The organism is Vreelandella zhanjiangensis DSM 21076 (assembly GCF_000377665.1).
In the GTDB taxonomy this organism is placed as follows: domain Bacteria; phylum Pseudomonadota; class Gammaproteobacteria; order Pseudomonadales; family Halomonadaceae; genus Vreelandella; species Vreelandella zhanjiangensis.
The window spans coordinates 56,873-113,766 of record NZ_KB898654.1; the positions used below are offsets into that span (position 1 = coordinate 56,873).

Here is a 56,894-nt window from a genome sequence, read left to right on the forward strand (position 1 = left end):
GGCGATATTCTGTCCGACCTGGGCCCGGCGTGTACCGGCACCATCGGCATTGCGCCTTCGGCCAATATCAATCCGGAAGGCAAATTCCCCAGCCTGTTCGAGCCGGTACACGGCAGCGCGCCGGATATTGCAGGTAAAGGCATCGCCAACCCGATTGGCCAGATCTGGTCTGGCGCCATGATGCTTGAGCATCTGGGCTATAAAGAAGCCGCTGATGCGATGGTTACAGCTATTGAAAACGTGCTTAGCGAAGGCGACAGCCAAGTGGTCACCCGCGATGTTGGCGGCCAGGGCACTACTGAAAGTTTGGGCCGCGCCATTGCTGACACCATTGCCAAGTAACGTTTATTCAGCTTAAAGCCAGCTGCCCGGATGAAATATGTCGGGCAGCCGTATGCATGACTTATAGCGGCTTATGTTCTACCTTTTGTTTGAGGCCTTATTTAGATCGTATTTAAGATCGTACTTGAGACAGCATTTCAGACAGTTTCGGATTCGCTTCGCCAATAGCGCTAATAACAAAAGCTAGGACAATCCCATGAAACTTGGACGTCGTCAGTTCCTCTCGGCAACGGCTGCTTTAGCCGCTGTCGGTACATCATCACCGCTCTTTGCTCTCCAAACCTCGCAGGGTGACGTTCCTGATCGCTACCCCATCGATGCCTGGAAAGTCGAAGATCCCCGATTTAATGATTACATGATTTTCAATAGCCCTCTGGAGCGCCACTGGAGCGGAGGGCTATGGACTGAAGGGCCGGCATGGAATGCCGTGGGACGCTACGTTGTCTTCAGCGATATTCCACGCGCTCTGCAAATGCGCTGGGGCGAAGCAACTGACCAGGTCAGCGTGTTAAGACACAATGTCGGGTACTCCAACGGCAACACCTTCGATCATCAAGGGCGCTTAATCTCCTGCGAGCACTATCCATCGCGCGTATTGCGCTATGAATGGGATGGCTCCACTACGGTACTGGCCGAGCGCTATCAGGGTAAACCACTGAACGCCCCTAACGATTTAGTGGCTCTGCCTTCGGGAGGCGTAATCTTCACCGACCCGGGATATGGCGCTCATTTTGACTACGAAGGTAAAAAGCGCGCCCTGGAGCTCGAAACAGCCATCTATTACGTCGACGATAGCCTTGATGAGCCCATCAAGCTCACCGAGGATATCCACAAACCCAACGGGATCGTGCTGACGCCGGATGGTCGCAGTTTCTACGCCAGCGATAGCGCCCCGACCCATTTTGAAGAGCCCGCCAGGATCATTCGCTGGTCGCTTAGCGAGGATGGGCGAAGCGTTAGCGACCGGCAGGTAATCGTCACCAGTGAAGATACGATTTTCGACGGCATGGCCTGCGATATAGACGGCAATATCTGGTCGAGTGCCAACGGTGGCGAGGGCATTGATGGCGTAGTGGTATTCTCGCCGACAGGCGAACTTTTGGGCCGCGTACTATTACCCGAGGTGTGTTCCAACGTGTGCTTTGCTGGCCAGGGACGTAACCGCCTGTTTATGACGGCCAGCCAATCCGTTTATACCATTTACACAGCGACTCTCGGAGCCTAAAAATTGATAAAGCCTCACTGATTTCCATCAGTGAGGCTTGCGTTTTTAACGCTACGCTAAATTAGCGATTACCCCGCCAACTTCGCGGCAATTTTTGCAACGTGCTCGCCCTGAAAACGGGCGAGTTTCAGTTCTCGCTCGCTGGGCTGGCGCGAGCCGTCGCTACCGGCAAGCGTTGCCGCGCCGTAGGGGTTGCCGCCACTTACTTCTGAAATATCGAACTGCTCTTCAATGCCGTAGCCGATCGGCACGATCACCATGCCGTGATGGGCTAAAGTCGTCCAAGTAGACGTGACCGTCATCTCTTCGCCACCGCCGGTTCCGGTGGAGGTAAACACGCTAGCCACTTTGCCACGCAGCGCGCCGCTCGCCCATAAGCCACCCGTTTGATCAAGGAAGGTTCGCATTTGGCCTGTCATATTGCCAAAACGAGTGGGGGTGCCAAAAATTATTGCGTCATAATCGGCAAGCTCCTGAGGAGTCGCTTCCGGTGTGTCGTAATCCTGCTTGCCCCCTGCGTTTTTGAAGGCCTCTTCCGGCATGGTTTCAGGTACGCGTTTGACGCTTACCTCCACCCCACTTACCTTCTTTGCCCCTTCAGCAACGGCTTTGGCCAAGGTATCAACATGGCCATACATGGAATAGTAAAGTACCAATACCTTTGTCATGGTTTACTCCTTTGGACTGTGTTTTTAACAACCAGGTTTTAGCTGCGTTAATGGCATCCCAGAGGGGAATGACTACACCATAGCCTAGCGCGCTATAAGCAAAAGCGAATGTTTTGATCGGCTCCTTTCGGTTTTCTCCATGGCTTTTACCTTGCGCAGATACAAAGCGGTGACTAGTTTTGAACAACTCAGTTTTAACAATTGATTAAGCCGCAAACGACAAGGAATTCGTCCAATGACTATTTTTGAAGCGCTACGTAAAGACCATGACCTGCAACGTGATCTGATGGAACGTCTGGTCAATACCCACGGCGACAGTGAAGAGCGCGATACGCTTTATCAGCAGGTTAAGCATGAACTACAGCATCACGCTATCGCTGAAGAGCGCGCCTTTTACATTCCGCTGATGGAATTGGACTTAACCCAGGAAAAAGCCCGCCACAGCGTCGCCGAGCACCATGAAATCGACGAGCTTCTTGAGCAACTGGATAGCACCGACTATAGCGCGTCAAGCTGGCTGACCTATGCCAAGCAGCTACAGCATCTGGTAACTCATCACCTGGATGAAGAAGAGCAGGAAGTTTTCCAGCTGGCAGGTCGTGGCCTGAAAGCGCCCCAAAAAACCTCGCTTGCCGGTGAGTACGAAGAAGAAATGCAGCGTCTGCGCGAGGCGTAAGCTGAACCGAGACGTTAGCCTACTGCCCTTGTTAAACGCTCGCCTTTTGGCGAGCGTTTTAGGTTATCGTCTTACACGAGGGCACCCGCCATTTTCATAACCACGACGCCAATACTTGCTCCCACTCTTGGGCATGTTAAACATGACAGGTGAACTTTTAACTAATAACAAGAGGCTGATAATGCTGGATCACTGGCTTGACTGGACCCTGGATGACCGTCTGCCCACACAGCGAAGCGGCCGATTTGCCAGTGGCTCTTATACGTTTCACGCCCTTGGGGTGATGGAGCTTACCCCGAAGACGCCTCAACCCGATGCCCACTGCTGTATTTTTTCAGCCGCCATTCACGGCAATGAAACGGCCCCGGTCGAGCTGATCGGTGCTTGGTTGAGCGCTCTGGAAGCCGGAGTTATCACGCTGGGAGCGCCGGTACTGGTGATTCTGGGCAATATCCCCGCCCTGCGCGTCCAGCAGCGCTTTATCGACACCAACCTTAACCGGCTCTTTAACCGCGATTTAAGCGACAGCGGTGCAGAACCTGACCGTGCCCGCGAACTGATGGCCGCCGTGGATAGGTTTTATGCAGCCCACGCCGAACGCCCCAAACTGCACTACGATTTGCATACCGCGATTCGCGATAGCCTCTTTCCGCGCTTTGTAGTGGAACCGTTTTCACAAACGGCCACTACGTCAGATCAGTGGCATTGGCTTGCCGCGGCGGGCATGCAGGCGGTACTTCATCAACATCAGACAAGCTGGACCTTTTCTCACTATAGCAAGCACTATCATCAAGCCCAGGCGTTTACCTTTGAGCTGGGCCGGGTCGCTCCTTTCGGGCAAAATGATATGGCACCGCTTGCGCCCATGCAGGCACTGTTAACCGCACTGAGCCAAGGTCAGGCGCCCGCCCGGCAAGCCCCGGACAAGATGACGTTTTTCCAGGTCCAGCATGAACTTATGCGTCAGGCAGAAGATTTTACTCTTTACTTTGCAAGCGACACGCCCAACTTCAGCTGCTTCGAGCCGGGTACCCGTCTGGCGTGGGATAGCGTAGCGGGCGACTTCATCGTGGGTGACACACCGCTTTACGTTGTTTTCCCTAATGCTAATGTCGCTATCGGCGCTCGGGCGGCGCTTTTAGTATCACCGTCCCAAGCGGTAAATTAATTGAAAAAAACATAAATAAATATTTAATAACAACTACATAGAGGCGAATAAAAGCCATAGCGCGGATTACTTGCGGCAGACTCCCTACATTTATCGTATAAGGAAAGCACGCAATTTCCGCTGGGCCTGATAGAATCGCCACTTTTTTCGCGCCAGCCGCATTCGACAGCATACGCAAAATAAACGCGTTGCTACCGCGGCAACTTTGTACTGGAGCCTATGTTTATGGCCGCTACTCCCCTGGAAGTGCGTAATATTAAAAAGCGCTTCGGCGATACAGAAGTTTTAAAAGGCCTCTCCCTTGAAGCTCAAAAAGGTGACGTGATCACGCTGATTGGCGCTTCAGGGTCAGGCAAGAGTACCTTTTTGCGTTGCATGAATCTGTTAGAGCAGCCCGATGAAGGCGAGATTATCCTTCACGGCGACCCAATCCGCTTTAAGCAAACCCGGCATGGGCGTGAACCTGCCGATTGGAAACAGGTCGTGCAAATGCGCGCCAAGCTTTCGATGGTGTTTCAAAACTTCAATCTTTGGGCGCATATGACGCTGCTTGAAAACATCATCGAAGCGCCGATTCATGTGTTAGGTATCTCCAAAAAAGACGCCATCGAGCAAGCCAACGCCCTGCTTGAACGCGTGGGATTAACCGCTCGCGCCAATGCCTACCCGGCACAAATGTCGGGCGGCCAACAGCAGCGCGGCGCTATTGCCCGGGCGCTGGCCATGAACCCGGAAGTCATGCTGTTTGATGAACCGACCTCTGCGCTTGACCCTGAATTGGTCGGTGACGTGCTGAAAGTCATGCGCGATCTGGCCAATGAAGGGCGCACCATGGTGGTGGTCACGCACGAGATGAGCTTTGCCCGGGATGTTTCAAGCCAAGTGATATACCTTCATCAAGGGCTGGTGGAAGAGGCCGGTACGCCTGACGAGGTATTGGGCAACCCGCAGTCGTCTCGGCTTAAACAGTTTCTTACCCCCCACTACTGATCTGCGAGGCTACCATGCTGGATTTGCAAGGGTACGGCCCGCGTTTGATCGAAGGCGCTGGGGTTACCGTTCAACTAGCCGTTTTATCGCTCCTGTTAGCCGTTGCGCTAGGCCTGTTGACCGCCACGGCCAAGATGTCGCGTAACTGGTTTTTACATCGCACGGCCACGCTCTACACCACGCTCATTCGTGGTGTGCCTGACCTTGTGCTGATGATGCTGCTGTTTTACGGCGGCCAGATAGGCGTTAACGCCATTAGCGACATTCTTTATTACGATTTTGAGATTGATCTTTATATCAATTTCAACGCCTTCGCCGCAGGCGTGCTGACCATCGGGTTTATTTTCGGTGCCTATATGGGAGAAACCTTCCGCGGCGCCTTCATGGCAGTGGATAACGGACAGATAGAAGCAGGCAAAGCCTACGGCATGAGCAGCGGCCTGGTTTTCCGACGCATTCGGTTTCCGCAGATGATGCGCCATGCCCTGCCTGGGCTTTCCAACAACTGGATGGTCCTGCTGAAAACCACCGCGCTTGTGTCGGTGATCGGCCTGACCGATATGGTTCGCGTGGCAGCAGAAGCCTCTCGCGCCACCCACGAGCCGTTTGTGTTTTTAATTCCTGTAGCGGTTGCCTACCTGTTGATTGCCAGCGTCTCCGAGTGGATTTTTGCCCGGCTACAAAAGCGCTACGACATCGGCTTCGGGGAGCATTGAAATGCCAGATATTTCCGCTTGGTTCAACGATCTTTTGTCCGGCAATCTGATTTTTACGCCGACCACGCTGGGCTATTACTGGACAGGGCTTGTGACTACCTCACAGCTGGTGTTCCTGTCGTTGGTAATAGGGCTTGTAATGGCGGTACCGCTTGCCATCATGCGCAGCTCGCGGCGTAAATGGATCAGCCTGCCGGTGTATGTGTACACCTACGTGTTTCGCGGCACGCCGCTGCTGATCCAGCTATATATTATTTACTATGGCGTGGTGTTTTTTGACGGTATTCAGGAAAGCTTTTTCTGGCCGATTTTTCGCGAAGCGTTCTACCCCGCACTTATCGCCTTTACGCTCAATACCGCCGCCTACACGACCGAGATTTTCCGGGGCGCCATCAAGGCAACGTCCAAGGGCGAAATCGAAGCAGCGCGCGCTTACGGTATGTCTCAGGGGCTAATGATGCGGCGTATTATTATCCCCAGCGCCTTTCGCCGTGCCCTGCCCGCTTACGGCAATGAAGTAATTTTCATGCTGCACGCAAGCGCCATTGCCAGCGTAGTCACCCTGATGGACCTAACCGGTGCGGCCCGCTACGTCTATTCACGGTTTTATACGCCGTTTGAGCCATTCCTGTTCGTGGCATTGATTTATCTTTGTCTTACGTTTGCCATCCTGTTCTTCTTTCGCTTTCTGGAAAAGAAATTGCTGGCTCATCTCAAGCCACAAACCCCTTGAACGATTAGGCTTAATGGCAAGCGTCAAACAAACGTTGGTTCACATAGCGCTTTTCTCTTTTCGCCAACCTCAACCTGGGTTACGTTAAAGAGGATCACCTTGTGTGAACCTGTTTTACAACGGAGTTTAATAATGAAAAAACTGCTATCGGTTTCCTTGATCGGTTTGGCTGTGGCTGCGGCCTCCTCTGCACAGGCACGCGATTACGATCACGTACGCATCGGCGTTGATGTTCCCTACGTTCCGATGGAATACCGCACCCCTGAAGGCGACCTGACCGGTTTCGATATTGACCTGGGCAACGCCATGTGTGAAGAAATCGGCGTTACCTGTGAATGGATCGAGCAGGAGTGGGACGGTATTATTCCGGGCCTTCTGTCACGCAACTATGATGCCGTCATGTCGTCCATGACGATCAACGATGAGCGTCGTCAGCAGGTGCTGTTCTCCGACCCCTACATCACCATGCCGTCTGCCTGGTTTGCGCCAAGCAATCTGGATATCTCAGAAGCCAACGAAGAAACCCTTGAAGGGCTAACCATTGGTGTTCAGCGCGGTACGCTTCAGGACAACTACGTCACCGATAACTACAGCAGCGTCGCCGATATCAGCCGTTACTCCACTGCCGATGATATGGTGCTCGATCTAGACGCCCAGCGCCTGGATATCGTGTTCCTCGACTTCCCGATCGGCCAGTCCACCCTGGTTGAAAATGAAGACGGCGACTACACCATCGTGGGCGAACAAATCTCCGAGCCTAAAGAGTACTTTGGCGACGGCTTTGGTATCGCCTTTCGCCAGCGTGATGAAGCGCTTGCCGAGAAATTCAACGAAGCGCTCGCTACTCTGAAAGAAGATGGTACCTACGACGAAATCCACGCCCGCTACTTCGGCGAAGAGTAATCGTCTCTCCTCCCCGGTTTATGCCGGGGAGGAGTTCTCGCGCTACCCCTTCTGCACTACTTTCTCGCTCACTCCCCATTACTTTTTCGTTACGTATTCACTGCTTTCTCTAGATGCCATTCCTGGGTATTTTCTGACCTTTAAGCCTTTCCCCGCCCCCGGCGCTGCCTCGAATTGCTGCCAAGATGAGCAAATTCAGTGAACTAGCCGTGCTACTATCAGTCTCTCAAAGCAAGCTAGTGACCGACAGGGAGGTTTTATGGCTAATGCATCGTCACCGTTACGACCCTCTTCCCATTGGACGGGTTGGGGCCAGTGGCTCGCGTTGATCACCATGACGGTGGATCATCTTACCCGCTACGTACTTCCTTGGGATTTAAGCTGGGCAGGTTCTTCCATTGGTCGAATCGCTTTTCCGCTATTTGCCGCTATGGTGGCCTGGCATGGGCTTTTCAATACGCGTAATCCATTACGCTACTCGCGGCGTATTCTTATTATCGGCCTGGTGGCGCAAGTGCCTTACATGCTGATGCCACGTGCCTCTGATGCGCTGATTCTTAATGTCTGCTTTACTCTGGCAAGCGGCCTGGCTCTGGGCACACTGGTACGCCAGGGCTGGCAGCATTACCAGCAGCAAACCCTGGGGTTTGGCTGGCTTCTGTTAGGCGCGGCGGTAGGCGTTACGCTTTGGTATCTGCTCGGCTTCTGGGTGGAGTATGGTCACAACGGTCTGCTGCTGATTCCTCTGCTCATGTTTGCCATGCACGCGCTAAGTCAGGCAGGGCCTCATTTTCAGTCACGCCTGTGGGCGGGCCTGGCGGCCTTTCCGGTACTCTGGATTGCCGGGCAGATGAACGCCTCGGACATGGCTAAATCCTTCACGGTGGCTACCTGCTTGGTTGTGCTGATACTCGCCGCAGGCGCTGCCCGGCGAATTGCGCCCGTACAGCTTGCCATGCCGCGTAGGCTTTGGCTTGCCTGGTACCCTGGGCATTTCATGCTAATTGCGCTGTGGCTGCTGCTCAGTGGTCAACTCGCCATTTAAACGTCTTGCTGAGCAGGGCCGGGCTGCGTAAAGTTTTGTTTAACGGCTTTACGCATCCACGGCTGGTAGCGTTTCACCTGATTGCGTCCTTCGGCTTTTGCCTGATACATGGCAATATCAGCCTGCTTTAACATTTCAGAAGCATCGCAATGCTCTGTTTCAAAGTAGGTGTAGCCTATGCTAGGTGTTACTTTCAGCCAATGGTTTTCCAAGCGATAGGCGCCTGCAAGGACCTGTTCTAACCGCTGCATAAAATCCTGAACCTGCTGTTCGGCTATTGAGCTATTGGCTGTCTCGAACAGTGCTAGCAGTACAAATTCATCACCACTCAAACGCGCGGCCATACCCGTTTCACCTTTGCAATGCTCCAACCGGCGAGCCACCTGTATTAACAAGTCATCTCCCGCAGCATGCCCCAAGCTATCATTAATCAGTTTGAAGCGATCCATATCCAAAAACACAATAAGCCCGGTCTTCGGCAATTTTTCATCGCTCAAACGGTTCAAGCAATCAATAAACAGTCGGCGATTAGGAAGATCCGTCAGCGCATCGTAATAAGCCTGCCGATAAATTATCGCTTCAGAGCGCTTTTGCTCGGTGAAATCTTCAATAATCGCAATACCGCCGATCTTATGATCACTTGCCGTACGCACCGCGTTGAAAAACGATCGCAGCGGCGTTCCCTGGTCATGGCGAGGTAGGTAAAAGGTACCCTCGTAATACCCCATGCCTTTTTCCAGGGCGTCAGCCACCGCTTGTGCTACCTTCTGGTCTGCACGGTGATCCAGCATGCAGTACCCAATCAATTGATCGCGTGTACCACCCAATATTTCCAGCAACTTGTCATTACAGTTGGTAATCACACCTTGCGAATCAAAGTGCAGAACTCCCAGCGGGGAATGTAAATAAATAGATTGATAACGATCTTCGCTCTCTTGAAGCAGGGCTTCTCTAGAGGCCATCTCCAAACGTAGTGCAATGTTATCGTGGATAATGTGGCTAAGCCTACGGCTGGTGACCAGCATCAGGCCCATGAAAAGCAGCAACAGCAAGCACATTTGTGACGACAGCTGCCCGCCATAAAGCAAGAACTGAATGGGTAATGGCAACAAGACAGGCAACACAAAAAGGATAGCCACCCACCATACCGATGACAGTGTTGTCACACCGCCAGCGGCAATCCCCCCCATCACAATAGTGAGCATAGTTGTTTGTTTGGAATATTCTGGGCTAAAAAACAGAATCGCGGCAGCCCCCCACACACAGCCAGCTAGAAATGCGCCTTGGGAAAACCGCAGCAACCAATGGGGATGCTTTTGATCACTGGCCGACGCATGATGATAACGATAAGCCAACCTCAAACGTAACATCGAAACCAGTGTTAAGGCAGCCAACCAGCCCATCAATAATAGCGCACTGACAAATGTCCACAGTGCCGCTACCAACAGGCCACCTGCAAATACGCTGGTCAGCACTGGCTGCCATAGCTTTTCATAGAGCAGGCAGACTTTTTCTACCTGTAAACGGCAAGCCGCTTTTTGATGAGCGTACGGATGACCACCAAGCCTGAATAGCTTGGTGCTCACCCTTGCAAGAGGCGGCATAACTGACATCCTGATTGTTAGTCTTATCTTCTATAATCGGCAGATATGCATATTTATTAAATTAATAGTTAGAATACTAAGGACACGAACCCTCTGCGCTAGCTCCTGGCGTGCAGCAACAAGAAAAAATTCTCATGCGGTGCTGGCATTACAGCGACGATTCAAAACTCCACTCAACCGGCGGAGCATCTGGCAGTAATGCCTGGCAGGCGCGGACTTTTTCCAAAAGCTCCGTATGGGTGGCAGCAACTACGTTAACGTGGGCCAGCTTGCGTCCTGCGCGCTCGGCTTTGTCGTAACGGTGCAGGTGGGTATTGGCAAGTTTGAGCATGGCCACGTTGTCGCCTTCCTGGCCGATCACATTGACCATGCAGGTAGGCGCAATGGCCGCGGTGCTGCCCAGCGGCAATCCCTGAATCGCACGAAGGTGGTTCTCAAACTGGCTAGTGACCGCGCCATCCATCGTCCAGTGGCCGGAGTTATGCACCCGCGGCGCCATCTCGTTGGCCAGCAGGCTGCCATCGCGGGTCTGAAACAGCTCAAGCGCCAGCACGCCCACGTAATCCAGCTCGTCCAGCAAGGTGCGAATATACGTATCCGCGGTTTGCTGAACCTGAACGTCCAGGTCCGGCAGCGGCGCCACCGAGTAACGCAGAATGCCGCCCACATGCTGGTTCTCTGCCATGGGGTAGAACACCACTTCGCCATCGCGGCCGCGCACGGCAATCATCGACACTTCACGAACAAAATCGACAAATGCTTCAACGATCAGCTGCGCATGGCCGATGCTCTGCCACGCCTCAGCCGCCTCTTCAGGGTTTTTTAACACCGCCTGGCCTTTACCGTCGTAGCCTTCAGTGACGGATTTTGCTACCACCGGGCAGCCAAGCTCCCGGGCGGCCGCTTCAAGCTGCTCGGCACTTTCAACGACGCGATAAGCGGGCGTCGGAATATTCAACCGATCAAACAGGGCCTTCTCTTCCACCCGGTTCTGACAAACCTCGATCGCCCGGCTGCTGGGGTAAACCGGCTTATGTTTTTCGATCTCCTGCACAAGCGACACCGGCAGGTGCTCGAATTCATAGGTGACCACATCCACCTTGGCGAGAAACTCCGCCAAATGCTGGTTATCCGGATCAACGATAACCTCGCCAATGCCAGCGCTGGGATTACCCGTGGTATCCAAGAAGGTAAACCGGTTGCCCAGCGGATAACCGGCGAGCGCCAGCATGCGGCCTAGCTGGCCTGCGCCTAAAACGCCAATGTTCATCGGGTGTCTCCTTATTCTGCATCCGGCGCAGGGCGCGGGTCCGGATTATCCAGCACCAGCTGGGTCTGCTCGGCGCGGAAGGCATCGACGGCATCACGTACCGCACTGTCCTGCAGGCCCACAATCTGAGCGGCCAGCAGGCCCGCATTGGTCGCGCCCGCTTTACCGATCGCCAGCGTACCTACCGCAATGCCACCCGGCATCTGGGCAATCGATAGCAGTGAATCAAGCCCCTTTAACGCTTTAGACTCAACCGGCACGCCCAGCACCGGCAGCGGCGTTTGTGAGGCGACCATACCCGGCAGGTGGGCAGCGCCCCCGGCACCAGCCACAATCACCTGTAGGCCACGCTCAGCGGCGCTTTTAGCATAGTCAAACAGCAGGTCGGGCGTTCGGTGGGCGGATACCACGCGCGTTTCATAGGCAACGCCTAAGCGCTCCAACATCGTGACCGCATGCTCCATCACCGGCCAATCGGATTTGGACCCCATGATGACGCCCACTTTGGGTGCGCTATTCGACGACATGCCATTTCTCCCCGGCCAGTGGCCTTATAAAAAATGATAAAAGTGCCGCACGCCGGAAGCTGCAGCGCACGCTAAAATGAGGCGCATAGTTTACCAGAGCTGGGGCGCAAGCGGGTGTTCACAAATGTCGCGAAATTTTCATCAAATTAAATATTGAAAAGCACCTGCGTTGGCGGCATTGTGTATTCGTCATTTCAGACTTATGGAGTCACATGAGTACGGCATACTCGACTGCTCACGCAGAAACGCTGGATCCTCCGCGAAGCAGCCCTGACCTCGATGTCAGGGAATTAGAAAAACGCACGCGCCTTATGCGCATTATCACGCGTTTGATTGCAGTATCAGATCTAGGAAGTCGGGAGATTGCCCGCCAGGCAGGCCTTCCCGTACAGAAGATTAGCGATTTGCTCGCCGGCAGGCTTGAGCACCTGAACATTGACGAACTCAATGTTCTGCGCCGCACACTAGAACTGGAGGCGCCATAGCAGCAGCCCTCCCATCACCAAATCGACAAACGCCTCGCAAATGCGAGGCGTTTTTTATGGCATCAATTAACAGCTAACCAGCTAGTCTTCGCGCTGCTCAAACGCTTCGGCGGCCTGAATCGCTTCTTTCTCAGAGGTATGTTCAGAAACCACCACCTCATTTTCCGGCTGGGATACGTCCACAACTTGCCAGCCAGTAATGGTTTCTTTCAGATCAGAGACATCAAACACCGGGTCGATACGGGCTTGTCGGGTAGACATTCTACTCTCCTTGGATTTACGACAATTGACGTATTACCAGCGTAGAAGACAAAACCGTCGAGGGAAAAGACGTGGGGCCGCTTTTGATTAATGGCAAAACCAGGCCTACCTATAACGTCGATATCAAGAGACCGCCCAACGCAATCACTATAACCACCGCCCAGGCGGGAAGTTTCCACACCGTCAGCAGCAAAAAGCCTGTCAGTGCCAAGGCAAATTCATACGGCCCGATAATCGCGCTGGTCCATACCGGCTGATAGAGCGCCGCCGCCAGAATCCCGACCACCGCGGCATTGGCGCCGCGCATTAGTGCCTGAGCACTGCCCCACTGGCGAAAGCGATTCCAAAACGGCAGTACGCCGACCAGCAATAAAAAGCCCGGCACAAAAATTGCCAGCAGGGCCAATAGCGCCCCCGCCAGCCCGTTAACCCCTGGCAGCAGCGCACCTAAATAAGCCGCAAAGGTAAATAGCGGCCCAGGAACGGCCTGCGCTGCCCCGTAACCGGTTAAAAACGCATCCGGCGTTACCCAGCCCGACTGCACCACCTCAGCTTCCAGAAGCGGCAGTACCACATGCCCACCGCCAAATACCAGCGCGCCCGAACGGTAGAACGCATCGAGAATATCCAGCCATACGCCACTTCCCGCAAATAGCGGCAGCACAATCAAAAGCCCAGCAAATAATATCAGTGCGACAACGCCTGCTTGGCGCGAGACGGAAAAGTGGAGCCGTTCCTGTGTCGGCATCGACACTTCACGGCAGAGTATTAAACCCGTTAATCCGCCTGCCACGATGGCACTAACCTGTCCCATCGGCCCGCTTAAGAAGACCACGGTAAACACCGCCAGTAGCGCAATGCCTGTACGCGTTTTATCCGGGCACAGGTTACGTGCCATGCCCCACACAGCGTGGGCCACAATCGCCACCGCGACGATCTTCAAGCCGTGAATAAGGCCGCTGGCAATAGGGCCATCCAACACCGCTGCGCCCAACGCAAACAGCACCAGCACAACGGCCGAAGGCAGTGTAAAGGCAAGCCACGCAGCCGCCGCCCCGCAAGGCCCCGCGCGCATTAACCCCAGGGCAAAACCTACCTGGCTGCTAGCCGGGCCCGGCAAGAACTGACAGAGCGCGACCAGATCCGCATAGGCCGCTTCAGAAAGCCATCGACGGCGCTCCACAAACTCGGTACGAAAGTAGCCCAGATGCGCCACCGGCCCGCCAAAGGAGGTCAGGCCAAGCCATAGAAAAACCCTGAAGACTTCGCTGATGTGGGCACGGGCGGCCAATTGTTGCGTCACAGCACCGGTTCCTTGAAAGAAAATGCCGAGCATAAACGTCACGTTTGACACGGGGATGACAATGAATGAATAAAAGAAACAACGCTCAAGTTGAGCAATGCACAACCCGTAGCGCGTGGTAACGTTTTGCGAGGCACTAGCAAATAAGGCACCCGCGGGAGGCAGCTGTTAAGCCGCCCTGCCGTGCCACCTATATCATGCACTTGCACCACATCACCCAACCCCGGCACCGCTTCGCGCTGCTCCCGCGCCGGGCCGCCGCTGCGGGTGCGCTAACGCTTACACCGCGCTACAAACTCGGATCAATGCACATCCCGTAGCGCGTGGTAACGTTTTGCGAGGCATGAGCAAATAAGGCACCCGCGGGAGGCGGCTGTTAAGCCGCCCTGCCGTGCCACCTATATCATGCACTTGCACCACATCACCCCGGCAGCGCTGGACGCGCTGCTCCCGCGGGTGCGCTGGCGCTTACCACGCGCTACAAAATCGGATCGATGCACATCCCGTAGCGCGTGGTAACGTTTTGCGAGGCACGAGCAAATAAGGCACCCCCGGGAGGCGGCTATTAAGCCGCCCGGCCGTGTCACCTATATCATGCACTTGCACCACATCACCCAACCCCGGCACCGCTTCGCGCTGCTCCCGCGCCGGGCCGCCGCTGCGGGTGCGCTGGCGCTTACCACGCGCTACAAAATCGGATCAATGCACATCCCGTAACGTGTGGTAACGTTTTGCGAGGCACGAGCAAATAAGGCACCCGCGGGAGGCGGCTATTAAGCCGCCCGGCCGTGTCACCTATATCATGCACTTGCACCACATCACCCAACCCCGGCAGCGCTACGGATATGGCGATTGCTCCAGCCTTGTGAACGGGTAGCGGCCCTTATTCGCTCTGATCAGTTACCGCACCGGTGCTAGCCGAGCTTACCAATCGCGCGTACTTGGCCAGCACACCGCGGGTATAGCGCGGCTCTGGGCGTTGCCAAGCGGCTTGGCGGCGCATCAATTCGTCATCAGCCACGTGCATCTCGATGGTATCCGCCTCGGCATCGATGGTAATGCGGTCGCCATTTTCCACCAGCGCCAGCGGGCCGCCCTCAAACGCCTCGGGCGATACATGACCGACCACAAAGCCGTGGCTGCCGCCGGAGAAGCGTCCATCGGTGATCAGTGCAACGTCATTGCCCAGGCCGCGGCCCATGATCGCGGAAGTAGGTGTGAGCATTTCACGCATGCCGGGGCCGCCTTTGGGGCCTTCGTAGCGGATGACCACGACATCGCCTGCCACCACGGTGCCGTCGTTAATCCGCGCCTGGGCTTCTTCTTCAGAGCCGAACACCCGCGCCGTGCCCGAAAAGCGTACGCCTTCTTTACCGGAGATTTTAGCGACTGCACCTTCCGGCGCCAGGTTGCCGTACAGAATCCGCAGATGGCTTTCGGCTTTAATCGGCTTATCCAGCGGCGCGATAATCTGCTGGTCGTCAGGGTAAGGCGCAACGTCGGCCAGGTTTTCCGCCAGCGTATTGCCGGTCACCGTCAAGCAGTCGCCATGCAACAGGCCTGCGGCTAGCAGGTTTTTCATCAGCGGCTGAATGCCGCCCAGCGCCACAAGCTCACTCATCATGTAGTGGCCGCTGGGGCGAAGATCCGCGACTACCGGCACTCGCTTGCCGATTTCAGTAAAGTCTTCAAGCGTCAGCTCAACGCCGATGGTGCGCGCCATGCCGATAAGGTGCAGCACCGCATTGGTAGAGCCGCCCAGAGCAATCACCACGGTAATTGCGTTTTCAAACGCCTTGCGGGTCATGATGTCCGAAGGTTTGATGTCGCGTGCCAGCAGCTCAAGCACCGCCTCGCCTGCCGCTTTACAGTCGTCACGCTTTTCTTGGGAAATCGCGTTTTGCGCTGAGCTGCCCGGTAGGCTCATGCCCAAGGCCTCAATGGCCGACGCCATGGTGTTAGCGGTGTACATACCGCCACACGAACCGGGGCCAGGAATCGCGGTCTCCTCGATATTCTTGAGCTCGATCAGGTCTATATCGCCCCGCGAGTGAGCGCCCATGGCCTCGAACACCGAGACGATATCGGTATGCCCTTTGCCCGGCATGATCGTGCCGCCGTATACAAATACGCTGGGGCGATTCAAGCGCGCCAGCCCCATCACGCAGCCCGGCATATTCTTGTCGCAGCCGCCAATTGCGACCAGACCATCAAAGCCCTCGCAGCCCGCCACGGTCTCGATAGAATCCGCGATTACTTCCCGCGAGACCAGCGAGTACTTCATGCCTTCGGTGCCATTGGCAATGCCATCAGAAATGGTGATGGTATTGAAAATAACCCCTTTACCGCCCGCGGCGTCGGCACCATCGCGGGCCTGTTCGGCAAGCTCACCGATATGGCTGTTGCAGGGTGTCACCATGCTCCAGGTAGAGGCCACGCCTACCTGGGGCTTTTTGAAATCAGCATCGTTAAAGCCTACCGCGCGTAGCATGGCACGGCTGGCAGCTTTACCCACGCCATCAACCACAGGGGCGGAATGGCGGCGAGTATGGTTCGGTGTATCGGTCATGGGGCACTCTCTTGCGTTATTCACGGTTTAATAAACACAGCTTGAGGGGTTATGCAGCATCTCGCAATACGTTTAACTTATGGCACCATAGTACTCGTCTTAAGTACTGTGCCTTATCGTTACTGCCGTGAAGGAAATACCGCTGCATGTCGTCACACTCGCTGCTTGCTAATACATCGTCTCTTACGCCGGGTTTTATGGTGGTGCATGCCAACCGCCTGGAAGACCTGCGTGGGCTGGCAGTGGAGTGGATGCGCCTTCACCCGTTAGGGCCGCTTGAGAACGAGACGATTCTGGTGCAGAGCAACGGTATCGGCCAGTGGCTAAAGCTTGCCCTGGCGGAAGACCCGGCCCAGGGCGGCGCGGGCATTGCGGCGGCGCTGAACGTTACCCTGCCGGCACGCTTTTTATGGCAGGCCTACCGCACGGTGTTAACGCATATCACCGGCGACGCCCAGGCGGTACCTGAAACCTCGCCTTTCGATAAGTCGCGCCTGGTATGGCGCCTGTTGCGCTTACTGCCAAGCCTCGCTGAGAAGCCTGCGTTTGCTCCGCTAGCGCGCTTTCTGGAAACTGACCGGGACCAGCGCAAGCACTATCAGTTGGCCGAGCGCTTGGCGGACTTGTTCGATCAGTACCAGGTATACCGCGCCGACTGGCTTGAGGCCTGGGCACGGGGCGAAGACGTACTCATTACCGCTCGCGGCGAAAGGCGCCCGTTAGATGAACATCAGCGCTGGCAGCCGGAGCTGTGGCGCGCCCTGCGCGATGACGTTGCCGCCACCCAGGGCGAGGCCGGGCTTAACAGCAGCCGCGCCCAGGTGCATAGCCGCTTTTTAGAACTCGCTCAACAACTGGAAGGCCAGGATTGCCCACCGGGCTTGCCCCGGAGGCTGATTATTTTTGGTATTTCCTCACTGCCCCAGCAAACGCTGGAAGCCCTGGCCGCGCTTTCGCGCTGCTGCCAGATCGTGCTGTGCGTGCATAACCCCTGCCAGTTTTACTGGGCGGATATCATCGAACACAAAGATTTGCTGCGCGCCAGCCGCTACCGCCAGCAGCGTAAAACGGGCATGCCCGAAGCGCTGGACGTACTCGGCGATGGCGATGTAGACAGCGCCCTGCACCTGCACGCCCAACCGCTGCTGGCGGCATGGGGCAAACAGGGGCGCGATTACCTGCGCCTGCTGGATGAGCACGACGATGCGGGCAACTATCAAACCCTGTTCGAGCAGCAGGCGCTGCGTATCGATATGTTCGAGCCGTTCAGCACGCCGGAGCACAGTTGCCTGCTCAGCCAACTGCAGGATGATATCCGCGAGCTGCGCCCGGTAGCTGAAACTCAGACCACCTGGCCTGCGGTTGATGTAAGCCAAGACGACTCGATCGTGTTTCATATCGCCCACGGGCCCCAGCGCGAAGTGGAGATTCTTCACGACCAGCTGTTGGCCGCGTTCAGCGCCGACCCTGAACTACGCCCGCGGGATATCATCGTCATGGTGCCGGACATCGACCGCTACGCGCCGCATATCGAAGCGGTGTTTGGTCAGTACCGCTCAAGCTACCGTACGCTTGGCCGCGATGACCCGCGCTATATCCCCTACACGCTTTCAGACCAGGCCAGCCGCCACCGCCTGCCGCTGATGATTGCCCTGGAAAAGTTGCTGCGCCTGCCGGAGCTGCGCCTGTCGGTAAGCGACTTGCTTGATCTATTGGATGTCCCCGCCCTGCGCGCCCGCTTCGGCATTGAAGAGCGCGATTTACCCACCCTGAACCGCTGGATTGAAGGTGCGGGTATCCGCTGGGGGCTAAACGCCCAGCAGCGCATGCAGCTTGATTTGCCCCAAGGCTTGAGCCAGAACACCTGGGCGTTTGGCCTGCGCCGTTTGCTGTTGGGTTACACCGTGGGTGTGGCGGATGCGTGGCAGGGGATCGAGCCGTTTGATGACATCGGCGGACTTGAAGCCTCACTTGCCGGGCCGCTGGCAACGCTGCTTGAGAAGCTCGAAACCACCTGGGAGATTTTCTGCAAGCCCACCACCGCCGCCAACTGGGTCATCCGGCTGCGCGAACTGCTGGAAACCTTCTTTCTTACCGATGACGCTGAAGAAAGCGTGATGCTGACCAAGCTGGAAAGCGCGCTTCAGCAGCTGTTCGACAGCACCGAAGAGGCCAAATTGGATGATAATTTGCCGCTTTCCATGGTGCGCGAACACTGGCTCGCGCAAATTGATGAGCACAGCCTCTCCCAGCGCTTTTTAGCCGGGGCGGTCAACTTCGCCACGTTAATGCCGATGCGTGCAATTCCGTTCAAGCGGGTGTGCCTGCTGGGCATGAACGACGGTGAATATCCACGCTCCCAGCCGCCGCTGGATTTCGACCTGATGGGCAGCGACTACCGCCCCGGCGACCGCTCGCGTAGAGAAGACGACCGCTACCTGTTTCTGGAAGCGCTGCTGTCCGCGCGCCACCAGCTCTATATTAGCTGGGTGGGCCGCAGCCAGATCGACAACAACCCCATGCCGCCGTCGGTGTTGGTCGGCCAACTGCGCGACCACCTGGCCGCAGGCTGGCTAAGCCAACATCAGGATCAAGAGCCGCTCATTGACGCGCTCACCACCGAGCACCCGCTGCAACCGTTTAGCCAACGCTATTTTGCCGCGGGCGCCAGCTCGTCATCGCAGGCGCGACTGTTTACCTATGCTCATGAGTGGCACGCGCTACACGCCCCTCAGGATAGCAGCACTGAAAAGCCAAGCACCCTGCCCGCCTTCGAGCAGGAAATTCCGCTGACCCTCGCTCAGCTTGGCAGCTTTCTGCGCGAACCGGCCAAAGCGTTCTTCAACACCCGCCTGGGGGTTTATTTTGAGCAGGAAGCCCTGGCCCAGCTGGACGTGGAGCCGTTTGTGCTTAACGGTCTGCAGCACTGGCAGTTGCAGGATCAACTGATTGCCGCCCAACGCCGCGCGGTGGATAACGGCGAGCCCCGTGAAGAGGCCATGTTTGCCGCGCTTGAACGCATCAAGGGCCAGGGCGTGCTGGCCGTGGGCGCCTTTGGCGAGCGCATGCGTGAATCATTGGCAGAACCCATGCAGGCGCTGTTCGATGATTACCAGGATGCGCTTGCTGAATGGCCCTACTCGGAGGAAGCCCCCCAGGCGGTCGCGTTTAGGGCCCATGCGCTTTCGATTAACGACTGGATTAACGAACTTCGCCTGGATGAGGACGGCAACCGCTGCCGCCTGCTGCTGGTCAGCAACAGCTTGATCAGCCAGGGGCGCGGCCGTGGGCAGTACCGCTGGCAGCACCTATTGCGTCCCTGGGTGGCCCACCTGGCCGCCAATGCGGCATCGCCCATGACCACGCAGCTGCTTTCCAAAGCAGGCCATGTGCGTTTTGCACCGTTAAACGCAGATATCGCGCGGGATCATCTAACGACTATTTTGCAGTGCTGGCAGGATGGCATGGCAACCCCGCTACCGCTGGCACCCCAGGCGGCATTTGCCTGGCTAGGCAAAGAGGGTAACCCGGAAAGCACGCCCGAGAGCGACGCGTTTAACGCAGCGGCAAGCGCTTATGAGGGTGGCCGTTTTCAGACCGGCGAAGTGGCGCAAAGCGCCTACCTCGCCCGCCAATGGACCAGTTTTGAAGCGTTGTTTAATACACGTACCGGCGAATCTACCGACCAGGGCCATACCTTCGCCTTACTGGCAGAAGCGCTTTACGCCCCCCTATATCGTGCAGTGAAAGAATAAGTCAAAGAACAGTACCGCGCGGTGAAAGAGTAGCCTCGCGCGGTAAAGGAGCAGTGGCTGGCTAGAGGCCTAATTGCCTTGCTGATTGACCAGAAATATCCGCTTTGCCAACGAGATCATTTCCGGGTCGCCGGTGTTCTTTTCGGGCACATCGGAAAGCTTGATGACCGGCAGCCAGCCCTGGCCTTCGGGGCGCGCCTCGACCATCTTGATCACCATGTTCATGGGCTCCTCGCCCACGTCGTTGGTGAAGTTGGTGCCGATACCAAACGCCATGCCGATGCGGTCTTTACAGAAGGCATGAATGCGCTCGATCTTTTCCGGGGTGAGCGCATCGGAAAAGATGATCGTCTTGCTCAGCGGGTCAACGCCCAAGCGCTCGTAGTGAGCGATGGTTTGTGAGGCAAAGTCGATAGGGTCGCCGCTATCGTGGCGCACGCCATCAAACAGCTTGGCAAACTTCTTATCGAAGCTATCGAAAAAGGCCTGCGAAGTAAACGTATCGGTTAACGCAATGCCCAGGTCGCCTCGGTACACATCCACCCAGTGCTCTAGAGCCAGGCTGTTGGCCATTTTGAAACCAAAGCGGGCACCGTGGAACATGAACCACTCGTGGGCGTGGGTACCGATCGGCTTGACACCGTGGCGCATGGCCAGCAGCACATTGCTGGTGCCGGTAAACGATTCGCCGCCGTGGTGGTGAAGCGCACCCACCACGCGGTCGTGAACGTCAAAGGAGAAGCGTCGCCGAGTGCCAAACTCAGCGATTTTGAGCCCCATGCGACGATAAAGCTCGATTTTCTCCTGAGCGCTTTGCTCGATCATCGCATCGACTTCAGGCGTGACCGTAATCCCCCGCAGCCGATACCAAAGCTCGCTGATCAGCGCCATCAGCGGCACTTCCCAGAGAATAGTGCGATACCAAGGGCCTTCGATCACTACGGAAAGATCCGCCCCCTGCTGCTCGATAATCACCTCGCTGGGGTCGTAGCGAAACCCGGCAAGAAAATCGAGATAGGTGGGGTCCAGATAGGGGCACGTCGTTTCGAGGTAGCGCTTTTCTGCCTCGTTTAAGTGAAGCACCGCCATACTATCGACTTCGCGGCGTAACGCAGCGCCAAACCCTTCCGGAAAGGCATGCTCGCCACGATTGATAAAAGCGTAACGCGCATGGGCATACGGAAAGCGTTTAATCACGGCATTCTGCATCGTGATTTTGTAAAAGTCGTTATCCAGAAGCGAGGTCAGCATGGAGTCTCATCGTCAGCGTGAACAGAAGCCGCGGTAGCGTAAACAAGATCGCCCCAAGAGTGGCTAGCCGACAAGATTAGCAGGTGACGGCGCCGGCTCCCAGCCCACAGCGTTCGCTTACGCCTTTTGCTCCCTAACGGGCATCGCGATATAGTGCCCCAACCGCCCCTTTTTACCCGCCGGGGCGCGTTGTTTTTTGCGCCTGCTCCTGGAGATCAGTGATGAGCTACCCCGCCCCACTCAACCCCTTGAGCTTGCCCCTGCACGGCAGCCGCCTGATTGAAGCCAGCGCCGGCACCGGTAAAACCTTCACCATCGCGCTTTTATACGTGCGCTTAGTGCTGGGTGGGCGCAGTAAAGAGGACGATGACGCCTTTATCCGCCCGCTCACGCCGCCGGAAATTCTCGTAGTCACGTTTACCAACGCCGCAACCCAGGAGCTGCGCGAGCGGATTCGTAACCGGCTGGTGGAAGCCGCCGAGGTCTTTCGTAATGAGGCAAGCGCTGACCAACCTGCCGGCGACAAGCTATTGCTTACGCTGCGCAGTGAGTACCCACCCTCAGCCTGGCCCGCCTGTGCGCGGCGTTTAGCACTTGCCGCCGAGTGGATGGACGAAGCCGCGGTGTCGACCATTCACAGCTGGTGCTACCGCATGCTGCGCGAGCACGCTTTCGATAGCGGCAGCCTGTTTTCGCTGAACCTGGAAAACGACCAGCGCGAGCTGGAGCAGGACGTAGTGCGCGACTACTGGCGCAGCTTTTATTACGCCCTTGAAGGTGATGCACTTGAAAGCATTGTCAGCTACTGGCAGTCCCCCGATGACCTGCACGCCAGCCTGCAGCGCCTGCTGCCCGAATGCGATGCCTTAGGCGCGCAACGCCCGGAGCCGGAGCAAACGCTTACTACCTGCCAGGCCGCCCGCGCCGCCAAGCTCAGCGAGTTAAAAGCCCCCTGGGCTGCCTGGCTGGATGGGCTGGTGCCTGCGCTGGAAGAGGCCGCCAAGCAGAAGGCCTTCAAAGGGCAAAGTTTTAACGCCAAAAGCCGCGCCAACTGGCTGGGGGCGCTGCGCGAATGGTGCACAGGCGACGCTGCCCGCCCCCAGCTTACCGATGCCGCTTGGAAGCGTATGACGCCTGACGGCATGGCCGATATCTGGAAAGTAGGCGCACCGCCCTACCCGGAAGTATGGGAAGCGCTTGCACAACTGCCCGGCGAGCTTAATGCCCTGCCCGAGCCGCGCAACGACCTGCTGATTCACGCCGTGCAGTGGTGCCGCAAGCGCCTTGAGCGCGAGCAGGAACGCCGTGCCGAGATGGGTCCCAATGACTTGCTCACCCACCTGGACCGCGCTCTTCAAGGCCCCAACCGTGACGCGCTGGCCACCCAGATTCAGCGCCAGTTTCCGGTCGCGCTGATTGATGAGTTCCAGGATACCGACCCGATTCAGTACCGCATTTTTAACGCGGTGTATAAGGTGGCCGAACCGCGTCGCGATACTGCCGTCATGCTGATTGGTGACCCCAAGCAGGCTATTTACGCCTTCCGCGGTGCGGATATTTTCACCTATCTGAAAGCCCGCCAGGACACCGCAGGCCGCCACGTCACGCTGGGCACCAACTTTCGCTCAAGTTCATCGATGGTCGATGCGGTGAACCACTGCTTCCACTACGCCGACCAGCACGACACGGGCGCGTTTTTATTCCGTGACGAGAGCGGCGATAACCCGCTGCCGTTTTTACCCGTGGCCGCCAAAGGCCGCGACGACCAACTGGTGCTGAACGGCGAGCCGCTGCCCGCCATGACGCTGTGGCAGCTGGACGCTGACGAGCCGCTTTCCAAAACCGCTTACCAACTCGAAATGGCCGAGCGCTGCGCTTCGCACATGACCATGCTGCTGGAAGCGGGCCGCAACCAAAAAGCCGGTTTTGAAGCCGCGGGTAAGCTAGCCCCGCTAAAGCCTTCCGATATGGCGGTGCTGGTCAACGGCCTGCAGGAAGCCCGCGCCATTCGTCTGGCCCTTGCCAGCCGTGGGGTTAAGAGCGTTTACCTATCAGATAACGATAAGGTGTTTAGCTCGCCGATTGCCCAGCAGCTGGAAACCTGCCTGCGCGCCTGCGCCGAGCCCCAGGCCAACTCGCGCCAAGCGGAGGCTAAGCTGCGCGCAGCACTTGCCACCTCGCTGCTCGGGCTTAGCCTGGGCGAGCTTGACCATCTCAACCAGAGCGAGCTTGCCTGGGAAGCGCGGGTGGAGCAGTTCAGCCGCTACCACCGCCTGTGGCAGCGCCAGGGCGTGCTGCCGCTGGTACGCAAGCTGATGGTGGATTTTAACATCCCCGCCCGGCTGCTTGAGTTTACTGACGGTGAGCGCTTGCTAACCGACTTGCTGCACCTGGGCGAACTGCTCCAGCAGGCAAGCCAGGAGCTGGATGGCGAGCACGCTCTGATCCGTTTTTTAGCCGAGGCAATTGCCGACCCGGAAAGCCACGGCGACAGCCACAAGCTGCGCCTGGAAAGCGACGCGGATCTGGTCAAGGTAGTGACCATTCACAAATCCAAGGGCCTTGAATACCCGCTGGTATTTTTACCCTTTATTGCCAACCACCGCCCCACTAAACAGGGCGATGTGCCATTGCGCTGGCACGATGGCGACGGTAATTTACAGCTAAGCCTGAGCGCCGATGAGCAAACGCTGGCCACCGCTGACCGCGAGCGTTTAGGCGAAGATTTACGCAAGCTTTACGTCGCCCTGACCCGCGCCCGCCACGCCACCTGGCTGGGGCTCGCGCCGTTGAAAGATGGCGAAGGCAGCGCTTTGGGCCATTTGCTCAATGGCGGAAGCACCATTGCCCCCAGCCAGTTTGGCGAGGCGCTTAGCGCGCTGGTGAACAAAAGCGAAATAGCCTTGAGCGCCGCACCGGAAGCCACGGCGCTGCGCTTTACGCCCGCTCAGCAGCAAGAGGCCCTGGGGCAAGCGCGCACGCCCACACGTTCCGCCCGCGAGCAGTGGTGGATTGCCAGCTACTCGGCGCTGCGCACCACCGCCGCTGTTTCAGGGTTGTCATCCAGCGCTACTGCCTTGCCCACGCCGGAGCCCACCACGCCCCAGGAAGCCACCACGTTTGAAATGCTGGATGAGCCGCAGGATCTGCTTAAAGGCTCCCCGCTAGTCGGTAGCGCACCGAGTGTAACCACTCACTCCCCTCTTTACTCATCCTTGCAGGTCGACAGCGATCAGCCAAGCTCAGCCACCAGCCACTTGCACCGCTTCCCGCGCGGCCCTGGCCCCGGCACCTTTCTGCACGGCCTGTTGGAGTGGGCAGGCCAGCTGGGCTTTGCCAAGGCGCTTGAAGACGCCGCCGCCCGTGAAGACACCCTGCACCGTCGCCTACAGCTGCGCGGCTGGCAGGCCTGGTATGAGCCGCTGGCAGGCTGGTTTGAAGATCTGCTCACCACCGCGCTGCCGCTTCCCAACCAGCAGGGCGCCGTGGCGCTTAACCAGCTGAGCGGCTATCAGGTGGAGCTTGAGTTCTGGTTTGCCGCCCATCAGGTGGATACCCAAGCGCTGGATGCGCTGGTTAGCCAGCACTTACTTCCCGGCATCGCCCGGCCCGCGCTGGATGCCGATACGCTCAACGGTATGCTGAAAGGCTTTATTGATTTGGCGTTTGAGCACAACGGGCGCTTTTACGTGCTGGACTGGAAATCCAACTACCTGGGCGCAGATGACAGCGCCTATACCGTTGAGGCACTGAGTGCCGCGCTGCTGGAAAAGCGCTACGATCTGCAGGCCGCGCTTTACCTGTTGGCGCTACACCGGCTGTTAAAAGCCCGCCTGCCGGACTACGACCCGCGCAAGCACCTAGGCGGCTCATTAACGGTATTTTTGCGCGGCAGCCGTACTATCGCGCGCGGAGTACACCCAGAGCCCGCGCCGGTTGAGTTAATAGAAGCACTGGATGCATTATTTGCAGGTACGGCTAACGTGGACCTTAAGGAAACGGCATGAAAGATGTATACACCCTTGACCTGTTCGGCGACAGCGAGCCGCCAGCGACCAAGGCCGTCTCTCCCAAACCGGCTAACCGCGCGGTAGACGCCCATGCCAATAGCCATGCCGTGGAACCCCGCGCCCTACAGCCGCACCCCGCGCTTAGCGATATGGGCGCCCTGCTCACGCTTTGTGAGCGCTGGGTAGCCAGAGGCTGGCTGCGCGACCTGGACCGCGCGCTGGTAAGCTTCTTCGCCCGCGAGGCGGGCCAGGTGCCGCCGCTGCTTCTGCTCGCCACCGCCCTTGCCAGCCACCAATTGGGCCGGGGCCACGTATGCCTGGATTTAAGCGCCACGCTAAGCGCGCCGGATTTCGCCCTTTCACTTCCGCCTGAAGGTGATGACTTAAGCGACCCGCCGCCGCTGCCCAGCGAAGTGCTGGCCACGCTAACGCTTGCCGAGTGGCAGGCGGCGCTTGAGCACCCCGCGCTGATCAGCAACGGCCACGGCAACACGCCGCTGGTACGCTCAGACGCCCCGCACACAACGCGGCTTTACCTGCGCCGCTATTGGCAGTACGAACAGACCCTGCATCAGGAAATTACCGCACGGTTAAGCGTCGCTGGCGCAGGGCCCATTCATAAGGCAAGGCCCAGCGTTGGTCGCTCTTTACTACTTAAAGACGCCCTGGATACGCTGTTCCCCGCCACCGACACGCTGGACTGGCAGAAGGTAGCCTGTGCGCTGGCGGCCCGCAGCCACTTTGCGATTATTACCGGCGGCCCCGGCACCGGCAAAACCACCACCGTGGTACGCCTGCTCGCCCTGCTGCAAACCCTACAGCTGGCCCACTCGCCCGAGCAGGCGCTGCGCATTCGCCTGGCCGCGCCCACCGGCAAAGCCGCCGCCCGGCTCAATGAATCCATCGCCGGGCAGGTGAGCAACCTGCCCATGAGCGCGCTGGAATCGCTGCTAAGCGAGCGTGCCGGTGCCGAATCCAGTACCTTGGTGATACCTACGGAAGTCACCACCCTGCACAGGCTGCTGGGTGCAAGGCCGGATACCCGCCACTTCCGCCACAACCCCAATAACCCGTTGGCGTTGGACGTGCTGGTGATCGATGAGGCCTCCATGGTGGATATCGAAATGATGACCGCCGTATTAAGCGCGCTGCCCGCCCACGCTAAGCTGGTGCTGTTGGGCGATAAGGATCAGCTGGCATCCGTGGAAGCCGGTGCAGTACTGGGTGATTTATGCCGCCGTGCCGAGGCCGCGCACTACACGCCGGAAACCGCCCAGTGGCTTGCCGAACTCACCAGCCAGCCGCTGCCCGAAGCGCTAACCTGCCCCAACGGCCAGGCGCTTGATCAGGCGATTACCATGCTGCGAGTAAGCCACCGCTTTGACGCCGCCAGCGGCATTGGCCAGTTGGCCGAGGCGATCAACCAGCCGCTAAGCGCTGCGCTCAACGAGCGCGATAAACAGAACGCCGTCCACAGCGCCCTGCGCCAAGTCTACGCCGACCTGCATCATTTAGTGCTGGGCGGTGAAGATGACAACGCCCTGGAGCGCTTGGTGGTAACAGGCTCCCCCGAGCGCTTTCCCAATGCGGGTAAAGGCCGACTGGATAAAAGAAGCAACCAAGAGCTAGCCCCCCCCACGGGTTATCGACATTACCTGACGATGTTAAAAAAACAGCGCCCGGAGGCAACGCTAACGTTTGAAGATAACCGCGCCGCCTATAACGCCTGGGCCAGCAACGTGCTAAAAGCCTACGGCCACTTCCAACTACTCTGCGCATTGCGCAAAGGCCCGTGGGGTGTAGAAGGTTTGAACTTGCGCATCGCCAAAGTACTGCGCCGCGAGAAGCTTCTAAGCGCAAGCGATATCGAGCTGGAGAAAGGCTGGTATGAAGGCCGTCCGGTGCTGGTCACGCAAAACGACTACAGCCTGGGGCTAATGAATGGGGATATCGGCATTACGCTCGCCGTGCCCGACCCGCGCACGCCGGGGCGCTCATTACATCGAGTCGCCTTCCCGACGAGCGACTCAGAGAACCCCATCCGCTGGGTGCTACCTTCCCGCCTACACGCGGTAGAAACCGTATTTGCGATGACGGTACACAAATCCCAAGGCTCGGAGTTTTTGCACACGGCGCTGTTGCTACCCCAAACGCCCAACCCCATCCTCACACGCGAGCTGGTCTATACCGGCATCACCCGCGCCCGCGAATGGCTCACACTGATTGAAGCCAAACGGGGGATATTGAATGATGCGGTGGTTAGGGAGGTTATGCGGGTTAGCGGGACGGGGATTAATTAAAATTTACATCGCCGGTTCTAGCATTGTCAGTTGTCGGCCAGAAGCGGTCGTTAAGATATTTTTATATAACGCCGCATTAAGGTGTGAGCAACGCTGCCACCTAGCCTAAACCATTGCACCGTAAACACAAAACCCAATCCGAAGCCGAAAATTCCAAACGTTGGTAATCACTCATAAATACTTTATTATAAATCATTACCAAGCATACGGTTGCTCATAATGAAACTTAAATACATTGCTTCCTGCGATATCGATCTTAAATGAAGTATTTCGACCAAAAATAGTAGAAAGCAGTCTCTTAGTAGAACCCAATTCAATTTTTAGATGATTGTCTATATCAACATAGTTTATTGCTTTGTTTTCTTCAGCCTCTGTAGTTAACCATGCTTCTAAGAGCGCTATTTTATCGTTCTCATCATAATTGTCATGATCGTTTGCAGGAATCTTTTGAGACTGAGCTTCCTGTTGCTTAAACAAGCCTTGTAATTTCATAGCTTGGCGCATTTCATGGCATGCAGGTCCTAGAGCAGCAGCTATCTCTGATTTATCTCTAGCTCCGGAATATTTTGCAGGTGTTACACCTACTAAATCGGTCGGTATTTGAAGATCCACATTGTCTGGCATTATTATAAAACAACGTCTTTTGCCGAGTTTTCCGATGAACAAACCTAATTCAAAGAGAACATTATCCCTTACAGTATCACTAACGGTACCACGCATTTTGGTTTCATCATCTGGACTAAAAACAAAAATGCCAAAGTCTGAAGAGTTTAAAGCTTCTGTTATTGAATCTAGAGGAGTTAGGGATAAGGAAAACACCCCCTGACTCCAAACCGTAATATCTGCATCATGCTGTAAATTAACTTGCATTGGATAGGCGACATCTAAGCCCTCTACCGAAGATGCAACAAATACTTTAGGTTTCAAATTATTACCTCAAATTGATATGATTTATAACGGCGTTTAGACAGCGCGTTCTATGCTTGAATGAACGTGCTGGCAGTTTTTTTTCAGGCAAATGCAGCCTGCCAGATTCCCCTAAACCTATAAATCTTTGGACTATAAAATCCCATAAGGCCGTATAACCAAAATTCGCGCTCCTGCTGCATTTCCAAGAATGGCCGCTTTAGATCGATAGCGCCTATGCACGAACCTACTATTTCGGCCAAGAGCTGACGTTCAGGCCATTGTGATTAAGCTAGGGCTGAACCGCGTTGCCTTATATGTATCGGCCCCAGCACGGTGTTAGCGGAGCTCCTCCCAGCCTTATCAGAAGCGTTATGGCAGCATGCCGTAATGTCTTCGAACCTTGGATATGTCGGCCAGAAGATCTTGAGTAGTAAAGGTGCTAAGAAGCACCTCACGATAATCCTCCGTAACTTTTTTTAGATCTTTTAGCCGTCCCTCTGGGTCCTCTGTACGAAAGTATTCCCTTACAGCCTCGAAGAACGCATCCCCGTCATGAATATTCACATCCAATACAGTCTTTTCCCGACCGTTCCATCCGTATAAATACTTCTCCAACTCTCGGCGATCTTCTTTGGGTGGGTCTGGGGTGAACCAAAGTGTACGGTAAGCCCCGTCGGCCGAAGCCGGAAAAGCACTCGGTTCGGTTTCTGCTAACGGTAGGCGTCCGCTAGCGAGCAGCCACTCAGCATCGAACAAAATTCCAAACTTTCCTGGCATGAGGCGCCGATAAGCCTCAGCAAATTCGTTGTCGATCATACGAAGCTCGTCTAACAGATCATGTGTCAGTGTTTCCATTACGGCAAGGTTCGATGACTGCCGAGCGAGCAAGGAGGAAACATGCCTTGGATTTAGGTGGAAACGATGGCGCTCACAAACAACCTCATGCGATTCAAGAGCAGCTTGCAACTCCTCCAAAAGGATGCTGTACAGCTCTAATATCTCGTAGGACTGTACTAAGATCAGGTGTAGCCGTGCCGCAGCGCGGCGATTTCCTCGCTTCCTGACCGCTTCAGCAATGGATAAAAAGTCGAGTTTCTCTAATAAAAACTTGAGCAGTTCTAACACAGAAATGTCCTCTATCGTGATCCGCTAACACGAAGGAATCGCGTGCCACCTTTTAATGGCCAACTGTATTGACTCACGGAACGTCCCACCCCCATTTCAACCTGTCATAAAGGGCAGCGAGCTTTCTAAAGCTACTTGCATAGCTTGATATCTCGTAATAAAACTTCTCTTCATTCTCGACTAAAAACTGATGAAGAATTTCTACATTTATTTTTTCTGAGCTAAGAAAAGGAATATAGGCCGCAGCGTTTTCAGGAGTGCAAGCCTCAATAATTTGCCCCATATCCATGTGACGATAGTTTCTAAAGAAAGGTTTTTTATATGAAACAACCCTCAATTTTTTTAAGTCGCGGTAGACAACCTTATCCAAACTGCAACCACTTTCTCTATAATCTTTATCGTTATTAATCCCCGCTTTTCTCAAATACATGAATACAGGCACATTTGGTGTTGACTTGCAGACCTTAGGGGCTACAGTATTAAGAATCTGTTCACAATCGTAAGCCTTGTTCTCATGTAGCAAATCTTCAAATAAATCATTAGTGTTTATGCTGGCATAGCCAATTGGTGAAGGCCCCACCATTTCTTGTTGAGCAACCCCAACACCTACTAAAAATTCAACATCGTCTTTTGTTTCTATCTCATCAATATCAACGACACAAATCTTCTTCTCTGGCTCAGCTGATTGAACCAACTCGTACAACTGCTCTTTACAGTATCTCAGAACCCTAGCAGGAATTTTTCTTTTGGTAGAGTGTATAGCTTTATAAACTGGCAAAAAATCATTTGTTTTAACTAATACCAAAGGTATTTGCATTCCATCAATAGTTAAATAAGTATCTGATATATTAGGTTCCTCTCTATCAGAGAGCCTTTGTACAAATATCAAATTCCTTCTCAACTGCTCGATATTATCCTGCCCAATACAACCAGATATAGCCTTAAGCAAGCTGCTGATATTTTCATCCGAAATAGAATATCCAATAAATACCACGGGATGCTCAACAAATAAAGTTATCAGTTTAGCTGCTAAATACGTATTCTTATTATTGAAAGAGTCATAGTCATAATCTGTTAAAACTAATGAACTGGAGCTAGTTGAACACCCGTGAATTTTATAAATTTCACCTATTTCTTGTGGGTTTGAAAATAGCAATTCCTCCTGGCCTATATATGTTTTATAGTCTGGAAAAAGCTGCTCAATAAACATATCCCAATTCGTTGTAATAACGCCATCTACGTTCAAGTTTGCCAACAACTTAACTTCTTCTGAATGCACTGACTCCTTTGCTTTAGATTGATCTAGAGTTGACAAATAATTACAAACCTCAATCCTTAGGGCGGAGGTCTCATCCTGAATTTTTGATTTGTAGCGCTGGACATTCTGCACATATTCTGGCGCAGACCACCAATATTCATTAAAATCTTTAGCCAGTAAGGCTGCTACTTTTGGATAGTTACCGTTCGCAGAAGATAAGTAGTACTCGAATGGTTTTCCAGCCACACAGAATTTGCTAAGCAACCCCTTCCAGTCCTCCAGCCCCAAATATCTTCTTGAGAAACCAGAGCCCAAGAAGAGAAAAGGCCCAGCTGAACGGCTTCTGAAAATATCCACTAGCTTAGCTTCTATATCCATTCAATCCTCGTCCTCAGCCTCATCATCTAAAAGCGTTCAGCAGATATATAACTGCTATGGATGTATATGTGTCTGCACGCTCGCTGCCTTTTCGCGCACGTCCGCTCTGAACCGAAAGATGTCATCTATAAATTGACTCATAAGATCCTATCCCGCTCGCCATAGACTCAATCAGCTGCTCATAACTCCATGTAACACCCTGAATCTTACCCAGCGAAAAACATACTGTATGCCCTTTAAAAGGGCGATAAGTCATGGTTTCTGAATCGCTGAGTAAGTCGTCGACCGGCACGTCTTTACATGAAAAATAGTGGCGTGGCAGATAGCCGCGTTCGCGGGGGGCAACCGTCCGTAGAGCCAGCCTGCAGAATACTGCTGGCCTGCCCTTGTATGAGCTGCTTGGTAGGGTGAACCGTTGGCAAGCATTCTGCATCGTGTGTTCCCTGCGGCGTTTTTCGCTCTAATATTCCGAGACTAGCAGTTAACTTAGATTAATCCCATCGCAGCGGATTAGCTTTTAGTCGGTAGCGCTGGCGTTGCAGTGGCCTTTTCCCCTCGTCGCTGGATCATCGTTAAGATGTGGTAAACGCAGTCGCTTGAAAGCTCGAACGTGTGATCACACCTTGATGCCACGAAGCAAGCGGTCGATAGGTCTCCTGCCACGCCACCTCCGGTAATCTGAAAGCGAGGTAATCCAACGCGACAGCGGCAGCAATATCACCGAGGCTAAGGGTCGAGGCCGTTGGCGCTTCGCCAAGCTCGCGGTTCAATTGTTCGAGCAGCCGTTGAATGGCCCGCGAGCGCCGTTGGCCCAGCTCGCTCTCGTCAATTGCGTTGCCATAATGCTTTCTGGCAATCACGGTCGTGAACGCGGCATCCATCAGGTTTTGACCCAACCCCGCTAAGTGCAGCACCTCCCCTAAGTGAGACGGTGGCAATACGGGCTTCTCCGGATAAGCGCTATCCAGATAAATAGCGATCAGCATTGATTCGCTGAGCGTGGTGCCTTCCTCAGTGACTAGCGCAGGAATACGCCCGGCGGGGTTGGCCTTTAATAGCGCGGAGTCATCGGCCCAGGGGTCGCACCACTTCAGCGTGACGGCGTCTATTAGCCCTTTTTCGATCAACACGATGCGCACCAGACGCGCATAGGGTGAAGTGGCGTTTAGGTAGAGTTGCATGGTTATCTCCTGTGTTGTGCCGCGAGAGGAAGGTTACGTAATTGCGCGCCACGGCTAAGCAGCACCAGCACAAAGCCTGCCACGAGCATAAAGCCGCTGATGGCAAACAGCGGTGTGTAAGTGCCGAAGGCGCCATAAAGCGCTGACATAGCGTAACCCGCCGCCGCCTGGGCGGCGGCAAAGGCAGCGGTGGCTTGCCCCCAGATTTTCTTGTGCGCCGTTGGTCCTACTAATTCAGCAAGACGCCCCGACGTAAGCGCAACAATACCGGGGATCATCGCCCCTACCATAAAAGAGGAAACGGATTGGCTAATCAGCGCTAGCGAGAACACTGGTAACAAAACAGCGGCGGCCTTCACGACAAACGCCAGCGTTAAGCCGTAATGCCAGCCGACTCGCTTCGCCAATATGCCAACCATTAGCGGCCCGCACACCGCCCCTAAGCCAAAGATGCCCCACTGAAATGAAGCCGCGTGGTTGCCCAAGGCATTTTCCCTAGCAAGATAATCCACCCAGAACACCGTATGCGGTACAAATCCGACCGCATCCAGGGCATATGCACCGATAACTAGCAGCACGGCCAGCTTTACACCCGGCATAGGTCTACCGCTCTTGTTGCTTGGGCTAGCCGTTGCAGGTGACGCCAAAGATTCCAGGCCACGATCACATACAATACCGGCAGCAACACAAAGTAGCCCAAGCGCGCTCCAGGTCATCGCCATATTGAATTCAAGCAGTAGAGGTACTGCCAATGCTGAAAGCAGCGCCCCTATACCGATACCGGTAAATACCATAGCGCCCACCTGGGCACGCCTTTCAGGCGGTGTGGTCGCTAACGCGACTGATGGCCCAACCACCATCAATATGGCGCCAGCCATACCTGAAGCGAGTCGCCAGATGAAAAACCACGCAAAATGGCCGCCCCATGCACAAAGCGTAAAACTAAGCACAATACACGCAAAGCTTGCCCCCATTACCTGGCGAGAGGAAAAGCGCTCGCTCAGGGCGTGGGCGATAAGCGCACCGATAAAGTAGCCCAGCAGATTGGCGGCCCCCAGGTAGGCGCCTTGGCTTGCAGTGAACCACCCCTGCTCAATAATCGCAGGCAATAGCGGCGTGTAAGCAAAGCGTGCGATGCCAATACCCGCCAGCGTCGCCGTGATACCGGTCATTAGCGCGGGTAGATCCTGGGAAGTGCGTTGGCGATTCATGAGGTTGCGTCCTTAGCGTGCCACCTATTGGGCGGTTTGGGCGGCTCGTGTTAATAGACAGCCTAGTCGCTGGCGATTGTTTTATAGAAACGATTAGTTTTGATCGCTACTATCTCCTTTTGAGATAGCGCATATTGAAATAACGCTGGTGTGAGAGGAGGCAACTATGCAGCTTAAATCACTACGCTTATTCATGGCGGTGGCCGAGACAGGCAGTTTCGTGGCAGCGGCAAAACGCTTGCACACGGTGCAGTCCAACGTGACGACTCACATCAAGAAACTGGAGGAGGAGTTAGGCGTACAGCTGTTTCATCGTGCGGGGCGTGTTCGCCCTACAAGCGCTGGTTTGGCGCTGGTGGAGTACGCTGAGCGCATGTTGACTGCCCATGATGAAGCGGTATCGCTGTTCAAGGGCCAGGAGAAGGCGTGTGGGCGGCTACGGATAGGCGCCATGGAGACCACAACAGCATTGCGCCTTCCGCCGATACTAGCGGCGTATCACGCAGCGCAGCCTGACGTTGATATCCAGCTCAAGACCGGGCCAACGGCTGAGTTGGTCGAGCTGTTGCTAAACGGGCAGGTGGACTGTGTCTTCGTGGCTGGGCGATTGGAGCATAGCCGCTACCATGTGCTTAAAGCGTTTAGCGAGGAACTTGTATTAGTGGATTCGATGCCCATGACGACGATGCCCTCTTCACAAGAGCTGCTGGCGTCTGCCTTCATGGCGTTTCGCCAAGGGTGTAGCTACCGCCAGCGTATCGAGCTATTGCTGGCGTCCTATGGCGTCAATGCGGGCCGGATATTCGAGTTCGGCTCGCTGGATGCGATGCTTGGATGTGTCGCTGCCGGGATGGGCTACACGGTGCTACCGCGTGGCACGGTTGACGCTCATCAGCACCGGTTCGGGATTCACACGCTGGCTCTGCCCGCGTCTATTGCCCACATCGATACCTATTTTGTCGCCGCCGAACCGGAAACCTGGACACCGGCCCTGGCAAGCTTTGCCGACACGCTGCGCAACGCGGTGATATTGGATGAGCCTCAGCTTACTGCTTCATAAAGTGGGTAGCTGTCTGATCAGTGAAGTTGATCAACAACTTCCAAGCGTGGTTCAGGCCTTTTTCACAAAGTGGGCGGTCACCATCATGTCGCCAACGCCATCGACCTTGCAGTCCAGTTGATGATCCTTGCTGTCTTTGAGCCGTTTGATAACGGCTTTGGTGCCTACCTTGAGTACCAGCGAGCTGCCTTTGACTTTGAGATCTTTGATCATCGTTACCTTATCGCCTTCCGCTAACAGCGTGCCGTTGGCATCGTTGACCGTCACAGCGTCTTCCGACTCTGTTTCAGAAGGGTTCCATTCGTGGGCGCACTCGGGGCAGATGAACAGACTTTGATCCTGATAGACTAATTCGGATTGGCAATGGGGGCAAGGTGGGCATGACATGAATGATGACTTCTGTGGCTTGGTTTAGGCTGCTTATGATACTGAGCCTGTGTACCCTTGGCGAATGCCTTCACGTCTGCCCAGGAAAGGAGAACCAGGATGAACAAACGTGATCTGGAAGCCACATACCGTGATTACATCACCTGCCTCAATAATCAGGACTGGATGAACCTTGACCAGTTCGTGCATGACGATGTCCACCACAACGGCAGGCGCCTAGGGCTTGATGGCTATCGCGCCATGCTAGAAGCCGATTATGAGCAGATACCGGATCTTTACTTCAACATTGAGCTTTTGGCCGTTGACTCACCCCATATCGCATGCAGGTTGCGATTCGATGTAACCCCCAAAGGTAGCTTCCTCGGCCTTGCGGTGGATGGCAAAAAAGTGACGTTTTGCGAGAACGCGTTCTACCGCTTCCACGATAATAAGATTCAGGAAGTCTGGTCGGTGATCGATAAGACCGCGATAGAAGCTCAGTTGGATTGAGGCTCCAGGTGCCAGCCTTATTCGGTTGCCAGCAGGCGGTCTGTTAGGGCTAGGTTTTCCAGGAACGCATCGTCATGGGATACCCCGCGCTTGGTTAAATTTATCCGCAAGCCCGGCAGGTTTCGCCATGCTCTGCCATAGTGAAAGATTACCCAGCCGCCGTACTTAAGGGGAAGAGAACATGACCCGTACAACACGCGTAGAGCCCGTCAGCGAAGATAAAGAGGATACCTTTCTTGTTTTAGCGTGGCGTGTCATAGACGTGACCGACCCCGACGCCCCGCTGGAAATCTCCCGGCACGACCTTGAACCCGAGGCGATCGAAGCGGCGCGGCTCTACGAGTCCGAACCCTCAAACGAACCAGGGTCCGACCCAGACGATACTCAGGATTACGATGCCTCGCAGGCGGACGTGGGCAAGCGTGTCGAATAGCTTTTTTAATTCGTGCTGGCATTAAAAAGGGCATAGCGCTTGTTAAAGCACTATGCCCTTCTCACATTAATGTACGCTGTTTTAACCCATTACATTGATGCTTGGCGCCTCACCACCTACTTGATGATAATGTTCGGCATTGACCAGCTCGACAAACTGCTTGCCGTTTTTCACATGGCGAATATGAATCTCACTACCCTTGGTGTAACGGTGGCCGATGTTGATCGTATAGGATTTGAAGGCCCAACTGATAAAGCCAGTAAAGAAAAGCGCGCTATCCAGGTCACGCCATTTCACTCCCCGCACGCCCTTTTGCCAGGGGAAAACACCTTGCTCGAGCCACACACCTGCGTCATTCACAAATAGCGTCATGCTGCGCACATACACGATGTTGTAGATGATGCTCACAATCGCGGCAACTAAAGCGACCCAACTGAGCCAGGGCTGATTTACCATTCCGGAGACGACAAGCCCGGCTACCCCGACCACAATGCCTATTAAAAATGGCTTGAAGTAAGCCAACCACGAAAGCTTGTAGACATTGGAAGTATCGTTATTCTCTTGCATGCGTTTCCCTATTTGCATTAGCTGTATCTGTATTACTTTACATCAATGCTAAGGGCTAAGTCCCGTTTGGAAAGTGGCTATATTAGGTAGCTGCCCACCATTCCGCTATCTGTGGCTCAAGTTGCCCAGAGGCCGGCAAATGCCCGTTACGTGCAAAGTCGGCCCATAGGGCGCGTAGGCGCTTACCGTGCTCAAGCAAGGTGGCTTCATCCACGTCTTTAACGATATCGGCATACTGCCAACTGGCGGGGTCACCCAGCAGCAGCGGAAGCTCCAACGTGTGCGCGGCGCCAAATGGGTAGCGGCCTTTACCCCAGTCCAACCGGTAAATGTAGGCATTGCCACCCGCCTTTGCGTGTCGGCGGGCAAATTTGAGCGCATCGCGCTTGTACACCTTGCGCGTGGTGGCGGCCACCATCGCTTTGGTGATTGTTTCACCCACTAACGGAAGCTGGCGTAGCCGCATCAGGCCCGGCGACATCACCAGAAACATGGCGGTCTCCTCGAAGGTATGGCCAATGAAAACATCGAACTTCGGCGCGACGCGGCGCCAGGCAGCGTCAGCCTGGGATTCAGCAGGCAGCGGATAGTGGCCGTACTGATTGCCAAACGGCATGGACGATTTCAGCCCAAAACCCCGAGCGGCTTTCGCCACGTGAGGCTGCGCGCGCAATACCTCATCCAAGGGGGCGTCATCTTTTACGGTGGCGGCTTTCTGGCTCATCTTGGCGTTCATTTTCGCCCGACCGCGACTAATACCCAGCGGTGCGCTTTGAATAATAACGCGCTGAAAAAGCCCTTCAGTGCCTTCAGCAATCATCAAATGGGCCGCCGCGTCCCCGCCAGACGAATGTCCAAACAGAGTGACATTGCTGGGGTCCCCGCCCATGGCCGCAATGTTGGTGTTGATCCAGCGCAGGGCGGAAATAATATCCAGCAGCCCCAAGTTGGCAGGCCGGTTGGCGTAGCCGCCTAGAAAGCCCAGCAGGCCGAGCCGGTAATTTACAGCGACCACAATCACGTCTTGCTCAAGCGCCAGCGGGCGCACATCAAATACCGAAAGATCCGCCGCACCGAACACGTAAGAGCCACCATGAATCCACACCATTACTGGCCGCGGCGCCGCAGCCGGGCGCTCCGGCACAGTGACCGAAAGGTGCAGCTCTCCTTCAACGGCGTGGAACTCCTTGGCGGTGACGCCGAGCGCTTCGTTCAGCTCAGGAATGATGTTTTGCGGCAAGGCTGGCGACCATTCGGTGGCATGAATAGGTGCGGTGGCGGGCGGTTCATCCACCGGCGGGCAGAAGCGTTGAGTGCGGGCGTAGCGAATGCCCGTGGCGCGAATCACGCCGCGATCACGCCAGCCGATGATGTCGCCTGCGGGGGTGGTGAAACGCGGGGCGTCTTGTGCAATAGGCTCGGCGAGGGGCATGTGGTTCCTTGAGGTTTGAAAGTTATCGCTACTGAGTAGCCTCTATCATCGCGGGCTGAAGTCGGCTCCTACCAAAAGTGGGAGTCAGCGCGCCCGCTATGGCACCAGCCACTGCCCTGCCCAATTATTCGCCCGCTTGAATATCGCGCGACGGTGATGCTGGCCCAGGTGCAGCGCTTCTATTGCTTGAATGTCCAGCCAAAGCACTGCGAAAGCGTTTTCGGCCGGGGTCTTGGTGTAGTCCAGCGAGTTCGCAATCGGCTCGCCCGGCGCGGGGCCGCGGCTGTAGGCGGTGCGGGCGTGTTCAGGTATTCGCTGCCAGCGCTCGCTGACCTCGTCGCCGTTCAGGATGGTGACATTGGCCTCAACCCGTAGCTGTAGTTTTTGCTCAGCGTCCCATATATGCAGGGCGGCCGCGGGGTTAACGCGTAGGGAAGCTATCTTGTCGGAGTGAATATCCGTGTAGGTGGCAAGCGTGGCGGCCTGCTGGTCGGCTTCGCGCAGCACTACCGTGCGGGCTTGGGGCATACCGCTTTTATTGACCGTGGCCAGGGTAGGATGACGCGCCGCAGCATCGCGGTCGCTGATGCCCCGGGTCAGGCACTTCCAAAGGTGGTCATAGAGTAGCGGCAGCTCTTCTGCCCAGGGGTGTTTGCTTGTCGCCATAGGATACCTTTGCAGGAAAATTTAGCGCGTTTCTCATTCGTCTGCGGTTATTTATAGCATGTGCTGGAATCGTCGCGGGCTGAAGCCTTCTCCTACAGCGTATTTGGGTCATGCATGCCGGGCGTTACCTTCATATGTAGTCGGCATTGGACGCATTAGGGTATTACTGCCTAGACTCAAGGCTCCTTCCAAAGAGTACCCGGCCCATGCGCGTTTTTTCCAACCCGGTCGGTGCCGGTTCGTTGTGGTTTGATAACTTGGTAACCGCCGATGGCGTCCCGGTGGCTTACGACCCCCAGGCGCGGGCGTTTATTCCCATGCCGCCCTTCTGCGCCAACCGTGACGTGATTGGCTGCAATTGGATTGCGCCTAACGAGGGTGAGTTCTGTCGCGCCTGTGCGATGACCGCTCTGGCGCCGGACCCGGAGATTCCCAACGCCATTCCCAACTGGGCGCTGACCGAGGCCGCCAAGCGCTGGGTGATCGATAACTTGGGCCGCTGGCACTGGTTTCGGCCGGAAGATCCCGGCGCGCCACCCACTTTTCATATGCTGGCCGAAGGCGCCACGCCGGTGCCCATGGGCCATGTGGGTGGCGTGGTCACGATTAGCGTGGCCGAGGCGGACCCGGTACTAAGTACCACGCGCCGCGAAGCGCTGGAGGAGCCTTACCGCACCATGATTGGCCATATGCGCCATGAAATCGCCCATATGCTGTGGTGGCGATTAAGCTTGCGGGAAGATTTTCTGGATGCCTTTCGCGAGGCGTTTGGCGATGAGCGAGCCGATTACACCGAGGCGCTTAAGCATCACTACCATGAAGGCCCGCCGGAGGACTGGCGCGCACATTATGTCTCGACTTACGCCTCGGCCCATCCGCATGAAGACTGGGCGGAAACCGTTTCGCATCTGCTGCACCTGACCGATATCACTGACAGCTTTGTGGCATCGGGCATGGATTTGCCCGAGCTGCCCCGCGATCAAAAGTGGGATGCCTACGCCGAGCCGGAGGCCGAGCACCTGATTCATATCGCCACGGCAGTGGTGGCCGGGGTAAACAACGTCAACCGCTCCATGGGGCTTTCGGATGTGTACCCGTTCGTGCTGACAGAAGTGACGCTACAAAAACTGGACTTCGTACACGGCTGGCTGCGCCGGGGGGCGCTGGGGCTTTAAGCGCGAGTTATTCGATCAGCGAACGGCTCAGGTAGCGGGCAAACTGCTCGTACAGCTCGCTTGATTGCGAAGCGCTGAGCACTAACTGAATGGAGGGCAAATTCGGGACGCCGTTCGCCTCAGAAAGTACGCACAGCTCCTCCGATAACGCGCTTTTGGGTAAGATGCCCACTCCCAACCCGCTGATAACCGCCTTTTTAATGTTATCGAACGACCCGCTGACATAAGCGAAGTAGTGCGAGCGCCCGACACCGTTCAGCGCCGTGACGGCGCTGTTGCGGATAACGCACCCTTCCAGAAACGTGACCAGTGGAATATCGCGCAGGTCATCGAAATGCAGCGCTCCGGAGCTTACCCAGTAAAGCGGCTCGACCTGAATGACCTGCTCGGCATTCGACACCACCGGCTGGCCCGCGAGGCCCTTGAGAATCACCACGTCCAATAGCTGCTGCTCAGCCATTCGCGAAAGCACCGTGGATGAGGCCGCCGTGACTTCCACGCGTAGCCCCGGGTTGTCCTCAAGGCAGAGCGAAATCACACGGTGAAGGTTACCGACCGCAAAGTCATCCGGCACCCCTAGCGCTACTTTTCCCTCAAGGCTTGAGGCCTTCAGCGAGTTGATCGCCCTGCTGGTACGTTGAAGAATATCGCGGGCGGCCGGTAACAGCCGCCGGCCCTCTTCGGTCAGCCCGATCACATGCCCTTGGCGCCTTTCAATGAGGCGACAGCCAATATCTTCTTCAAGACGTTTAAGGCCAACGCTTAGCGTCGACTGGGTACGCGCCAGCACGTCACTCGCGCGACCAAACCCGCCGTACTGCGCCACAGTCACGAAAGCGCGCAGCTATTCAAGCGTAATACCCCGCCCTTTCAAGGAAAAAGCGTCTTGGTGTTCAGACTGCATAGATGCCCCGCGCATGTGCACCGCTATCGATAAAAACGATTATAACCTTGGCACAATTCATTTAACAAAACAGCGGCCAGCTTTGATGATTACCGCCATCGAGTGCGTTTCCCACGCCGACACTTCTTCAACATGAGAAAGCGCTATGTTCCTGGTCGTCATCCCGATTTTCATGGTCATTCTTCTTGGCTACCTGTTTGGCAAAGTAAAACCCGATAGCGGCAGTTCCGATAAGCTGATCAACGACTACGTGCTGTATGTCGCGCTGCCAGCCCTACTGTTTTTAGCCATTGCCAGGGCCGATATCAACGAACTCAAGCAGTGGGGCTTTATCGCCTCGTCACTGATAGGCATCGTCTGCGTGTACCTGCTGGCCGGGTTGATTTCCCGATACAAGGGCATTGCGCTGCCTCAGTCATCCATTCTTAGCATGGGCGCCTGTTATGGCACGACCGGCTATATGGGCGTGCCCATTCTTATTTCCGTGTTCGGGCAGGAGGCGGCGCTACCGGCGGCCATTGCTACCATACTGCACAACATACCCGCCATCATGGCCGTCATCGTCAGCTGGGATCTGTTTGCTAGCAACCGTGCAGACAATACCCCAGCCGCTACCAGCCTTTGGAAAGCCTTCAAGACGACCTTTACCAACCCCCTTACCGTTTCCGTACTGGCGGGGCTTTTCTTCGTGTTGTTCGGTATTCGTCTGCCGACATTTCTGGAAGCGTTTGCCGGTTTTTTGGGCAGCGCCGCAGGCCCGACCGCGCTATTTGCACTGGGGCTTGGCTTGTCCCGGCTCAACGTCAAAGAGCAGATAACCGGCGATGCGTTAGGCATCGTCGCGCCCATGCTGTTGCTCAAGATTGTCGTGCAGCCTGCCATCACGCAGCTAGCGGGCGTGTATCTTTTCGGCATGGGGGAAGAGGATGCGCTGTGGCTGGCGGCTGCCGTTGTTATGGCGGCACAGCCTATCGGCGCGGGGGTTTACGTATTCGCCAAGAAGTATGAATACCGCCAGGAGACTATTTCGCTGGCGATCATTGCATCCTTGCTGGTGTCGTTAATGACGCTTCCGGTCATTTTGAGTTTGCTTAACGGCCAGGGTGGCTATTGACGGTATTCAGCCGAGCACCATCACGTATAAAGCGGGGCCTCAAGCGTTGGGGCCGCCGCTCAAGATAAACGAGTGAAGTTCGATATCGGTGCGAAACTCCCAGCCCAGGCGCTTCCAGAAGCGCTTGCCAGCATCGTTATCCACCAGCAACATCAGGTGCGATTTCTGAATGCCTTCATGCTTTAGCGCGTTCATGCAGCGGCGGACCAGCTCGGTGCCAATACCCTGCTTTCGGCAAACCGCCGCGACCGCTAGATGCTGCACAAAACCGCGATGGCCGTCATGTCCCGCCATTATCGTGCCCACTAAATTGCCATCCTGCTCGGCTACAAAGCTCAGCCCTGGGTTGCGTTGCAGATACTTATCGATGCCCTCGCGAGAATCCGCATCGCGCAGCCGCACGCCTTCGGTACTCAGCCATAGCGCCACGGCGGCGTCGTAATCTTCAATTGTCATGGGGCGGTAGTGCATGTTTATCTCTCAGTACGGCGTAAAGGTATTCAGTTGCAATTCAGCGGTAAAGTTATCGACTCAACGTAACGATTAAAGTGCAGCAGGCAGCGCAGCATGGGTAGCACACCATGCATGAATCGACTGCACATACCCGGCAGGCAGGTTGTGGGGCAAGTTATCAACCGAAAATGTATCAATTCGGGAATGTTCGTGGCTTACCGTGGGGTTGAAGTCACCCACAAGACGGCAGCCATAGGTGACGATGAATACATGCTTTTGGGAAATGACCTCAAACAAGTAGCTGTCGATAATTGATTGACCAGCGACCTTCACCGCTAGTTCTTCCTCGAACTCCCGCTTCAGGCACTCTAACGAGCCTTCACCTATCTCGATACGCCCGCCGGGCAGTTCCCACTCATCCCGGTCGTTAAGCGCCAGTACGACCTTGTTGGCAGGCAGAAGTAATACCCCTTTTATAGATACCGGATACATGGTTTCCCTTATCAGTGCGTGGCCGAAAGTTAGACGTCGATAGTCGCTGCATTAAACTGCTCTTCCGCTAGCCTTATACATGATAGCGGTAAGCTGAAAGGCGGGCGCTTACAGCAGGACATTGCTAGCAGCACTGACAGTTTTCGTAGACACAACGGCGAATGTAAACCCTCAGGGCGATATAGCTTGAGCCAATTTACCTTTAGTGATGGTGCAGCTAGAGCTTTCTACCTAGTCTTTTTTCAATCTGTTTTTTTCTCCCAATCGGGACCAAAAAAGTTCAGAACCTCAAAGGCACTCAGGCCATGGCTAATGATCCCTATGCCCCATCCCATGGCTGGCCACCACGCCCACATATAGCCCGTGCCTGTCATGAAATTAATCGCAAATAACAACGTCGTCACCAATACATAGGAAATAAGATGCGCATAGAAGTCTTTAATCGCTCGTACTTTTTCTATAACGGCTTTTTCATTGTCGGTCACGTTTATTTCGTCATTCATGTCAGGCTCTCTTTCAAGGTCTGCAACGTTAATTTCAAACACAGCAGCCAATGATTTAAGAGACTCAAGACCGGGCTTTTGTCCACCCTCTATCCGCTGGATGGTTCTAACACTTAAGCCGCTGAGCTGGGATAATTGGTCCTGGGACCAGCCCCGCTGTAATCTGAGTTTTCTAATGATCATTGTTGAATCCTTTCTGCTGTTCAGAAACTCACCCTAAGACTAAACACGTACTTAAGGTAACGTCACAAACACGACATCTGCCTGACACTTGAGCATTTTCAAACACTTGCATCTTTTTTTATCTTCAACATTAATACTCTCGCTTGAGGCTCCCAGCACTAATTATTAGTAGCCGCAATACTGAACCACTGATCCAAGGCAAGACCCAACCAAAGCGCTTGCAGGCCATTAAGCCTGACACTTACCTCATCAGAAAATAAGGTATGGCTTTCTACGTTCTAATCCAGGTCGGCCTACATTACACGATAAACACCAGTGACTTCACTTGTGGTGCATCGTCGCTAATAGTGCACAACGGAACACACGGTCGTCATCTTTAACCGTCACGTTGCGTTAGCTCATTAGGCTTTCAATAAGTAGCAACATCACCCAGACCGTTCTGTTAGGCAGGGTTGGCAAAGTCATCCTTCTGCTCTGCCCACTTCAGCAAGGCATCAAGCGCTGGGCAGAGGGTTTGCCCCCATTCGGTGAGGCGATACTCCACTTTCGGCGGCACCTGTGGATAGACTTTGCGGGCCACAATTCCATCCGCTTCCAGCTGGCGTAGCTGTTGGGCCAGCATTTTCTGGGAGATACCTGGGATGAGCTTTTCAAAATCTGAGTAGCGCTGGACGTTGCCATCAAAGAGGTGAAAGAGAATGACGAGTTTCCAGCGCCCTTCAAGCATTTTTAATATATTTTCTACATCGCTCGCGGCGCTAGTGGGCGTATAAATCTTTCTCATTGGGGAGTCACTTACCTTTTTGTGCGTTCTTGTTAACAAGTAAGCCTAAGCAGAAGATGGGGACTCATCAACGCTTGAAAGAGATGCCCATCATGAGTCTGTCGCTGCCTGAATCCATCGCCACCTATTTCGAAATCAGCAACGGAGGTGATGATACTCACCTTACCGATTGCTTTACGCAAGATGCCCGTGTGTTTGATGAGAAAGAAACACACCAAGGCCACACGGCTATTCAATCCTGGTTACGCGCCGCTCGTCGTAAGTTTGAGTATCGGGTTACGCCAATCAGTATTGATCAACAAGGCAATACCGTTATGGTAGCCACGACCGTGACCGGCAACTTCCCTGGCAGCCCGGTTCAGCTTGATCAAACCTTTCAGCTAGCCGGTGAGCAAATCCAGTCATTGGAGATCCACTAATGAATTTGAACCTGGATGGACGCCGCGTATTGATAACCGGCGGGAGCAAAGGTGTGGGCGCAGCCGTGGTGGCGCTTTTTCGCGAGGCAGGAGCTAAGGTGCTGACAACCGCACGCGCTCGCCCCGCCGCACTGTCTGAGGAGCTGTTTATTACTGCTGACCTCACAACTGCCGAGGGTTGCGCCACGGTGGCCGATGCGGTCAACGCGCGGTTGGGCGGCGTGGATATTATTGTGCATGTAGTAGGCGGCTCATCAGCGCCGGGCGGCGGGTTCGCAGCATTGGGGGAAACGGAGTGGCAGCGGGAGCTTGATCTCAATCTGTTTCCAGCCGTGCGGCTGGACCGTGCCTTGTTACCCGGCATGCTGGCCCAGGGCGAAGGGGTAATCATTCACGTGACGTCTATCCAGCGTGAGCTTCCCCTGCCTGAATCAACGACGGCTTACGCGGCTGCCAAGGCGGCGCTATCCACCTACAGCAAGAGCCTGTCGAAAGAGGTGTCGCCCAAAGGGGTACGCGTGGTGCGAGTGGCACCGGGCTGGATTGAGACAGAAGCATCCGTTGCCCTGGCTGAACGGCTTGCCCAGCAGGCAGGTACCGATTACGAAGGCGGCAAGCAGATCATCATGGAATCGCTGGGCGGCATCCCGATTGGCCGCCCCTCAAAACCTGCCGAGGTGGCCAATCTGATTGCGTTTCTAGCGTCACCATTGGCCGCCACCATCACGGGAACGGAGTACGTGATTGATGGCGGCACCATTCCCGTGGCGTGAAATTAGCCGTGAAAAGGAAGGAATGCCGTTCAGCTCGCTCTTAGCGCCCTACTCTTTTGTATGCGTGTTGGTTTTTTGCTTTTAGAAGCCGATGCCCAAACGCAGCGCTTGCAGGCCATCGAGCCTGACGCTTACCTCATCCGAAAACACGGGGTGGCCTTCCACGGTTAAATCCAGGTCAGCCTGCGTTCCGCGATAGGTAACGCTTACCGTGAGGTTCGCGGAGGTGCTAATAGGCGCCAGCACGCCGTACTCAACGTTATCGACGCTGACCGCAGAAAGGCCGCGGTTATCCAGCTGTTGCTGAACCTCCTGTTTAACGGCATGGCCGTAATAGAAGTACACCCCGGTATAGCCCAGCGCGACCAGCACAATCAGTGAAATAAGCTTTCCCATTACGTCCTCTAGATTACAAAACCTTTGGGTTACCACATTAGTGGGTGGTTTAGAGCGCTGATAATGCCTGCGGTAATAAGAGCACACAAGCCTGACATTGGGCTTCTTATTAGCCTGGGCGTGCTTAGTCGGTTGGTACGCAGCTTGGGCTATGCTTGTTCTCGCATGGCTTGAATATCCTCGATATCCACGGGCCGTGAAAGTATCGATTTATACTCAATCAAATCTTCTCTCAACATAAGAGGAAGCTCTAGCCCGAGCAATTTGATGGTATGGATGCGGGAAAAATCGATAGGTAGCAAAACCCATGCATGATTGGCAGCGTTATAAATTTGCGCGTATTCAGCGTTACCTACTTCTACTTTTACGCCTTCATACTTGAATTGAACGTAGGTGAGATCCCAGCCCTCTTCACAGTAGTGCGTCGCGGCTTTAGATATATACGCCTGCCCCGCCTGAACCACTGATGAGAAGTGCTCGCCGGGCACAAACAGGTCGATATCGTTCAGCTCTCGCTTAGCGCCATAGCCTTGTGCCGCAAGCCCTCCGCAGATAACAAACGGGATATTTCGCTCTCTCAATAACGTCACTATCCATTGCGCTGCTAGCTGATGCACGATCCTGCTTCCTTATAGTCGTTATTGATCTCTTTGCTAACCCCCGCAAACGTCAAACGCAGACTGGGCTTGCACTTACTTGGTCGTTGCTTGGGAGCACCGCCGATCGTTAGGGCTCTATCGGAGGTCACCAGGATATTCAGATAATGTCTGGCAGTTTAATATCTTCACCGAACATGATCCGGTGCCCTTCCGGAGTCGCCACACCAAACTCACGTAACCCCCAAGGCTTATCGGATATTGGCTGGAAAATATCGACACCGCGCTGCTGATAATCACGGTAAAGTTCATCAATGCCTACACAGTTTACGTATGCGAAGTACGCATGCTCATGTATATCGCGAGCAGGAATCTCACCAGGACAATGGCCCAGCATAATGTGGAATTGACCAAAGCTCAGAAACGACCAACCATCGGTGCGAAATCGAACGGAAAAGCCCAGTTTATCGAGAAAGTAGCTCTCAGCCTTTTTCAGATCATTGACTGCTAAAACATGCTGCGTGGCCGTTACTTCAAACATGTGTGACTTCCTTTCAAAACTATAAATGGCTTAAGCGTTATTAAGAAAAACATGTTATGGCCGAATGGCGCCTACCAAAGCAAATACCCCACAGAGTGACATACAGCATTTTAAGTGAGGCATGCCTTACTTTTATTATGTCTTCCCATGGATAACACGTTTAAGCAGCTAATCGTTAGAATTTCATATACCAAGCGGTTAACGCTTTTACATTGGCAGTGTTTGGATTTCCTTTACCTTACCGCTTAGTTCACGCTGACTAACGTGACACAGCACGATGCTAGATTCTGTGCCCTCAGCGGCAATTGCTAACTCCCCTAACGCATTCCAGCCACCGCTTTTACCGCAGGTTTGCCAGCCGCCCGTTAGAGAAATATGGTTGGAAAGCAGTACGGGAAATTGATGGCGTTTGGCGATACCCGCAAGCAATTCAGCATCTGCTTCATAGCCTGTTTCTGAAATCAGCGCGCTGGCGATATATACGTCCGCCTGCTGGGCGGCTGCCGCTTCTGCGTGGGCGGGGTTGGCGAAGTCTGCGCAAATAGCCAGGGCAATTCGTGTGCCGTTTACTGTTAATAGGTAGCTGTCGTTGCCTGATGAGCAGTAAACGTTTTCACCTTCGTGCAGATATTGTTTTGCGTAAAATTCACACTGGCCACTTGGGGAACAAATCACGGCACCTATCTGCGGTTTATTGCCTTCGCCTACTAACGGGCAGCCAGCGATTATTACAATGTTATTGGCAGTGGCGGCGGCAGAAAGCGTGCTGAATATATCCGCGATTTTCGACATCGCGAGTGGCTCTAGCAGTTCAAGCTCGTAACCGGTTAGTGAAAGCTCTGGAAATATCACCACATCCGCCCCCATCGCGGCGGCGCGCTTAATGTATTTAAGATGGGTTGCTAAATTCTCTGCGACAGCAGCTTTTACAATGGGCAGCTGGGACAGGCCGATCGTGATATCACTTGTCTGCATTTAAGCTTTATTCCAGATGGATTACTCAAAGAACCTCTACTCTTTTTTAGCGAGCAATAACCCTATGCCTGCACTGGCTAACAAGCCCGCGCATAGGCGGTTGAATAATTGACGCCGCTTGGGTTGTGAAAACCAGTTGCCCAGAAAACTGCCTGCGTAGGCGTAACCGGCAATTGCCACCCATTCCAGTAACAGAAATAGTGCTCCTAACACCATAAACTGCTGTACGACATTACCATCAGGCTCAACAAACTGGGGTAGAAAAGCAGTAAAAATCAGGATGGCCTTGGGATTGCCCGCCGCAAGCCAGAACTCTTGCCAGGCCAAGCCAAATAGGCTTTTTTGTGAAGCTTCATCAGCGCTCTGCGCTTCCGTTCTTGCGCTCCATAACTGATACGCCAGCCAGAGCAGGTAGAGACCGCCAAGGGTTTTGATTACCAAAAATATCGTCTCGGAGGTATACAGAACGGTTGCCAACCCCGTTGCGGCTAACGTAATCATCCCCACAAAAGCGATCAACCTACCAATACCCGCCAAGCAAGCCGTTTTAATGTCATAACGCTTAGCATTGGTAAGCGAGAGCAAATTGTTGGGGCCTGGTGCCATATTCAAGGCAAAGCAAGCGGGTATAAACAGCAGAAGCGTAGTGAGAGTCATCATTGATCCCTTTAGTATTCTCAAATCATTTTTAAGAAGTAAAGTGCTAAAGCGACTTGATCATAGCGTCTCACAAATATTACTTAGCGAATATACCCCCATCCTCATCAAACATCCCGACCACCCAGTCAATGAATACCCTCACACGAGGAGATAACTGGCGGTTTGGGATACAGAATGGAAACGGGTGAGCCTGTAGGCGGATTGGCAGGCAGAACTTCGATCAGTCGGACGGCTCGCAGGTCATCTTCTGCATGGTAGCGCGGCACCTGAAGGTACCGCTATTTCCTGCTCCATAAACATAATGCGCGTGACGGGGCGTATGCGCGCAGGACACACGGGTGGGCATACCCCTAAGGCTAACTAAGTGCTCATGAAGGTACGCATAGCCTACAGGTTTCATCTCAAAGCGCCTCAAACCAAAATATTTTGTTCACTTCAGCAAGCAAATATTCAGTAGGCAACCTAAACAAGATTTTTTATTAACCTGGCACAGCCCATTTTGCTAATTTTACTTATCCAACCGTTCATCAGAAAGATAGCACGTCGGCACATTATAAGGGCAGGCCCAACGGCCTGCCCTTTATGCATGCGTTTACTGCGTTACTACATCAGTTAGCTAACTTGCGGCTCGTGCACCTCGCGGCACTCTTTAACGCTTTCAGCCAGTGCACGTGCAAGGTTATGCACGCCGTTGACAGCTTCGTCGGGGGTTGTTGCGTTCTCGATGCAGTCGACCAGCGCGGAGCCAACGACGACCGCATCGCTGAACCGGCCAATGATGGCGGCCTGTTCGGGCGTGCGAATACCAAAGCCAACAGCGATGGGAAGCTGGGTATGTTCGCGTAGCTGGCTCACCGAGCGCTCGAGTTTTTCGGGCGTGGGGGCGCTGCCGCCGGTAACGCCTGCCACCGAGACGTAGTAGACAAACCCGGAGGCGTTACCCAGCACCTTGGGCAGGCGCTTGGTGTCCGTGGTGGGCGTGGCCAGACGGATAAAATCGATACCGTGCTGGGCGGCGGGCTGGCAAAGCTCGTCGTCATGCTCGGGGGGCAGGTCGACCACAATCAGGCCATCTACGCCGGCGCTGACGGCATCGGTCAAGAAGCGCTCGACACCATAGCGGTAAATGGGGTTGTAGTAACCCATCAGCACGATGGGGGTGGTGGTATCTTTTTCGCGAAAGGTACGCACCATCTCAATCGTTTTGGCCTGGGTCTGGCCTTCTTTGAGGGCGCGCAGTGCGGCTTTTTGAATCGCGGGGCCATCAGCCATGGGGTCGCTGAACGGCATGCCCAGCTCAATCACATCCACACCGGCAGCAGGCAGACCATCCAGAATGCGTTGTGACGTGGCCATATCCGGGTCGCCCGCCGTGACGTAGCTCACCAGCGCCGGACGGTTTTCGGTTTTGAGCGCAGCAAAGCGTGCTGCAAGACGCGCATTGGGGTTCATAACGTTCTCCTTAGATACGCTCGTTTGAATAGCTGCGCTCATTTGAATTTTTCTCCCAGGTAGTGGGCCACGCTCATCATGTCTTTGTCGCCGCGCCCGCTCAGGTTGACCACCATCAGGTGATCGCTGGGTAGCTTCGGCGCCCGCTTGGCGACTTCGGCCAGCGCGTGGGCGGTTTCAAGGGCGGGGATAATCCCTTCCAAGCGGCAGCAGGTTTGAAACGCTTCAAGCGCTTCGTCGTCGGTAGCCGATACATATTCAACGCGCCCCTGCTCGTGCAACCAGGCGTGTTCTGGGCCAATGCCGGGATAATCCAGGCCTGCCGAAATAGAGTGGGCGTCGATAATCTGGCCGTCCTCATCCTGCAGCAGATAGGTGCGGTTGCCGTGAAGCACGCCCGGCGCACCGCCGTTCAGGCTTGCCGCGTGCTGGCCGCTCTCAACGCCCTTGCCGCCAGCTTCAACGCCAATCATCTCGACCGAGGCATCGTTCAGAAAGGGGTGGAACAGCCCCATGGCGTTGGAGCCGCCGCCAATACAGGCCACCAACGAATCGGGCAGGCGGCCCTCTTTTTCCTGCATTTGCGCACGGGTTTCGTGGCCAATCACCGCCTGGAAGTCGCGCACCATGGCAGGATACGGGTGTGGCCCGGCCACGGTGCCGATGATATAGAAAGTGTCATCCACATTGGTGACCCAGTCACGCAGAGCTTCGTTCATGGCGTCTTTCAACGTGCCGGTGCCGGAAGTAACCGGGATCACTTCAGCGCCCAGCAGCTTCATGCGAAACACGTTGGGCTGCTGGCGTTCGATATCCGTAGAGCCCATGTAAATCACGCAAGGCAAACCAAACCGTGCCGCCACGGTGGCGGTGGCCACGCCGTGCATACCGGCGCCGGTTTCAGCGATGATGCGCTTTTTGCCCATGCGCTTGGCCAGCAGCACTTGGCCAATGCAGTTATTAATTTTGTGTGCGCCGGTATGGTTAAGCTCTTCACGCTTGAGAAAAATCTTCGCGCCGCCAAAATGCTCGGTAAGCCGCTCGGCAAAGTAGAGCGGATTGGGGCGCCCTACGTAGTCGCTTTGAAAGTAGGCGAGCTGGCGCTGGAATTCGGGGTCATCCTTGGCAGTGTCGTATTCGGCTTGCAGCTCAAGAATCAGCGGCATCAGCGTTTCGGCCACAAAGCGGCCACCGAATTGGCCAAACAGGCCGTTGATATCAGGCTGGATCGCAGGTTGGTTCATGATGGCCTCTCAAAGCGGGGTAAACAGTTGCATTGAAAGTAGCGCAAGCAGACGGAGATAAAAATCGATAAGATGTCATCAATATGTGAGCTGGAGTCAACAGTCAATGCAACAGAGCATGCCACCCTTAAGCGCCCTGCGCGCCTTTGAAGCCACCGCCCGGCTAGGCAGCGTGACAGCCGCTGCCGATGAGCTTAGCGTGACCCACGGCGCGGTTAGCCGCCAGCTGCGCAGCCTGGATGAACATTTTGGTGTGGCGCTGTTTGCTAAAGCGGGCCGTGGCATTGAACTGACTCACCACGGCGATCGGCTTTATCACGGCATTGGCGAGGCATTTAGCCGCCTGCGCGATAGTTGCGCGGATCTCAAGCGTGATGTAGAAGAAGCGCCGTTTACGCTGGCCTGCCCCGGTAGCCTGCTGGCGCGCTGGTTGATTCCGCGGCTAGACCGCCTTCAACGCGACCTGCCCCAGCTCAAACTGCAGGTCGTGGTCAGCGAAAGTGAACTGCCCGCCAAGCAGGACAATATCAGCGCTACTCTGGCCTTTTCCGAGCCGCCCTGGCCCGCTGAGGTAGACGTCGTAGAACTAATGCCCGAGCAGATTTGCGCGGTGGTCAGCCCTCGCCTGGAAGCACACCTCGACCCAGCGCAGCCGGATACACTTTTTTCCGGCAAGCTTTTACACACCGCCTCGCGCCCCCAGGCCTGGCCGCAGTGGGCCACCGCGCAAGGGCTTGAGCTTGTGCACCTTGAACAGGCCTTACGCCAGGGCCAGGGGTTTGATCATCTCTACTATTTAATGGAAGCTGCCGTGGCGGGCTTAGGCGTGGCGATTGCGCCAAAACTGCTGGTGGAAGATGATCTGAAAAGCGGACGGCTCACCGCGCCCTGGGGGTTTATCGAAACCCCCGCCAAGCTCTGCCTGTGGCTACCCCGCCACCACAACAGCCAGCGCAGTGAGCAGTTGGCCGCGTGGCTTAAGCGAGAGTTGGGCGCTTTAGATTCATAAAGCGCGAAAAGGAGAAATGAATGAGTACCCAGACGAGCTAGCGCGACTGCCGCCACTGGGCCAGTGCCTGAATATCCGCAGGTGTTGTTCGGCAGCAGCCACCGATACCCGACGCCCCTGCCGCCAACCAATGCTCAGCCCCTTGAACCAAGCCTGAAGGGCCAGTGACGGTGTGATCACACGGGGCCGAGCGCCAGGTTTTGGTCACCGGGTCATATAGCTCCCCCGAGTTGGGATACACCAATACGGGTAGGTCGCACCGGCGTTTGATCGCCGCAATCAATGATTCGATATGCGCAAGTGCGGTGCAGTTTACGCCAATAGCCGCCACGCCAGGGCAGTTAGCCAGCGCTGCGGCACACTCCTCAATCGGCGTTCCATCGCTGATGTGTTCGCCATCCCTGGCCGAGAAGGTAATCCAGCCCTGGGCGCCCGGATGTTCAGCCAAAAGATCGGTGATCGCCAGCGCCTCTTCAAGTGAGGGCAGGGTTTCTACCGCCAGCAGATCAGCGCCCGCGTCCAGCAGAAGCTCAAACCGCTCGCGATGAAACTCAACCAGCCCGGCACGATCCAGATCATAGCCGCCGCGGTACTCACTGCCATCCGCTAGATAAGCGCCATACGGGCCAACGGACGCGGCAACCAGCGGCTTGGGCCGGTCGGTTTGCCCTGGCTGCCACACCGTATCGCGAGCCTGCTGCGCCAACGTGACCGATAGCTGAATTAGCTCACGGGCCTGCTGGGCCGTCATTCCCGCCTGCATAAAACCGGGCACCGTGGCCTGGTAGCTTGCGGTAATCGCGCAGTCGGCTCCGGCTTCAAAATACGCCTGATGCACCTGGCGAATCTTCTCCGGCGCCTGAGCCAGCAGACGCGCCGACCACAGGGCATCGTTGAGATCACAGCCGAGCGTTTCAAGCTCGGTGGCCAACGCCCCGTCGATGACCATAAAAGGCGCTTCCGCCAGCAGGGCCTTGATCGGGTTCAACTCACTCATACGGTCTTCTCCTCAGCGGCAATGTTTGGGTGGTCGGAACGTTGAGTGACCGCGCGATGGCGCACAAAATGCACTAGGTAACAGAGCGCCATGAACGGCACTCCGAAATAGAGCGCCACGCGCTGCTGCGGGTCAAAAGCGATGCCAATGCATGCAGCCAGACAGGCCGCAAACGCGATCAGAGGCACCCACGGGTAGCACGGAGTGCGATATACCAGATCTTTCAGCCGCCCGCCTTCACGCAGGTACTGGCGTCGGAAGTTGAGTTGGCTGAGCGTAATCGCCATCCACACCACCACCACGGCCAAACCAGAGATCGATACCAGCACCAGGTAGACGGTTTCCGGCGCATACACGCTGGAAAACAGCGCACCGAAGCCGCCGATCATGCTGAGCAGCAGCGCATTCATCGGGATACCGCGCTTATTAAGCCGACCCAGCGACTTAGGCAAAGTGCCTTGATCTGAAAGCGTCCACAGCATGCGCGATGAGGCGTAAAGCCCGGAATTAGCCGCCGACAGCAGCGCGGTGATAATCACGAAGTTCATGATATCCGCCGCGCCCGGTACGCCCAGACGCTGGAATACCGCGACGAATGGGCTTTGGCTAAGCCCGGCCTGGCTCTGGGGCAGCAATGCCGCAATCACGATAATGGTACCCACAAAAAATAGAATCAGCCGCCACAGCGTGGCACGGATCGCCTTGGGCACATTGCGCGCCGGGTCCACGGTTTCCCCGGCGGCAATGCCAATAAGCTCCGTGCCGGAAAACGCAAACATTACAGCCAGCAAGGTAGTACCGATAGCAAGGAGGCTAGGCGACATGGCGCCCTCGCCCCAAAAGGCCGAAAGCCCGGGCGATGCCAACGCGGCGCCGCTTGTATCCTGCAGCGGCACCCAGCCAATGATCGCGCCCGCGCCGACGATCACGAACACTACCACCGCGATCACCTTGATCAGCGACAGCCAGAACTCGGACTCGGCAAAGAAGCGTGAGGTAAAGGCGTTTACACCGAACACGATGGCCGCGAACAGCCCGCTCCAGTACCAGCCGGGGATATCAGGAAACCAGCGCCCCATAAACACCGCCGCTGCGGTAAATTCCGAGCCCAGCGCCACCGTCCAGGTAAGCCAATACATCCAGGCCACCATATAGCCAGTGCCGGGGCCGATATAGCGGCTGGCATGGGCGCTAAACGCGCCTGAATCCGGCATATGTACCGCCAGTTCCCCCAGGCACATCATCACCAGCCAGGCAACGATACCGCCGACCAGATAGGCCAATACGGCACCCGTTGGCCCGGCCTGCTGCACGGTATAGCCGGAACTTAAAAATAACCCGGTCCCAATCACGCCCCCTAACGAGAGCATCACTAAGTGGCGCGTCTGCATGCTGCGCTTGAAGTGTGCGCCCTGTTGCTCGCTCATTTGCTCACCCATGGTGGCTTCCCTATCAATCGCTAACGGGCCCACGCAGGCCCTGCCTGTGGCTGGCTTAAAAGGGTGGCTATATTAGAGCATTCAAAATTTACAAAAAAGCATAAAAAAACTATTTTATATTCTTATTTTAAATAAGCTGTAGGCATTGCCGATATTAGCTGGATTTACAAATATCCAACCTAATGATTGGACGCCATTAACGTCCCGCCAGCGGCAATAAACAAGCTGCCGGTGGCACGCTTGAAACGCTTATAGCGGCGCGGACTTTGAAACCAGCGGCTTATGCTGGAGCCAAGCCCTGCGTAAGTCGACATCAGGGTGAAATCGATCACCAGCCACGTCACTGCCAGAATCACGAACTGAATCAGTTGAGGCTGGCTCACATCGATAAAGTTGGGAAACAGCGCGGCGAAGAACAGCAGATCCTTGGGATTGCTGATGCCCACCATAAAACCACGCCGGAAGAGCGTTTTCATCGGTACACGCTGATTGCTGGCGGCTGAAGGGCTGTGAATATCAATGCTAGATGAATCCCGCCAGGCCGCGATGCCCAAATAAATCAGGTAGGCACCGCCAACCAGTTTCAGAATATAAAAGGCACTTTCCGAAGCGGCCAGGATAGCGCCCAATCCCAGCGAGGAAACCATCATTAAGACCAGCGAAGACAAGGCGCCGCCCAGAACGGTGGCGGTCGTGTGCTTTCGGCCAAACTTTAACCCGTGGCTTGTACAAAGCAGCGCCACCGGCCCTGGAAAAATGATCAAGGCAAAGATGACACCCACATAAGTTAGCCAAGTTAACGCATCCACACTGAGTTCCTTTTAAGTAAAAATAGCAAGCAGCAACTACTTTACGTTTTTATGCCCTAGGCGTCGTGTCTATTTGCCCAAAGGTTGTCACCTACGTAAACTAGCGCGCCGCTTGAACAGGGCTGCATCATGAAAATCAATGTCGTCGGCAGCAGCGGCAGCGGTAAAAGCACGCTCTCTAAGCAACTATCCCACGCCCTGGGCGTTCCCTATATTCAGCTTGACCAGCTTTTCTGGCGTGCTAACTGGCAAGGCACGCCGGACGATGAATTTTTCGTCGCGCTGGAAGCCGCTTTAAGCGCAGCCCCGGGCGGCTGGGTACTGGACGGCAATTTTAACCGCACCCGTGATCTCAAGTGGCGCGAGGTCGATATGATCATCTGGCTGGATTACGGGTTCTGGCGCGTCTTACGCCAATCCCTCTGCCGCGCAATTGGCCGCATCATTAGCCGCAAAGAACTTTGGCCCGATACGGGCAACCGCGAATCGTTTCGCAAGACCTTTATGAGCCGAGACTCGATTCTCTGGTGGATGCTGACCAGTTGGCGCTCCAACCAGCGGCGCTATCTTGCCGATTTGATTGACACCCGTTATCGCCATATTCGTATCGTGCGCCTTACCCACCCTCGCGAGGCCGAGGCGCTTGTTAAACACTTGGCACAAAGCCGCACTGGCCGTTAGCACACCCGGTACATGAAGCTTGATGCAGTGCGCAAGTTTACACACAGCGTCATTTGGAATGAGGTAGTAAACGAAGTAGGGTGATTGGCTAAGCATTCACTAAAAGGAACGTTTATGAGCCATTCTTCGTTATTTACTGCCGTGTCATTAGGTCTTTTCGCTGGTGTTACCGCCTCTACTGCATTAGCAGAAACGTCCCCGCTGGAGCAACAGCTAAAGGATCTAGATTCGTTTCAGGTGATTGCCCATCGCGGCGCCAGCGGCCACGCTCCGGAAAGCAGCATGGCCGCACTCGAGCTGGCCCATGAATGGGGAGCAGACTACCTGGAACTGGATATCCAGATGACCTCTGACGGTGAGCTGGTCGCCTTTCACGATGATACCCTCGAGCGCACCAG

The 56,894-nt window shown here is 55.3% G+C and carries 56 protein-coding genes (2 of these 56 running past the window's edge); 23 read left to right on the forward strand and 33 right to left on the reverse strand.

Features of this window, described 5'->3' with window-relative positions:
* A protein-coding gene (locus tag D467_RS0116440; RefSeq protein WP_018918632.1) for a tartrate dehydrogenase crosses the window boundary here: on the forward strand, positions 1-342 show its end. The gene continues 732 nt to the left of window position 1, outside the view; only the last 342 of its 1,074 coding nucleotides appear in the window; its start codon lies off the left edge, out of view; its stop codon occupies positions 340-342.
* 196 nt (positions 343-538) lie between these two features.
* Positions 539-1,567 (forward strand): SMP-30/gluconolactonase/LRE family protein, encoded by a 1,029-nt coding sequence (locus tag D467_RS0116445; protein WP_018918633.1) that lies wholly within the window; start codon positions 539-541, stop codon positions 1,565-1,567.
* A gap of 68 nt (positions 1,568-1,635) precedes the next feature.
* Here the strand turns inward: D467_RS0116445 and wrbA are convergent, their stop codons facing one another.
* On the reverse strand, positions 1,636-2,235 hold the full coding sequence (gene wrbA, locus D467_RS0116450) for an NAD(P)H:quinone oxidoreductase (RefSeq protein ID WP_018918634.1): 600 nt from the start codon (positions 2,233-2,235) through the stop codon (positions 1,636-1,638).
* A 235-nt stretch (positions 2,236-2,470) separates the two neighbouring features.
* Between wrbA and D467_RS0116455 the strand changes: the two genes are divergently transcribed.
* The 7 genes from D467_RS0116455 to D467_RS0116485 all read left to right on the forward strand — a co-directional run bounded on the left by D467_RS0116455 (position 2,471) and on the right by D467_RS0116485 (position 8,466).
* Positions 2,471-2,911: a hemerythrin domain-containing protein gene (locus tag D467_RS0116455; protein ID WP_018918635.1), complete on the forward strand. Its 441-nt coding sequence runs from the start codon at positions 2,471-2,473 to the stop codon at positions 2,909-2,911.
* Positions 2,912-3,092: 181 nt separating this feature from the next.
* Positions 3,093-4,079: a succinylglutamate desuccinylase gene (locus tag D467_RS0116460; RefSeq protein ID WP_018918636.1), complete on the forward strand. Its 987-nt coding sequence runs from the start codon at positions 3,093-3,095 to the stop codon at positions 4,077-4,079.
* A 219-nt stretch (positions 4,080-4,298) separates the two neighbouring features.
* Complete coding sequence (locus D467_RS0116465) at positions 4,299-5,069, forward strand: ABC transporter ATP-binding protein (protein ID WP_018918637.1); 771 nt, start codon at positions 4,299-4,301, stop codon at positions 5,067-5,069.
* Between the two features lie 14 nt (positions 5,070-5,083).
* Positions 5,084-5,785, forward strand: a complete 702-nt coding sequence (locus D467_RS0116470) for an ABC transporter permease (RefSeq protein WP_018918638.1) — start codon at positions 5,084-5,086, stop codon at positions 5,783-5,785.
* A gap of 1 nt (position 5,786) precedes the next feature.
* Positions 5,787-6,518 carry an ABC transporter permease gene (locus D467_RS0116475; protein WP_018918639.1) on the forward strand — a complete coding sequence of 244 codons (732 nt, stop codon included), beginning with the start codon at positions 5,787-5,789 and terminating at the stop codon, positions 6,516-6,518.
* A gap of 132 nt (positions 6,519-6,650) precedes the next feature.
* Positions 6,651-7,421 carry a transporter substrate-binding domain-containing protein gene (locus D467_RS0116480; protein WP_018918640.1) on the forward strand — a complete coding sequence of 257 codons (771 nt, stop codon included), beginning with the start codon at positions 6,651-6,653 and terminating at the stop codon, positions 7,419-7,421.
* A gap of 259 nt (positions 7,422-7,680) precedes the next feature.
* Positions 7,681-8,466, forward strand: coding sequence for a TraX family protein (locus D467_RS0116485; protein WP_018918641.1), 786 nt, complete (start codon positions 7,681-7,683; stop codon positions 8,464-8,466).
* Here the strand turns inward: D467_RS0116485 and D467_RS0116490 are convergent.
* The 3 genes from D467_RS0116490 to purE all read right to left on the reverse strand — a co-directional run bounded on the left by D467_RS0116490 (position 8,463) and on the right by purE (position 11,867).
* Positions 8,463-10,070, reverse strand: a complete 1,608-nt coding sequence (locus tag D467_RS0116490; protein WP_018918642.1) for a diguanylate cyclase domain-containing protein — start codon at positions 10,068-10,070, stop codon at positions 8,463-8,465. The genes D467_RS0116485 and D467_RS0116490 overlap by 4 nt on opposite strands.
* Positions 10,071-10,218: 148 nt before the next feature.
* Complete coding sequence (locus D467_RS0116495; RefSeq protein WP_018918643.1) at positions 10,219-11,340, reverse strand: 5-(carboxyamino)imidazole ribonucleotide synthase; 1,122 nt, start codon at positions 11,338-11,340, stop codon at positions 10,219-10,221.
* Positions 11,341-11,351: 11 nt separating this feature from the next.
* Positions 11,352-11,867 carry a 5-(carboxyamino)imidazole ribonucleotide mutase gene (purE, locus tag D467_RS0116500; protein ID WP_018918644.1) on the reverse strand — a complete coding sequence of 172 codons (516 nt, stop codon included), beginning with the start codon at positions 11,865-11,867 and terminating at the stop codon, positions 11,352-11,354.
* 212 nt (positions 11,868-12,079) lie between these two features.
* Between purE and D467_RS0116505 the strand changes: the two genes are divergently transcribed.
* Positions 12,080-12,352 carry an XRE family transcriptional regulator gene (locus D467_RS0116505; protein WP_018918645.1) on the forward strand — a complete coding sequence of 91 codons (273 nt, stop codon included), beginning with the start codon at positions 12,080-12,082 and terminating at the stop codon, positions 12,350-12,352.
* Between the two features lie 81 nt (positions 12,353-12,433).
* On the opposite strand, the gene D467_RS0116510 is transcribed toward D467_RS0116505, so the two are convergent.
* The 3 genes from D467_RS0116510 to ilvD all read right to left on the reverse strand — a co-directional run bounded on the left by D467_RS0116510 (position 12,434) and on the right by ilvD (position 16,485).
* Positions 12,434-12,613 (reverse strand): hypothetical protein, encoded by a 180-nt coding sequence (locus D467_RS0116510; protein ID WP_018918646.1) that lies wholly within the window; start codon positions 12,611-12,613, stop codon positions 12,434-12,436.
* Between the two features lie 109 nt (positions 12,614-12,722).
* Positions 12,723-13,949, reverse strand: coding sequence for a chromate efflux transporter (chrA, locus tag D467_RS0116515; RefSeq protein WP_018918647.1), 1,227 nt, complete (start codon positions 13,947-13,949; stop codon positions 12,723-12,725).
* 850 nt (positions 13,950-14,799) lie between these two features.
* Positions 14,800-16,485, reverse strand: coding sequence for a dihydroxy-acid dehydratase (gene ilvD / locus D467_RS0116520; protein WP_018918648.1), 1,686 nt, complete (start codon positions 16,483-16,485; stop codon positions 14,800-14,802).
* A gap of 146 nt (positions 16,486-16,631) precedes the next feature.
* Between ilvD and recC the strand changes: the two genes are divergently transcribed.
* The gene (recC, locus tag D467_RS0116525) at positions 16,632-20,240 is read left to right on the forward strand and encodes an exodeoxyribonuclease V subunit gamma (protein ID WP_018918649.1); all 3,609 of its coding nucleotides are present in this window, start codon (positions 16,632-16,634) and stop codon (positions 20,238-20,240) included.
* 69 nt (positions 20,241-20,309) lie between these two features.
* Here the strand turns inward: recC and pncB are convergent, their stop codons facing one another.
* A complete protein-coding gene (gene pncB, locus D467_RS0116530; RefSeq protein ID WP_018918650.1) occupies positions 20,310-21,491 on the reverse strand; it encodes a nicotinate phosphoribosyltransferase in 1,182 nt (393 codons plus the stop codon).
* A gap of 221 nt (positions 21,492-21,712) precedes the next feature.
* Here pncB and recB point away from each other — a divergent pair, with 221 nt between their 5' ends.
* A complete protein-coding gene (gene recB, locus D467_RS0116535) occupies positions 21,713-25,498 on the forward strand; it encodes an exodeoxyribonuclease V subunit beta (protein WP_018918651.1) in 3,786 nt (1,261 codons plus the stop codon).
* Positions 25,495-27,801, forward strand: coding sequence for an exodeoxyribonuclease V subunit alpha (gene recD / locus D467_RS0116540; RefSeq protein ID WP_018918652.1), 2,307 nt, complete (start codon positions 25,495-25,497; stop codon positions 27,799-27,801). Before recB ends, recD begins: the two co-directional genes overlap by 4 nt.
* 195 nt (positions 27,802-27,996) lie before the next feature.
* Here the strand turns inward: recD and D467_RS0116545 are convergent, their stop codons facing one another.
* The 6 genes from D467_RS0116545 to D467_RS0116565 form a co-directional block, all read right to left on the reverse strand.
* On the reverse strand, positions 27,997-28,728 hold the full coding sequence (locus D467_RS0116545; protein WP_026285811.1) for a TIR domain-containing protein: 732 nt from the start codon (positions 28,726-28,728) through the stop codon (positions 27,997-27,999).
* Between the two features lie 351 nt (positions 28,729-29,079).
* On the reverse strand, positions 29,080-29,835 hold the full coding sequence (locus D467_RS0116550) for a hypothetical protein (RefSeq protein ID WP_018918654.1): 756 nt from the start codon (positions 29,833-29,835) through the stop codon (positions 29,080-29,082).
* 73 nt (positions 29,836-29,908) lie between these two features.
* Complete coding sequence (locus D467_RS0116555) at positions 29,909-31,471, reverse strand: SIR2 family protein (RefSeq protein ID WP_018918655.1); 1,563 nt, start codon at positions 31,469-31,471, stop codon at positions 29,909-29,911.
* A 121-nt stretch (positions 31,472-31,592) separates the two neighbouring features.
* Entirely contained in the window at positions 31,593-31,904 is a 312-nt protein-coding gene (locus tag D467_RS20205) for a DUF427 domain-containing protein (protein ID WP_081621250.1), read from the reverse strand.
* 139 nt (positions 31,905-32,043) lie between these two features.
* The gene (locus D467_RS0116560) at positions 32,044-32,652 is read right to left on the reverse strand and encodes a glutathione S-transferase family protein (protein ID WP_018918656.1); all 609 of its coding nucleotides are present in this window, start codon (positions 32,650-32,652) and stop codon (positions 32,044-32,046) included.
* A gap of 2 nt (positions 32,653-32,654) precedes the next feature.
* The gene (locus D467_RS0116565; RefSeq protein ID WP_018918657.1) at positions 32,655-33,863 is read right to left on the reverse strand and encodes a YbfB/YjiJ family MFS transporter; all 1,209 of its coding nucleotides are present in this window, start codon (positions 33,861-33,863) and stop codon (positions 32,655-32,657) included.
* 166 nt (positions 33,864-34,029) lie between these two features.
* Between D467_RS0116565 and D467_RS0116570 the strand changes: the two genes are divergently transcribed.
* A complete protein-coding gene (locus D467_RS0116570) occupies positions 34,030-34,923 on the forward strand; it encodes a LysR family transcriptional regulator (RefSeq protein ID WP_018918658.1) in 894 nt (297 codons plus the stop codon).
* Between the two features lie 51 nt (positions 34,924-34,974).
* On the opposite strand, the gene D467_RS0116575 is transcribed toward D467_RS0116570, so the two are convergent.
* Positions 34,975-35,310 carry a zinc ribbon domain-containing protein YjdM gene (locus tag D467_RS0116575; RefSeq protein WP_026285812.1) on the reverse strand — a complete coding sequence of 112 codons (336 nt, stop codon included), beginning with the start codon at positions 35,308-35,310 and terminating at the stop codon, positions 34,975-34,977.
* A 99-nt stretch (positions 35,311-35,409) separates the two neighbouring features.
* Here D467_RS0116575 and D467_RS0116580 point away from each other — a divergent pair, with 99 nt between their 5' ends.
* Both D467_RS0116580 and D467_RS0116585 read left to right on the forward strand, forming a co-directional pair.
* Positions 35,410-35,799 (forward strand): ester cyclase, encoded by a 390-nt coding sequence (locus tag D467_RS0116580; protein WP_018918660.1) that lies wholly within the window; start codon positions 35,410-35,412, stop codon positions 35,797-35,799.
* Between the two features lie 181 nt (positions 35,800-35,980).
* A complete protein-coding gene (locus tag D467_RS0116585; RefSeq protein ID WP_018918661.1) occupies positions 35,981-36,232 on the forward strand; it encodes a hypothetical protein in 252 nt (83 codons plus the stop codon).
* Positions 36,233-36,313: 81 nt separating this feature from the next.
* Here D467_RS0116585 and D467_RS19360 read toward each other — a convergent pair whose 3' ends face one another.
* The 3 genes from D467_RS19360 to D467_RS0116600 all read right to left on the reverse strand — a co-directional run bounded on the left by D467_RS19360 (position 36,314) and on the right by D467_RS0116600 (position 38,897).
* A complete protein-coding gene (locus D467_RS19360; protein WP_018918662.1) occupies positions 36,314-36,799 on the reverse strand; it encodes a PH domain-containing protein in 486 nt (161 codons plus the stop codon).
* Positions 36,800-36,881: 82 nt separating this feature from the next.
* A complete protein-coding gene (locus D467_RS0116595) occupies positions 36,882-38,231 on the reverse strand; it encodes a carboxylesterase family protein (RefSeq protein ID WP_018918663.1) in 1,350 nt (449 codons plus the stop codon).
* Positions 38,232-38,327: 96 nt separating this feature from the next.
* The gene (locus D467_RS0116600) at positions 38,328-38,897 is read right to left on the reverse strand and encodes a pyridoxamine 5'-phosphate oxidase family protein (RefSeq protein WP_018918664.1); all 570 of its coding nucleotides are present in this window, start codon (positions 38,895-38,897) and stop codon (positions 38,328-38,330) included.
* 206 nt (positions 38,898-39,103) lie between these two features.
* Between D467_RS0116600 and D467_RS0116605 the strand changes: the two genes are divergently transcribed.
* Positions 39,104-40,072, forward strand: coding sequence for a zinc-binding metallopeptidase family protein (locus D467_RS0116605; protein ID WP_018918665.1), 969 nt, complete (start codon positions 39,104-39,106; stop codon positions 40,070-40,072).
* 7 nt (positions 40,073-40,079) lie between these two features.
* On the opposite strand, the gene D467_RS19365 is transcribed toward D467_RS0116605, so the two are convergent.
* A complete protein-coding gene (locus D467_RS19365; protein WP_018918666.1) occupies positions 40,080-40,904 on the reverse strand; it encodes a LysR family transcriptional regulator in 825 nt (274 codons plus the stop codon).
* A 217-nt stretch (positions 40,905-41,121) separates the two neighbouring features.
* Here D467_RS19365 and D467_RS0116615 point away from each other — a divergent pair, with 217 nt between their 5' ends.
* Positions 41,122-42,090 carry an AEC family transporter gene (locus D467_RS0116615; protein WP_018918667.1) on the forward strand — a complete coding sequence of 323 codons (969 nt, stop codon included), beginning with the start codon at positions 41,122-41,124 and terminating at the stop codon, positions 42,088-42,090.
* 39 nt (positions 42,091-42,129) lie between these two features.
* Here the strand turns inward: D467_RS0116615 and D467_RS0116620 are convergent, their stop codons facing one another.
* The 4 genes from D467_RS0116620 to D467_RS0116635 form a co-directional block, all read right to left on the reverse strand.
* Positions 42,130-42,561 carry a GNAT family N-acetyltransferase gene (locus D467_RS0116620; RefSeq protein ID WP_018918668.1) on the reverse strand — a complete coding sequence of 144 codons (432 nt, stop codon included), beginning with the start codon at positions 42,559-42,561 and terminating at the stop codon, positions 42,130-42,132.
* A gap of 72 nt (positions 42,562-42,633) precedes the next feature.
* Entirely contained in the window at positions 42,634-43,035 is a 402-nt protein-coding gene (locus D467_RS0116625; RefSeq protein ID WP_018918669.1) for an NUDIX domain-containing protein, read from the reverse strand.
* A gap of 242 nt (positions 43,036-43,277) precedes the next feature.
* On the reverse strand, positions 43,278-43,721 hold the full coding sequence (locus tag D467_RS19370; RefSeq protein WP_018918670.1) for a 2TM domain-containing protein: 444 nt from the start codon (positions 43,719-43,721) through the stop codon (positions 43,278-43,280).
* A gap of 442 nt (positions 43,722-44,163) precedes the next feature.
* Positions 44,164-44,505, reverse strand: coding sequence for a winged helix-turn-helix transcriptional regulator (locus D467_RS0116635; RefSeq protein ID WP_018918671.1), 342 nt, complete (start codon positions 44,503-44,505; stop codon positions 44,164-44,166).
* A 92-nt stretch (positions 44,506-44,597) separates the two neighbouring features.
* Between D467_RS0116635 and D467_RS0116640 the strand changes: the two genes are divergently transcribed.
* A complete protein-coding gene (locus D467_RS0116640; protein WP_018918672.1) occupies positions 44,598-44,924 on the forward strand; it encodes a nuclear transport factor 2 family protein in 327 nt (108 codons plus the stop codon).
* Positions 44,924-45,697: an SDR family oxidoreductase gene (locus D467_RS0116645; protein ID WP_018918673.1), complete on the forward strand. Its 774-nt coding sequence runs from the start codon at positions 44,924-44,926 to the stop codon at positions 45,695-45,697. Before D467_RS0116640 ends, D467_RS0116645 begins: the two co-directional genes overlap by 1 nt.
* 81 nt (positions 45,698-45,778) lie before the next feature.
* Here the strand turns inward: D467_RS0116645 and D467_RS0116650 are convergent, their stop codons facing one another.
* The 7 genes from D467_RS0116650 to trpB all read right to left on the reverse strand — a co-directional run bounded on the left by D467_RS0116650 (position 45,779) and on the right by trpB (position 51,561).
* Entirely contained in the window at positions 45,779-46,093 is a 315-nt protein-coding gene (locus D467_RS0116650) for a hypothetical protein (RefSeq protein ID WP_018918674.1), read from the reverse strand.
* Positions 46,094-46,242: 149 nt separating this feature from the next.
* Positions 46,243-46,710: a nucleotidyltransferase family protein gene (locus D467_RS0116655; protein WP_018918675.1), complete on the reverse strand. Its 468-nt coding sequence runs from the start codon at positions 46,708-46,710 to the stop codon at positions 46,243-46,245.
* Between the two features lie 139 nt (positions 46,711-46,849).
* Complete coding sequence (locus D467_RS0116660; protein WP_018918676.1) at positions 46,850-47,230, reverse strand: VOC family protein; 381 nt, start codon at positions 47,228-47,230, stop codon at positions 46,850-46,852.
* 207 nt (positions 47,231-47,437) lie between these two features.
* Entirely contained in the window at positions 47,438-48,205 is a 768-nt protein-coding gene (locus tag D467_RS0116665; protein ID WP_018918677.1) for a carbon-nitrogen hydrolase family protein, read from the reverse strand.
* Between the two features lie 36 nt (positions 48,206-48,241).
* On the reverse strand, positions 48,242-48,862 hold the full coding sequence (locus tag D467_RS0116670) for a LysE family translocator (RefSeq protein WP_018918678.1): 621 nt from the start codon (positions 48,860-48,862) through the stop codon (positions 48,242-48,244).
* Positions 48,863-49,477: 615 nt separating this feature from the next.
* Positions 49,478-50,317, reverse strand: a complete 840-nt coding sequence (gene trpA / locus D467_RS0116675; RefSeq protein WP_018918679.1) for a tryptophan synthase subunit alpha — start codon at positions 50,315-50,317, stop codon at positions 49,478-49,480.
* A gap of 38 nt (positions 50,318-50,355) precedes the next feature.
* On the reverse strand, positions 50,356-51,561 hold the full coding sequence (gene trpB / locus D467_RS0116680; protein ID WP_018918680.1) for a tryptophan synthase subunit beta: 1,206 nt from the start codon (positions 51,559-51,561) through the stop codon (positions 50,356-50,358).
* A 106-nt stretch (positions 51,562-51,667) separates the two neighbouring features.
* On the opposite strand from trpB, the gene D467_RS0116685 reads away from it, so the two are divergent.
* Positions 51,668-52,570: a LysR family transcriptional regulator gene (locus D467_RS0116685; protein WP_018918681.1), complete on the forward strand. Its 903-nt coding sequence runs from the start codon at positions 51,668-51,670 to the stop codon at positions 52,568-52,570.
* A gap of 37 nt (positions 52,571-52,607) precedes the next feature.
* Here the strand turns inward: D467_RS0116685 and mmuM are convergent, their stop codons facing one another.
* From mmuM to D467_RS0116700, 3 genes are all read right to left on the reverse strand, one after another.
* Positions 52,608-53,567 carry a homocysteine S-methyltransferase gene (mmuM, locus tag D467_RS0116690; protein WP_018918682.1) on the reverse strand — a complete coding sequence of 320 codons (960 nt, stop codon included), beginning with the start codon at positions 53,565-53,567 and terminating at the stop codon, positions 52,608-52,610.
* Positions 53,564-55,006 (reverse strand): amino acid permease, encoded by a 1,443-nt coding sequence (locus tag D467_RS0116695; RefSeq protein WP_018918683.1) that lies wholly within the window; start codon positions 55,004-55,006, stop codon positions 53,564-53,566. The genes mmuM and D467_RS0116695 overlap by 4 nt, the downstream gene beginning before the upstream one ends.
* Before the next feature lie 179 nt (positions 55,007-55,185).
* The gene (locus tag D467_RS0116700; RefSeq protein WP_018918684.1) at positions 55,186-55,815 is read right to left on the reverse strand and encodes a LysE family translocator; all 630 of its coding nucleotides are present in this window, start codon (positions 55,813-55,815) and stop codon (positions 55,186-55,188) included.
* A gap of 129 nt (positions 55,816-55,944) precedes the next feature.
* Here D467_RS0116700 and D467_RS0116705 point away from each other — a divergent pair, with 129 nt between their 5' ends.
* Complete coding sequence (locus D467_RS0116705; RefSeq protein ID WP_018918685.1) at positions 55,945-56,496, forward strand: P-loop NTPase family protein; 552 nt, start codon at positions 55,945-55,947, stop codon at positions 56,494-56,496.
* 114 nt (positions 56,497-56,610) lie between these two features.
* On the forward strand, positions 56,611-56,894 hold the 5' end (the start) of the coding sequence (locus tag D467_RS0116710; protein WP_018918686.1) for a glycerophosphodiester phosphodiesterase. It continues 652 nt past the right edge of the window; 284 of the gene's 936 nt are visible here — the first part of the coding sequence; its start codon is at positions 56,611-56,613; the stop codon falls past the right edge of the window.

Excerpts from the sequence above, each read along its gene's own strand:
- D467_RS0116465 (WP_018918637.1), top strand. The coding sequence starts at position 4,299 with ATGTTTATGGCCGCTACTCCCCTGGAAGTGCGTAATATTAAAAAGCGC.
- D467_RS0116615 (WP_018918667.1), top strand. The coding sequence starts at position 41,122 with ATGTTCCTGGTCGTCATCCCGATTTTCATGGTCATTCTTCTTGGCTAC.
- purE (WP_018918644.1), bottom strand. The coding sequence starts at position 11,867 with ATGTCGTCGAATAGCGCACCCAAAGTGGGCGTCATCATGGGGTCCAAA.
- D467_RS0116705 (WP_018918685.1), top strand. The coding sequence starts at position 55,945 with ATGAAAATCAATGTCGTCGGCAGCAGCGGCAGCGGTAAAAGCACGCTC.
- D467_RS0116560 (WP_018918656.1), bottom strand. The coding sequence starts at position 32,652 with ATGCAACTCTACCTAAACGCCACTTCACCCTATGCGCGTCTGGTGCGC.
- D467_RS0116570 (WP_018918658.1), top strand. The coding sequence starts at position 34,030 with ATGCAGCTTAAATCACTACGCTTATTCATGGCGGTGGCCGAGACAGGC.
- recD (WP_018918652.1), top strand. The coding sequence starts at position 25,495 with ATGAAAGATGTATACACCCTTGACCTGTTCGGCGACAGCGAGCCGCCA.
- D467_RS0116475 (WP_018918639.1), top strand. The coding sequence starts at position 5,787 with ATGCCAGATATTTCCGCTTGGTTCAACGATCTTTTGTCCGGCAATCTG.
- pncB (WP_018918650.1), bottom strand. The coding sequence starts at position 21,491 with ATGCTGACCTCGCTTCTGGATAACGACTTTTACAAAATCACGATGCAG.
- D467_RS0116650 (WP_018918674.1), bottom strand. The coding sequence starts at position 46,093 with ATGGGAAAGCTTATTTCACTGATTGTGCTGGTCGCGCTGGGCTATACC.
- D467_RS0116670 (WP_018918678.1), bottom strand. The coding sequence starts at position 48,862 with ATGACTCTCACTACGCTTCTGCTGTTTATACCCGCTTGCTTTGCCTTG.
- D467_RS0116510 (WP_018918646.1), bottom strand. The coding sequence starts at position 12,613 with ATGTCTACCCGACAAGCCCGTATCGACCCGGTGTTTGATGTCTCTGAT.
- D467_RS0116660 (WP_018918676.1), bottom strand. The coding sequence starts at position 47,230 with ATGTTTGAAGTAACGGCCACGCAGCATGTTTTAGCAGTCAATGATCTG.
- D467_RS0116565 (WP_018918657.1), bottom strand. The coding sequence starts at position 33,863 with ATGAATCGCCAACGCACTTCCCAGGATCTACCCGCGCTAATGACCGGT.
- D467_RS0116645 (WP_018918673.1), top strand. The coding sequence starts at position 44,924 with ATGAATTTGAACCTGGATGGACGCCGCGTATTGATAACCGGCGGGAGC.
- D467_RS0116695 (WP_018918683.1), bottom strand. The coding sequence starts at position 55,006 with ATGGGTGAGCAAATGAGCGAGCAACAGGGCGCACACTTCAAGCGCAGC.
- D467_RS0116445 (WP_018918633.1), top strand. The coding sequence starts at position 539 with ATGAAACTTGGACGTCGTCAGTTCCTCTCGGCAACGGCTGCTTTAGCC.
- D467_RS0116470 (WP_018918638.1), top strand. The coding sequence starts at position 5,084 with ATGCTGGATTTGCAAGGGTACGGCCCGCGTTTGATCGAAGGCGCTGGG.
- D467_RS0116580 (WP_018918660.1), top strand. The coding sequence starts at position 35,410 with ATGAACAAACGTGATCTGGAAGCCACATACCGTGATTACATCACCTGC.
- mmuM (WP_018918682.1), bottom strand. The coding sequence starts at position 53,567 with ATGAGTGAGTTGAACCCGATCAAGGCCCTGCTGGCGGAAGCGCCTTTT.
- D467_RS0116575 (WP_026285812.1), bottom strand. The coding sequence starts at position 35,310 with ATGTCATGCCCACCTTGCCCCCATTGCCAATCCGAATTAGTCTATCAG.
- D467_RS0116490 (WP_018918642.1), bottom strand. The coding sequence starts at position 10,070 with ATGCCGCCTCTTGCAAGGGTGAGCACCAAGCTATTCAGGCTTGGTGGT.
- D467_RS0116585 (WP_018918661.1), top strand. The coding sequence starts at position 35,981 with ATGACCCGTACAACACGCGTAGAGCCCGTCAGCGAAGATAAAGAGGAT.
- trpB (WP_018918680.1), bottom strand. The coding sequence starts at position 51,561 with ATGAACCAACCTGCGATCCAGCCTGATATCAACGGCCTGTTTGGCCAA.
- D467_RS0116460 (WP_018918636.1), top strand. The coding sequence starts at position 3,093 with ATGCTGGATCACTGGCTTGACTGGACCCTGGATGACCGTCTGCCCACA.
- chrA (WP_018918647.1), bottom strand. The coding sequence starts at position 13,949 with ATGCTCGGCATTTTCTTTCAAGGAACCGGTGCTGTGACGCAACAATTG.
- D467_RS0116480 (WP_018918640.1), top strand. The coding sequence starts at position 6,651 with ATGAAAAAACTGCTATCGGTTTCCTTGATCGGTTTGGCTGTGGCTGCG.
- D467_RS0116640 (WP_018918672.1), top strand. The coding sequence starts at position 44,598 with ATGAGTCTGTCGCTGCCTGAATCCATCGCCACCTATTTCGAAATCAGC.
- D467_RS0116505 (WP_018918645.1), top strand. The coding sequence starts at position 12,080 with ATGAGTACGGCATACTCGACTGCTCACGCAGAAACGCTGGATCCTCCG.
- D467_RS0116665 (WP_018918677.1), bottom strand. The coding sequence starts at position 48,205 with ATGCAGACAAGTGATATCACGATCGGCCTGTCCCAGCTGCCCATTGTA.
- recB (WP_018918651.1), top strand. The coding sequence starts at position 21,713 with ATGAGCTACCCCGCCCCACTCAACCCCTTGAGCTTGCCCCTGCACGGC.
- ilvD (WP_018918648.1), bottom strand. The coding sequence starts at position 16,485 with ATGACCGATACACCGAACCATACTCGCCGCCATTCCGCCCCTGTGGTT.
- D467_RS0116555 (WP_018918655.1), bottom strand. The coding sequence starts at position 31,471 with ATGGATATAGAAGCTAAGCTAGTGGATATTTTCAGAAGCCGTTCAGCT.
- D467_RS0116455 (WP_018918635.1), top strand. The coding sequence starts at position 2,471 with ATGACTATTTTTGAAGCGCTACGTAAAGACCATGACCTGCAACGTGAT.
- D467_RS0116605 (WP_018918665.1), top strand. The coding sequence starts at position 39,104 with ATGCGCGTTTTTTCCAACCCGGTCGGTGCCGGTTCGTTGTGGTTTGAT.
- D467_RS0116635 (WP_018918671.1), bottom strand. The coding sequence starts at position 44,505 with ATGAGAAAGATTTATACGCCCACTAGCGCCGCGAGCGATGTAGAAAAT.
- D467_RS0116595 (WP_018918663.1), bottom strand. The coding sequence starts at position 38,231 with ATGCCCCTCGCCGAGCCTATTGCACAAGACGCCCCGCGTTTCACCACC.
- recC (WP_018918649.1), top strand. The coding sequence starts at position 16,632 with ATGTCGTCACACTCGCTGCTTGCTAATACATCGTCTCTTACGCCGGGT.
- D467_RS20205 (WP_081621250.1), bottom strand. The coding sequence starts at position 31,904 with ATGCAGAATGCTTGCCAACGGTTCACCCTACCAAGCAGCTCATACAAG.
- D467_RS0116485 (WP_018918641.1), top strand. The coding sequence starts at position 7,681 with ATGGCTAATGCATCGTCACCGTTACGACCCTCTTCCCATTGGACGGGT.
- D467_RS19360 (WP_018918662.1), bottom strand. The coding sequence starts at position 36,799 with ATGCAAGAGAATAACGATACTTCCAATGTCTACAAGCTTTCGTGGTTG.
- D467_RS0116620 (WP_018918668.1), bottom strand. The coding sequence starts at position 42,561 with ATGCACTACCGCCCCATGACAATTGAAGATTACGACGCCGCCGTGGCG.
- D467_RS19370 (WP_018918670.1), bottom strand. The coding sequence starts at position 43,721 with ATGATCATTAGAAAACTCAGATTACAGCGGGGCTGGTCCCAGGACCAA.
- wrbA (WP_018918634.1), bottom strand. The coding sequence starts at position 2,235 with ATGACAAAGGTATTGGTACTTTACTATTCCATGTATGGCCATGTTGAT.
- D467_RS0116685 (WP_018918681.1), top strand. The coding sequence starts at position 51,668 with ATGCAACAGAGCATGCCACCCTTAAGCGCCCTGCGCGCCTTTGAAGCC.
- D467_RS0116600 (WP_018918664.1), bottom strand. The coding sequence starts at position 38,897 with ATGGCGACAAGCAAACACCCCTGGGCAGAAGAGCTGCCGCTACTCTAT.
- D467_RS0116495 (WP_018918643.1), bottom strand. The coding sequence starts at position 11,340 with ATGAACATTGGCGTTTTAGGCGCAGGCCAGCTAGGCCGCATGCTGGCG.
- trpA (WP_018918679.1), bottom strand. The coding sequence starts at position 50,317 with ATGAACCCCAATGCGCGTCTTGCAGCACGCTTTGCTGCGCTCAAAACC.
- D467_RS0116625 (WP_018918669.1), bottom strand. The coding sequence starts at position 43,035 with ATGTATCCGGTATCTATAAAAGGGGTATTACTTCTGCCTGCCAACAAG.